This is a genomic window from Amycolatopsis sp. NPDC051061 (assembly GCF_040682935.1).
GTDB lineage: Bacteria > Actinomycetota > Actinomycetes > Mycobacteriales > Pseudonocardiaceae > Amycolatopsis.
In genome coordinates this window covers 1-47,478 of sequence record NZ_JBFBBZ010000062.1, presented here as the reverse complement: position 1 = coordinate 47,478, position 47,478 = coordinate 1, and the positions used below count along the sequence as shown (strand labels likewise).

The following is a 47,478-nucleotide window of genomic DNA, read 5'->3' as shown; positions in this document are numbered from 1 at the left end:
GTGGATCAGGGAGCAGACGTAGTAGCCGGAGTCGCCGCGCACCAGCAGGTTCCCGGTGGCGCCGCAGCCGCGGGCGGTGCGTAGTGCCTGCTTGATGAAGGAGGTGGCGTTGCGGCGAGTGTCGGCTTGGCCGCCGCGTAGCCGGGTCGCGAGGATCACCGGGGCTGCGATCGGGGTGGCCAGGGTGGCGGCGAGGAAGTTGTATCCCCGGACGTGGGTGTAGCCGTGGCGCGCGCCGACTTTCTGCTGTCCGTGGACGCGGGTGATTTTGGAGTCCAGGTCCAGGATCGCGTAGTCGCCGATGCCGGGCAGCAACCGATCATCGCTGCGGTGGGCGAGGCGGGTCAGGACCTGCGCGGTGAGCGTTTCCAGTGCGGTGGTGTGGCCGATGTCGAATCCGCGCAGGAACGTCCCGAGTGTGGAGGGGGCCCGGATGCCGGTGAACAGCCGGTCCATCGCGCCGGTGCGCAGCACATCCAGATCGTTGATGCTGTCCGCGCCGGTGGCCATCCCGGCTATCAGGGACAGCAGTTTGGCGTCCGGGTTGGCGCCGGTGGGGCCGGGGATCCGGATCCGTTCGGTGGCGAGGTCGGCGAAGCCGATGTTCTCGGTCAGCCGCAGCAGCGGCAGCAGCCCGGCGTGGGACACGACACTCTGATCGTCGAACCTGGCCCTCACCTTGGCTCGGGTATGGGATGCTCGCATCTAGTAGATGCCCTCTCACTCAAGGATTGTTGTTCCCTAGACAAGAACAATTATCCCAGGTCAGAGGGCATCTGCGTGTCTACGACATACCACCGGCCAGCACATTCACCGGTGGATCCAGGTCCGACGCCATGAACGACCCTTTCATGACGTTCGCACGCTCGCTACCGGGCCGGCGGCTCTCCGAACGCGCGACCGGGATCGTCGGCCATCACGTATTCGCCGGCTTCGAGCCGGGCGATCAGGTTCCGGAGCCAGTCGAGGCTCGCCGCCGAGATCTCGCCCCAGAGCCGGAACAGCTCGGAGATGTGCGCGGGCTGTCCCCACTCGGAGCCCTCGTCGATGAGCAGCGCCGCCCGCCGCACCTCGGCTTCGAGGTGGACAAGCCGCTGGTTGAGCATGCCGATCACCCGCTTGCGGGGCAGCGTGGTCATCAGCGAGATCGCGGCGGACAGCTCCGGGTGGCGGACCTCGGGATCGGACAGGGCCGTGCCGAGCAGCAGGTGGAACTCCCGGTCGCCGTCCTCGGTGACCCGGTAGGCGATCCGGTCCGGGCCGCCCTCGCCCGGCTCGACGTCGACCTGCTCCAGCTGCTCCTTGGCGGTCATCTTCTTCAGCGCGTGGTAGATCGACCCGGGCTGGACGTTGGCCCACTTGTCCGCCGACCAGCCGAGCAGCTCGCGGCGCACCTGGTAGCCGTGCGCGCGGCCGTACATGCGCACCACCCCGAGCACGAGCAACCGTGTCGCCGACAAACCGGGCCTCCCTCTCGTCAAAGCGCGTGACGCCCTCCGTAGGCTAATAAGGTATGAGCACCCCAGTGTTGACCGCGGTGGCCTGGCCCTACGCCAACGGCCCCCGCCACATCGGCCACGTGTCCGGATTCGGCGTCCCGTCCGACGTCTTCTCCCGCTACCAGCGAATGGCCGGCAACCGGGTGCTCATGGTCTCCGGCACCGACGAACACGGCACCCCGATCACCGTCCAGGCCGACAAGGAGAACTCGACCCCGCAGCTGACGGCGGACAAGTACACCCGCCAGATCGGCAACGACCTGCAGGGCCTCGGCCTCTCCTACGACCTGTTCACCCGGACCACGACCGGCAACCACGCCGACGTCACGCAGCAGATCTTCCTGGCGCTGCACCGCAACGGCTACGTCGTGCCGAAGACCACGCGCGGGGCGATCAGCCCGTCCACCGGCCGCACGCTGCCCGACCGCTACGTCGAGGGCACCTGCCCGATCTGCGGGTACGACGGCGCGCGCGGCGACCAGTGCGACAACTGCGGCAACCAGCTCGACGCCGCGGAGCTGATCAACCCGAAGTCGCGGATCAACGGCGAGACGCCGAAGTTCGTCGAGACCGAGCACTACTTCCTCGACCTGCCGGCGTTCACCAAGACCCTCGGCGACTGGCTGGGCACCAAGAACGACTGGCGTCCGAACGTCCTCAACTTCACCAAGAACCTGATCGACGACATGCGGCCCCGGCCGATCACCCGCGACCTCGACTGGGGCGTCAAGATCCCCCTCGACGGCTGGCGCGACCAGCCGCTGAAGCGGTTCTACGTCTGGTTCGACGCGGTGATCGGCTACTTCTCGGCCAGCGTCGAGTGGGCGCGGCGGTCCGGCAACCCGGACGCGTGGCAGGAGTGGTGGAACAACGCCGACGCGCGGTCCTATTACTTCATGGGCAAGGACAACATCACCTTCCACGCCCAGATCTGGCCGGCGCTGCTCTTCGGCCACAACGGCGAGGGCGACAAGGGTGGCGAGCCGGGCAAGTACGGCAAGCTCCACCTGCCCGACGAGATCGTCTCCAGCGAGTTCCTCACCATGAGCGGCTCGAAGTTCTCGACCTCGCGCGGGCGCGTCATCTACGTCGAGGACTTCCTGCGCGACTTCGGCCCGGACACGCTGCGGTACTTCATCTCGGTCGCCGGCCCGGAGACCCAGGACACCGACTTCACCTGGGACGAGTTCGTCCGCCGGACCAACTTCGAGCTGGCCAACGAGTGGGGCAACCTGGTCAACCGGTCGATCTCGATGGCGCACAAGAACGTCGGCGCCATCCCGCGCCCGGAGGCCCCGACGGCGGCCGACGAGGACCTGAAGGCCCTGTCGCGCAAGGCTTTCGACACCGCGGGCGCGCACCTGGCCCGGTCCCGGTTCAAGCTGGCGGCGAGCGAGGCGATGAAGGTCGTCACCGCGGCGAACAAGTACCTCTCCGACCAGGAGCCGTGGAAGCTCAAGGACGACCCCACGCGGCGCGACACGGTGCTGCACACCGCGCTGCAGGTGGTCTCCGACGCCAACACGCTGCTGACGCCGTTCCTGCCGCACTCGGCGCAGAAGGTCCACGAGGCCCTCGGCGGCACCGGCGTCTGGGCCGCCCAGCCGGAACTGCGGGAGGTCGAGGACCTCGACGTCGCCGGCCGGGTCAACCCGATCCTCACCGGCGACTACGCGGGCGAGCAGGCGAAGTGGGAGTCGAAGCCGATCGAGGTCGGCAAGCCCCTGCGGAAGCCGTCGCCGCTGTTCACGAAGCTCGACCCGGCGCTGGGTGAGACCGGCCCGGAGTGGGCGCCGATCGTCAAGGAGTAAGAGGTATGCATGGGTGACGAGAAGCGCGAGCTGCCGCCGGTCCCGGACCGGCTCCCGGTGTCGGTGGTGGACGCGCACACCCATCTCGACGCGTGCGGCGCGGTCACCGCGGCCGATGTCACGGCCATGGTCGACCGCGCCGAGCGCGCCGGCGTCGCCCGCGTCGTCACGGTCGCCGATGACCTCGCTTCGGCCCGCTGGGCCGCCGAGGCCGCGACCTGGGACCCCCGGGTGTTCGCCGCGGTCGCGATCCACCCGACGCGAACCAAGGAGTTCGGCGAGGCCGAGAAGTCCGAAGTAGAGCGCCTGGCCGCCACCGACCGCGTGGTCGCCGTCGGCGAGACCGGCCTCGACTACTACTGGGACTACTCGCCGCACGACGCCCAGCAGGAGGCGTTCCGCTGGCACATCGACCTCGCGAAGCGGCTGGACAAGCCGCTGATGATCCACGACCGCGAGGCCCACGACGACGTGCTGCGCATCCTGGCCGAAGAGAATGCGCCGAATGCCGTAATCTTCCATTGTTTTTCCGGGGATGCGGAAATGGCCCGCAAGTGCGTCGACGCGGGATACGTCCTTTCCTTCGCGGGCACGGTGACGTTCAAGAACGCGAAGGGGCTCCACGAGGCGGCGCGGCTCTGCCCGGCGGACCAGTACCTCGTCGAAACCGACGCGCCGTTTCTGACCCCCCACCCGTTCCGTGGGCGGCCGAACGAGCCGTTCGGCGCCGCTTACACCGTCCGTCACCTCGCGGCGCTCAGGGGCGAAGCTGTCCACGAAGTCGCCGAATCGGTCCGGACCACTGCCGAGCGGGTCTACCGACTCCTCAGTGTCACAACGGGTTGAACGCATTGCGACATCAGGGTTCCTTGATCGTCCACCTGATGGAGTGACGGGGATCACGACACTCCGGGGGGTGTTTGCGCAACCCGGCGGGACCCGTTACTGTCCCGTGATCGTGCCGGTCGGTACTGCAGACTGCAGTTGCCGACTGTTACGCCCACAGTCACGTCAGTGCACGTCGGGGAAGCGGAACCGGGTAGGTACGACCGGGACCGTGACGATGGCGCCGACTGCGGGCCCAGACGTAAAGATGCCGCCCCGAACGGCGTCTTGGGAAAGGGAACGACAGCGGTGACAGGTAGCAGACAGGCTGGAGCGCGCTCCGCGGCCGTCCTCGATCGTCATTACGAGGACACCGCCTACGGCCAGCTCGACTTCTCCGACGACCCGAACATCACCCAGCAGGACATCCTCGCCGCGCTCGGCCCCGACGCCGACGCGATGATGGCGTCGATCGACGTCGACGTCGACGAGCTGATCCGGCTCATCAACGCCGAGACGACGTACCTGCCGCCGATCGTCATCCCGGACGAGATCGAGGCGGACCGCACCGCTTCGCCGCAGGCCAAGCGGGCCGCCCTGGATGAGAGCATGCGCCAGACCTCGAAGGTCTGGAAGCGCCGTTTCCTCAAGGGTGCCGTCCTCAGCGTCATGATCAGCGTCGCCGGCGGCGGCGCGGCCGCGCTGGCGATGAACAAGAGCATCACCGTCGACGTCGACGGCCAGCAGACCACCGTGCACTCGTTCGGCGACACCGTCGGCGAAGTGCTGGAGGACGCGGGCCTCTCCGTCGGCGCGCACGACTCGCTCTCCCCGTCCCCGCAGGCGGAGGTCGGCGACGGCGGTGTCATCAAGCTCGAGCGCGGCCGCCAGCTGAAGATGATCGTCGACGGCTCGGAGCACACCTCCTGGGTTCGCGCGACCCACCTCGGCGACGCGCTGGGCCAGCTCGGCATGGCCGGCGTGGACAAGCCCGGCACGTGGATGTCGATGCCGAAGGACGGCGAGCTGCCCCTGCAGGGCGCCACCGTCGAGATCAAGACCCTCAAGAATCTCACGCTCTACGACGGTGCCAACGCGCCGAAGAAGGTCACCACGACCGCGGTCACGACGAAGGAGTTCCTGGGCGAGTACAAGCTCACCCTGGGCCCGGAGGACCAGGCCGAGGGCGGCCTGGACGTCAAGCTGACCGACGGCGCCGAGGTGCACATCAGCCGCACCGGCGTCTCGACGGTCGTCCAGAAGGAGTCCATCGACCCGCCCGAGCAGCGCGTCGACGACCCGGACCTCGCCAAGGGCAAGACCTCGGTCGAAGACCCCGGCACGCCCGGCGAGAAGATGGTGACCTACAAGGTCACGCAGAAGAACGGCAAAGAGGTCTCGCGGGAGAGTGTCTCCGAGCAGGTCATCACCCAGCCGAAGCCGAAGATCATCCACGTCGGCACGAAGCAGGCCCCGACGCCGGCCATCGGCGACGGCTCCGCGTGGGACCGCATCGCGAAGTGCGAGTCGGGCGGCAACTGGGCCACCAACACCGGCAACGGCTACTACGGCGGCCTCCAGTTCGACAAGCAGACCTGGAACGCCTACGGCGGCGACCAGTACGCCGCGCTGCCGAACCAGGCCTCCCGTGAGCAGCAGATCGCGATCGCGGAGAAGGTCCGCGACGCCCGCGGCGGCTACGGCGCCTGGCCGGTCTGCGGCAAGAAGGCTTGATCTTCCGCGTAACGGCCCCCGTCCTGTCTGGGCGGGGGCCGTTTCGCGTGTGCGTGCTGCCCCATCGGTAAGCTCCACCGGTGGTTGAACTGTTGGGACCTGCCGAGATCCGCGGGCTGGCGGCCGAGCTGGACGTGCGGCCGACGAAGAAGCTCGGCCAGAACTTCGTGCACGATCCCAACACCGTCCGCCGGATCGTCGAGCTCGCGCACGTCGGCCCGGACGACGTCGTCCTCGAGGTCGGGCCCGGGCTCGGGTCGCTCACCCTCGGGCTGCTCGCCACCGGCGCGCGGGTCGTCGCCGTCGAGATCGATCCCAAGCTCGCCGAACGGCTGCCCAAGACCGTCGCCGACCGGGCGCCCGAGGTCTCCGATCGACTCCAGGTCGTCACGGCCGACGCGCTGCGGATCACGGACGACCAACTGCCTCAGCCGACCGCGCTCGTCGCGAACCTGCCCTACAACGTCGCCGTCCCGGTCGTGCTGCACCTGCTCGCCGAGGTGCCGTCCCTCGGGAGCGGCCTCGTCATGGTCCAGACGGAGGTCGCCGACCGGATGGCGGCCGGCCCCGGCAGCCGGATCTACGGCGTGCCGAGCGTCAAGCTCGCCTGGTACGGCCCGGCGCGCAAGGTCGCCGCCGTGCCGCGCTCGGTGTTCTGGCCGGTGCCGAACGTCGACTCCGCGCTCGTCGCTTTCGAACGCGGTGACGCTCCGGCGTCGGACGACCGCGATCGGCTCTTCGGCCTCGTGGACGCCGCCTTCTCACAGCGCAGGAAGACGCTCCGCGCCGCGCTCGCGGGCTGGGCGGGCTCGGCCGAGCGGGCCGGCGAGCTGCTCACGGCCGCCGGGATCGACCCGAAGACCCGGGGTGAGCAGCTCGGCGTGCAGGACTTCGCCCGGTTGGCCGCTGCCCGTTAGCAGGTCCACAGTGGAAGCGGCTTTCCGGGGGTTCCGGGTGGCGGAGCCCCCGGCCCGGGGCGAAGCCCCGGAATGTCACAGAAGTCAACGCGGTCTGGTGAAAATACGCCTCTTGCCGGGCGATCCCGCGATTCGGACACCTCCACTCGTGTGATCTGGGCCGACAAGCTTGCTTTCGCTCCTCGCGATCGGCTTTACTCGGAAGCGTCCATCCCGAGCGACTGAGAGACCTGGCTCGCCGAAGTCGCAGCAACCACCCCCCACGGGGCAGGTGCTACCGCCAGGACCGATGGAGGCCGTTTCCGATGAAGAGGGTAGCTCGCCCCCTGCTCCTGACCAAGCGTCGCGTCGTCGACGAAGGCCGCCGCTCCGTGACCGCATGTCGACGCTCCAACTGAGCTTGTCGTAACCGGTCCACCTCTTCTTCACGCACCGTCCACAACGGACGGACTTCGCTTGCGGCCGGGTGCCGCGCCCTGCGCGCACCCCGTTTTCTGGAGCCTTCGTGATCACCGTCGAAAACCTGTCCAAAACCTTTGCCACCAACGGAAATTCGGTCGTCGCCCTGCATGACGTGAGCGTCGAGGTCCAGGCCGGCTCGCTGTTCGGCGTGGTCGGCCCCGCCGGGTCCGGCAAGTCTGTCCTCGCCCGCTGCATCGCGCTGCAGGAGCGGCCCGACCGCGGCGTCGTCCGCCTCGACGGCCTCAACACCGGCACGCTCGACGGCCGCCGGCTGCGCGAGATCCGCCGTCAGCTGGGCGTCGTCTCGACGAAGCCGGAGCTGATCGCCGAGCGCACGATCGCCGGCAACATCGCCTCCCCGCTCGAGCAGCTCGGCATCGACGGCCCGCAGCGCCGCAGCCGGGTCGGCTCGCTGCTCGACCTCGTCGGTCTGACGCAGCGTGCGACGCAGCGTCCCGGCGAGCTGACCGAGGGTCAGCTCCGCCGCGTCGCGGTCGCGAAGGCCTTGGCCGCGGCACCGGCGGTGCTCCTGGCCGACGACCCGACCGCCGGCATCGACCCGGAGGAGGCCGGCGCGGTGCTCACCGTGCTCGACCGCGCCCGCTCCGAGCTGGGCACCACCGTCGTGGTCACGACGCCGGACGCCAGTGTCGTCCGCCGGGTCTGCGACGACGTCGCGGTGCTCGAAGGCGGCACGGTCATCGAGCGCGGCACCGTCCTCGACCTGATCTCGAACCCGGCGAGCCGCACCGCGCAGGCGCTGCTGCCGGCCATCGAGACGACCCGCGCGCAGGTGTCGCGCTACGACCGCTCGGCCGACGTCGTGCTGGTCGGCTTCGCTTCGGTCGGCGCGCTGCTGCCCGAGGCCGCGGGCCGCTTCGACGTCGAGTTCGCCACCATCGGCGGCGGCCTGACCCGGATCGGCGACACGCCGGTCGGCCGCTTCCGCCTCGGCGTCCGCGGCGAGCGGGCCGACGCGGCGCTGGCGTGGGTCGCCGAGCGCGGCGGCCACGTGACGTACACCGCTCGCGGCCCCCAGGGCGTCGCGGCAGCCTGACCCGAGCGCCCCAAGGTGGCCTTGGGTGCGTTGAACGCACCGAAGGCCACCTTGGGTGCGTTGAACGCAACCAAGGCCGCCTTGGGTGCGTTGAATCAGCACTGCGGCGCGAAGCGCCTCCGTTGAGGGTGGTGGCGGGGGGCATGGATGGAGCAACCAAGGCCACATTGGGGCGTTTCCGCGGGCACGTAGGCTGGTCGGGTGCTCGCCGTAGTTCCGCCCCCAGTCACCGTCCGGGTCCCGGCCAAGGTCAACTTGCACCTGTCGGTCGACGACCTGCGCGAAGACGGTTACCACGAGCTGGTGACCGTGTTCCAGGCCCTGTCGCTGACCGACGAGGTGACCGTCGCGGTCTCCGAGGAGCCGGGCCTGGAGATCTACGGCGAGGGCGAAGGCTCGGTGCCCGCCGACGGCACCAACCTGGCCTGGCGCGCGGTCGAAGCGCTGTCCGCGCACGTCGGCCGCACCGAAGAGCCGAACGTCCGGGTGGTGCTGCGCAAGGGCATCCCGGTCGCGGGCGGCATGGCCGGCGGCAGCGCCGACGCGGCGGCGACCCTGGTCGGGCTGGCCGGCCTCTGGAACCTCGACGTCACGCGCGACGAGCTCGCCGGGATCGCCGCCGGGCTGGGCAGCGACGTCCCGTTCGCGCTCTACGGCGGCACCGCGCTGGGTACCGGGCGGGGCGAGCAGCTCGTCCCGGTGCTGTCGCGGCACACCTTCCACTGGGTGCTGGCCTTCGACTCCGAAGGGCTGTCGACGCCGAAGGTGTTCAAGGAGCTGGACCGCCTGCGCGTCGACGGCAACCCGCCGCGGATCGGCTCGCACACCCCGGTCGTCGAGGCGCTGGCCTCGGGCGACCCGCGTCAGCTGGCGCTGCTGCTGGGCAACGACCTCCAGGCGGCGGCGGTTTCGCTGCGGCCCGGGCTGCGCCGGACGCTGCGGGCCGGCGTCAACGCGGGCGCGCTCGCCGGCACGGTCTCCGGCTCCGGCCCGACCTGCGCGTTCCTCTGCGAGGACGCGCAGTCGGCGGTCGAGGTCGCCGCCGAGCTGTCGGGCGCGGGGGTGTGCCGCACGGTCCGGGTGGCGCACGGCCCGGTCCCCGGCGCCCGCGTGGTCGGCGGCGACGACGCGCCGCGTCCGGCCTCGCCGCGGGTGCACACCTGATCGTCCATTGTGGATTTCTACTTCTCGGAAAGGATCGGCTGAGGGCATGGCCAACTTGGTCAACCTGGAGGCGGTGAGCAAGTCCTACGGGATTCGCCCGCTCCTGGACGGTGTGTCGCTCGGCGTCGCGGCCGGGCAGCGCATCGGCGTCGTCGGCCTCAACGGGGGTGGCAAGACCACCCTCCTGGAAGTCCTTTCCGGACTCGCCGAGCCGGATTCCGGGCGGGTGAGCCACGTCGGCGGCCTGCGGATGGCCGTCGTCACCCAGCGGACGGAGCTGCCGGACGGCAGCAGCGTCGGCGAGGTCGTGCTCGAACGCTACGGCGCCGAGCACGAATGGGCCGCCGACGCCCGCGTACGGTCCATTGTGGACGGCTTGGGTATCACGGCGATCGGGCTCGAGACGCCGACCGCGAACCTCTCCGGTGGCGAGCGGCGCCGGGTTTCGCTGGCGGCCGCGCTGACCGGTGAGCTCGACCTCGTCGTGCTCGACGAGCCGACCAACCACCTGGACGTCGAAGGTGTCCAGTGGCTCGCCGACCACCTGCTGACCCGCCGGATCGCGGTCGTGGTCGTCACGCACGACCGGTGGTTCCTCGACACGGTCGCGAGCGTGACCTGGGAGGTGGCCAACGGCCGCGTCGAGAGTTACGAAGGCGGTTACGCGGACTGGATCTTCGCGCGCGCCGAGCGGGCGCGGCTGGCGGCGACGGCCGAGGAGAAGCGGCAGAACCTGGCCCGCAAGGAGCTGGCGTGGCTGCGCCGCGGCCCGCAGGCGCGTTCGTCCAAGCCGCGCTACCGCATCGACGCGGCCGAAGCGCTGATCGCGGACGTGCCGCCGCTGCGCGACTCCGTCGAGCTGATGGCGTTCGCGAAGCGGCGGCTGGGCAAGACCGTGCTGGAGCTGGAAGACACGACGTACACGGTCGGCGACCGGACGCTGCTCGACCACGTCACCTGGCGGGTCGGGCCGGGCGACCGGATCGGCCTGGTCGGGATCAACGGCTCGGGCAAGACCTCGCTGCTGAAGCTGCTCGGCGGCGACGTCGAAGGGTCGACCGGGCGCCGGGTCGAGGGCAAGACGGTCGCGCTCGCGCACCTGCGCCAGGAGCTCGACGACCTGCCCGCCGACCTGCGCGTGCTGCAGGCGATCGAGCAGGTGGCCGGGCGCGTGGTGTTCGGCAAGCAGGAGATGACGGCGTCGCAGCTGGGCGAGAAGCTCGGCTTCCCGCAGGCCCGCCAGTGGACGCCGGTCGGCGACCTCTCCGGCGGCGAGCGGCGCCGGCTGCAGCTGTGCCGGCTGCTGATGGCCGAGCCGAACGTGCTGCTGCTCGACGAGCCCACGAACGACCTGGACATCGACACGCTCCAGCAGCTGGAGGACCTCCTCGACGGCTGGCCGGGCACGATGGTCGTGGTTTCGCACGACCGCTACCTGGTCGAACGCGTCTGCGACACGATCGTCGCCCTCTTCGGCGACGGCCGGATCACCCACCTGCCGGGCGGCATCGAGGAGTACCTGAACCGCCGGGCCCTGGCGAAGGAACCGGCGGCCGCGTCAGCTCCCACGGCCGCGAAGGCGGAGGCGAAGAAGTCGGCGGCGGACCTGCGCGCGGCGCAGAAGGACCTCGGCCGCCTGGAGCGCAAGCTGGACCAGTTGCACGCCAAGGAGGAGAAGCTCCACGCGGCGTTGCTGGAGGCGGCGACGGACCCGGCGAAGCTGATGGAGCTCAACGCGGAGCTGAAGGGCGTCCAGGGCGAGATCGAGGACGTCGAGGGCCGCTGGCTGGAGACGTCCGAACTGCTGGAGTGACACGGCTGCCAGTAATGTCTGACTCATGAGCAGGTTCGTGGACACGCTCGTCGCCACCGCGGCGGGGCGAGGTCAGCAGCGTGGCATGGTCACCGGGGAGCCCAAGGAGCCGGTCCGGCGGACCTGGGCCGAGGTGCACGAAGAAGCCCGGCGGGTCGCCGGCGGGCTGGTCGCCGGCGGGTTCGAGCGGGGCACGGCGGTCGGGGTGCTGGCCGCGGCGCCGGTGCTCATCGCGCCGACCGTGCAGGCCGTCTGGCTGGCCGGCGGCAGCGTGACGATGCTGCACCAGCCCACTCCGCGCACCGACCTCGCCGAGTGGGCCGAGGACACCGTGCGCGTGCTCGGCATGATCGGCTCGGACCTCGTGCTGCTGGGCGAGCCCTTCGACCAGCTCGCCCCGGTGCTGGAGGAGAAGGGCATCGGCTTCAAGCTGATCAGCGACCTCATCGGCGCCGAGCCCCTGGACGACGTCGTCACCACCGACGAGGGCGAAACCGCGCTCCTGCAGCTCACCAGCGGCTCGACCGCCGACCCCAAGGCCGTGCGGATCACCTACGGGAACCTGTACTCCAACGTCAAGGCCATGGTCGACCGCGCGGAGTTCGACTTCGACACCGACGTGATGGTGTCCTGGCTGCCGACGTTCCACGACATGGGCATGGTCGGCTTCCTGACCGTGCCGATGACCTTCGGCGTCGAGCTCGTCAAGATCACGCCGGTCGAGTTCCTCACGGGGCCGTTGATCTGGCCCGAGCTGATCACCAAGTACCACGGCACGACGACGGCGGCGCCGAACTTCGCGTACGCGATCGTCGGGCGCCGGATGGCGCGCGTCGACGAGGACGACGCCTACGACCTCTCGAAGCTGCGGATCGCCCTGAACGGCGCCGAGCCCATCGACGAGACCGCCGTTCAGACCTTTGTGGACGCCGGCGCCCGGTTCAAGATGCCGGCGGAATGCGTTTTCCCGGCCTACGGCATGGCCGAGGCGACGCTCGCGGTGTCGTTCGCGCCGCTGTTCACCGGGCTCACGCTCGACGTCGTCGAGGCCGACGCGCTGGAGGCGGACAACCGCGCGGTGCCGGTGCCCGAGGGCGACCCGCGGCGCGGCACCGACAGCGTCCGGTCGTTCGCGCTGCTCGGCCCGCCGCTGGACGGGCTGGAGGCCGAGATCGTCGACGACGCGGGTTCGCGCGTCGGCGAGCGGGAGGTCGGCGAGATCCGGCTGCGCGGCGAGGCCGTGACGCCCGGCTACCTGACCATGGAAGGCCCGGTCGCCACCCAGGACGACGAGGGGTGGCTCGACACCGGCGACCTCGGGTACCTGGTGGACGGCCAGATCGTCATCTGCGGCCGCCGCAAGGACGTCATCATCATGGGCGGCCGCAACCTGTACCCGACGGACATCGAGCGCGCGGCGACGTCGGTCGAAGGGGTCCGGGCGGGCAACGCGGTGGCGGTGCGGCTGGACGCGGGCAGCCGCCGCGAGCGGTTCGCGGTGGTCGTCGAGTCGAAGCTGGCGGGCGACGCCGAAGCCGAGAAGAACCTGATGAAGCAGGTCTCGGCGCGGGTGCGCGACGCGGTGGACATGCGGCCGTACGCGGTGGTGGTGCTGCCGGCGGGGAGCCTGCCGAAGACGCCGTCGGGCAAGGTCAAGCGCGCGGCGACGGCCCAGCAGTTCGCGGACAAGATCAAGAAGAACGCCGACGCCTAGCGCCCCAATGTGCCCTTCGGTGCGTTCAACGCACCGAAGGGCCCCTTGGGTGCGTTGAATCAGCGAAGCGCCTCCCTTGAGGGTGGTGGCGGGGGCATGGATGGAGCACCGAAGGGGCCCTTGGGGCGCTGGGGGTCAGCGCTGCTGGACGCGGGCCGCCCGGATCGTCGGTGGGGTGGCGCGTTCGGCGGTCGCCTCCGCCGGGGTGCGGGCGCCCGGGAGGTCCGGGGCGTGCCCCGTGCGGGCGGCGAGCTGGTCTTCCACCGCGTCGAGGAAGTCGTCGACCTCGCGCTCGTCGTAGCCGCGCTTGCCGATCAGCGGCTTCGCGAAGATCACGTGGTGCACTTCGGCGGCGGTCAGGTCGTCCTCCTCGGCGAACGTCTTGGCGATGCGCCGGACGAACTCGTCGACCTCGTGCTTCGCGTAGCCACGGCGGCCGATCGGGGCGTTACCGAAGGTGACCTCGGTGAGGTCTTCGGCGGTGAACGACATGGAACTCTCCGATTCCGGGGTTGGGCGGTGCGAACTCGCGTACACCGTCCTAACCTGTGAACGGGTTCCCCCGGAAGGGGCTGCCCCGAAGCTCACCCCGACGGGCAGCTCAGCGCCCGCCATCGGGTGAGCGGGGACTACCGAGAGCGTTGTGGCCGGATTCACACCCGCTCAGGAACGGCCGAACCACTTCCGCGGGCCCTGCGGGCGCCGCTCTTCGACCGCCGGACGCGGGTTCCGCAGCTCGATGAGCGCCGTCTCCGCCTCGTCCAGGAACAGGTCGACCTGGGCCTGGTCGTAGCTGCGCATGCCGACGGGCATGATCGTGAACTCGACGTAGTGGATGTCGTCGGCGGTCAGGATGTTCCGGCCGGCCAGCGCCTCGGCGATCAGGTCGAGGAAGGCGTCGACCTCGTCCTCGTTGTAGCCGCGCCGGCCGAAGCGGGGTTTGCCGAACGCGATCGCCCGGACTTCGTCGGGGGTCATGGGCTCACCTTGCCACCGATGTCAGCCCGCATGGAAGGCGTTTTGGGCGGCCGCGAGACCGGTGCCGACCAGTGCTTCGGTCGCGTCCGCGCAGCGGTCCACCTCGAAGGGGAGTTCCTTGCGCTCCACCGTCGAGAAGTCCTTCAGCACGAAGTCCGCGGGGTCCTGGCGGCCGGGCGGGCGGCCGATGCCGAACCGGACCCGGTAGTAGTCGCGGGTGCCGATCGACTTCGTGATCGAGCGGAGCCCGTTGTGGCCGTTGTCGCCGCCGCCGAACTTGAGCTTCAACGCGCCGAAGTCGACGTCCAGCTCGTCGTGCACCACGACCACGCCGGTCGGCGGCACCTTGTAGAACCGCGCCGCGCCGACCACCTGGCCGCCGGAAAGGTTCATGTACGAGCGGGGCTTCACCAGCACCACGCGGCGGCCGGCCAGCCGGCCCTCGAGCACCTCGCCGCCGCTCTTGTGCGTCTTGAACTTGCCGCCGATCCGGGCGGCCAGCTCGTCCAGCACCATGAAACCGACATTGTGCCGGTTTCCGGCGTACTGGGGTCCGGGATTGCCGAGGCCGGCGAGCAGGATCAGCTCGCCGGCCCCGGGCAGGTCTTCGGTCATGCGGGAATGTTATTCGCCGGCTTCGGCCGACTCTTCGCCCGCTTCGGCGTCGTCGTCATCGGCCTCTTCACGCTGCGGCTCGTTGACGGCGACGACCAGCGACTCGGGGTCGGTGACCAGGGTCGCGCCCTGCGGCAGCTCGACCTGGCCGGCCAGCACCTGGCTGCCGACCTCGAGGCCCTCGATCGAGACCTCGAACTGCTCCGGGATGTGCAGCGCCTCGACCTCGACGGTCAGGGTGTCGACGTCCTGGTTGACCAGGCCACCGGGGCCGGGGTTGCCCGTGACGACGACCGGGACGTCGACGACGATCTTCTCGCCGCGCTTCACGACCAGCAGGTCGACGTGCTCGATGTAGTTCTTGAGCGGGTGCACGACGATGGTCTTCGTCAGCGCGAGCTCGTCGGAGCCCTCGATGGCGAGGGTGATGACGGCGTTGGAGCCGTTCTCGCGGACGACGCGGGCGAACTCGATGGCCGGCAGCGCGAAGTGCCGCGGGTCCGAGCCGTGGCCGTACAGCACGGCGGGGATCTTGCCGGCGCGACGCGTGCGGCGCGCGGCGCCCTTGCCGAACTCGGTGCGCGGCTCGACGGACAGACGTACCTCGGACACGGTGTGGCACTCCTTCAAATCACGAACATGGTGCGGGAGACAGCATGCTGCGGCGGGGGATGCGGGCGTTGTTCTGTTCAGGCGGTTGCGTTCGGCGGCGAGTTTGCGGGCGTGCACGACAGCCGGGGCTACTCGAGCCGCCGCGTCGATCACGCCGGGCACCCCAGAAGGGCCCCGCCTCGCCGAGACAACCTCAAGAGTGTAAACCAACCTCATCACGGTGGGTTGCGGCGGGGGCCCGGGCCACGCTAGAACCCTCCTGAACCCCGGTACGTGACGACACAAATCCGGTGGCGGGACTTCGCCGGACGAGGTGTGCTCGGACGCGGCGGCAGAGCAGGGGGCGGAAGATGCGGGCTCGACGGGCCATGGCGGCGGCGGTGCTGCTGCTGGGCGGACTGCTGGCCGGCTGCCAGGTGGCGGTCCCCGGCACCGCCGCGGTCTCCGCGGCCGGTCAGCGGACGGCCGACCTGCGCGCCGAACAGCGCGCCGCGGTCGACGCGGCCCTCACGGCGCTGGGCAAAGCCCCCGCGCTCTCCCTGAAGTCGACGACCAAGGGCACCGAACAGCAGTTCCGCGTCACCCGTGCCGGCTTCGCCTTCGGCGGGCTGCCGCTCGAAGGCCGGGTCATCCAGGTGACGTCGGCCGCGGGCCAGTTCTACCTGCAGGCCGACGCCGACTACTGGAAGGCGCACGCCATCGACGAGGGCACGCAGTTCGGCACGAGCTGGGTGCGCTCGCTCGGCTCCGAGCTGCCCCTCGACCCCGCGGCCCGGTTCGCCCCGCAGGCGCTCGCCGACGGGCTGCGCAAGGCGCTGTCCGGCCTCGACCGGCTGGGCGAGCCGGTCAAGGCGAAGCTCCTGGACGGCACCGAGGTCTACCAGCTCGGCGCCGCGCCGAGCGTCCTGCGCGTCACCACGGCCAAGCCGAACCGGGTCGTCAGCTTCGCCCCGGCGCTGCTCGACCCGCAGGCCGGGCCGAAGTTCGGCGCCGAGCTCCGCGTCGACCCGATCGCCGGCGACGCGCTGAAGACGTTCCACACCGACCTGGACAACGCCGTCGGCGGGCTGGGCCAGCCGTTCGAGGGCCTGGTGCAGGCGAGCGCGGTCGTCACGAACGACACCCTCGACTGCAAGGACTTCGTCGGCTCCTGCACGACGACCGTGGACGTCTCCACCAGCGTGGTCGGCTCGCCGGCCGCGGGCGGGAAGAGCGTCGTCCACATCACCCTCTCGGTCGAGGTCAGCGCCGACTCGCTCGGCGCGCAGACCTGCACGACGGCGGCCGACGCCGACCCGTACGCGACGGTGAAGATGTCCTGCACGGTCAAGTTCAAGCTGCCGAACCGCACGGCCAGCTACCAGGTGCTGTCCAAGCCGAACGCGACGGCGGAGGTCCGCGCGGCCCTCGACGTCAACGCGGTGAAGCAGAAGGTCGCCGCGGAGTTCGCGGGCCTGGGCGGCTGAGCTGGACACCTACCCGGGGGTGCGTTGCTCCCGTTGAAGTAGGTGATCTTCCGTTCGTAACATCGGCTGGAGCAGCCGAATCGAACGGGAGAAGTGACATGGCCAAGCTGGTGGTTTTCGGGGGGACCGGGTACGCCGGGGGCAAGATCGGCGCCGAGGCGCTGCGGCGCGGGCACGAGGTGGTCGGCGTCGCGCGGAACCCCGGCTCGATGCCCGATGGCGTCGACGCGCGGCAGGGTTCGCTGCACGACGAGGAGTTCGTCGCGCGGGTCGCCAAGGACGCCGACGTCATCGTGGTCGCCGCCCCGGCCCGCGCGATCGACGGCGAGAAGCTCATCGACGCCGTGCCGGCGCTGGCGCGGATCGCGCGCGAGAACGGCGTCCGGCTGTCGTTCGTGGGCGGTGCGGCGAGCCTGCTGGTCGCCGAGGGCGGCCCGCGGCTGTTCGACACCCCCGAGTTTCCGGACGAGTACAAGGACGAGGCCGGCAACCACGCCGAGGTGCTCGGCCTGCTGCGCGAACAGCCCGAGGGCCTCGACTGGTTCTACGTCAGCCCGGCCGCCGAGTTCGGCGCCTGGATCCCCGGCGAGCGCCGGGGCGGGTTCCGGGTCGGCGGCGACGTCCTGCTGACCGACGAGAACGGCAAGTCGCACATCGGCGGCGACGACTTCGCGACCGCCTACGTCGACGAGATCGAGCAGCCGAAGCACCGCCGCGCGCGGTTCACGGTGGCTTACTGACGGCTTTTGGGGGTCCGGGTGGCGGAGCCCCCGGCCCGAGGCGAAGCCTCGGTTGTGCACTGAAGTTCTTTCAGCACGGGCGCGAAAGTCTCGAGGTTCGGCTCGAAGACCGTGATGTACGAGAAGCCGTAGCGCTCGCGCCGGTTTTCGAGCTGTCCGGCGATCTCCTCGACCGTGCCCAGCAGGAGCTGGGGCGCGTCGAGGAGTTCTTCGGCGGTCTTGACGGCGCTTCGCTCGGTCTTCTCGTGCCATCCTTCGGCCGCTTTTCGGCGGTCTTCGGTGACTTCGACGTGCTGGATGAGCATGTTGTATTCGGGGTCGCGGCGCGTCTTCGAACGGAAGTACGCGACGCGCTCGTCCATCGCCTCGGCGTTGTCGAGCTTGAAGGTGCCCGGCGGCTTGCCGGGCTGCTGCCTCAGGCCCGCGAAGCCGACGACGTCGGCGTGTTCGGCGGCCAGTTCCAAGACTCCGTCGCTGTTGCCCGCGAGGAGTAAGCGTGGGTGGTCGATGCCCTCGTCCTCGAAGTGTTTCCGCAGGTAGCCGAGGCTTTCTTCGAGGTAGCCGATCCGGCCGGCGGCGTTCTGCCACGGCAGCCCGGCATTGTCGAACTCGGCTTTCATGTGCCCGGCGCCGAGCCCGAGATCGAGCCGCCCGTCGAGCAGCGCGGCTGTCGAGGAGGCTTCGCGCGCGAAGAGCGCGAGGTTGTAGAAGGGCACGTTGGAGACGAGGGTGCCGAGCCGCGGCCGTTCGGTGACGGCGGCGGCCATGGCGAGCACCGGGAACGGCGCGAACCGCCCGGTGCCGAGGTGGTCGGGCACGGTGATGACGTCGTAGCCGAGCTCCTCGGCCCGGCGGCACTTGGCGATCCAGGCGTCGCGGCTGCCGATCTCGCGGAAGCTGACGCCGAACTTGAAGTTCCCCATGCCGCCGACGCTAGCGCCGGGAACCCCCGCCGGGCGCGGAGTTTCGCGCCCGGCGGAAGGGACACTCCTCAGGCGTTGCCGTCGAAGAGCGAAGTCACCGAGCCGTCCTCGAAGACCTGCTGGATGGCCTCCGCGAGCATCGGCGCGATCGACAACACCGTCAGCCCCTCGAAGCGCTTCTCCTCCGGGATCGGCAGCGAGTTCGTCACGATGACCTCGCGCGCCTTGCACTGCGAGAGGCGCTCGGTCGCCGGGTCCGACAGGATGCCGTGGGTCGTCGCGATGACGACGTCCGCCGCACCCTCGTCGATCAGGGCCTCCGTCGCCTTCACGATCGTGCCGCCGGTGTCGATCATGTCGTCGATCAGGACGCAGAGCTTGCCCTCGACCTTGCCGACCACGCGGTTCGCCACCGCCTGGTTGGGCTTGTCCGGGTCGCGCGTCTTGTGGATGAACGCGATCGGGCGGTCGCCCAGCGTCTGCGCCCACTTCTCGGCCAGCCGCACGCGGCCCGAGTCCGGCGAGACGACCGTGATGTCCGCGTCGCCGTAGGTCTTCTTGATGTGGTCGGCCAGCACCGTCTGGGCCATCAGGTGGTCGACCGGGCCGTCGAAGAAGCCCTGGATCTGGGCGGTGTGCAGGTCGACCGTCATGATCCGGTCGGCGCCCGCGGTCTTGAACAGGTCCGCGATCAGCCGGGCCGAGATCGGCTCGCGGCCCTTGTGCTTCTTGTCCTGGCGCGCGTACGGGTAGAACGGCATCACGACGGTGATCCGCTTCGCGCTCGCCCGCTTGAGCGCGTCCACCATGATCAGCTGCTCCATCACGTACTCGTTGATGGGCGTGGTGTGCGCCTGGATGACGAAGGCGTCGGTGCCGCGGACGGACTCCTCGAACCGGACGAACAGCTCGCCGTTGGCGAACGTGTGCGCCGTCTGCGGGGTGATCGTCACGTTGAGGTGCTCGGCCACCTCTTCGGCGAGTTCCCGGTGGGCCCGTCCGGAGAAGAGCATCAGGTTCTTCTTCGGCGTGCCTTGCTTCGGACTCATGCTGGCGACTCCCCGTCGGTTCCTGCTGCTGAATCGGCGTCGAGGGCGGCCTGGGCCGCCTCCGCCGCGGGTGTTCCCGGCCGGCGCCGGATCGCCCAGCCTTCGATGTTGCGCTGCGGCGGCGCCGACACCGCGAGTGTGCCCGGGGGGACGTCTTCGCGGATCACGGCACCCGCTCCACTGTAAGCGCCGTCACCGACCTGCACCGGAGCGACGAACGTGTTGTCCGCGCCCAACCGGACATAGGATCCGATAACGGTCCGGTGCTTGTTCACGCCGTCGTAGTTCACGAACACGCTCGAGCAGCCGATGTTGCTGTGCTCGCCGATCGTGGCGTCACCCACGTAGGTCAGGTGCGGCACCTTCGTGCCGGCGCCGATGTCGGCGGCCTTCGTCTCGACGAACGCGCCGAGCTTGCCCTTCTCGCCGAGCTTCGTGCCCGGCCGCAGGTAGGTGAACGGGCCGACGTTGACGCGGTCGCCCAGCTCGGAGTCGGAGCCGTGCACCCGTACCACCGAGGCGCCCGCCCCGATGATCATGTTCGTCAGCGTGCTGTCCGGCCCGATCGTCGTGCCTTCGCCGACCGACGTCGTGCCCTTGAGCTGGACGCCGGGCTCGATGACGACGTCGCGCGACAGCGTCACGCCGGCGTCGATCCAGGTCGAGGCGGGGTCGATGACCGTGACGCCCTCGCGCTGCCAGCGCTGCACGATCCGGCGGTTGAGCTCGGCGCCGAGCACCGACAGCTGGACGCGGTCGTTGACGCCCTCGGTCAGCCACGGGTCGTCGACGACGAGCGCGCCGACGTGCAAGCCGTCGCCGTTCGCGATGCCCAGGACGTCGGTGAGGTAGAGCTCGCCCTGCGCGTTGTCGGTCGAAAGGCGCGAAAGGCCGTCGCGCAGCACAGCGGCGTCGAAGGCGTACACGCCCGAGTTGATCTCGGCGATCTCGGCCTGCTCCGGGGTGGCGTCCTTGTGCTCGACGATCCCGGTGACCTTGCCGGCCGCGTCGCGCGTGATGCGGCCGTAGCCGGTGGGGTCATCGACCACCGCGGTGAGCACGGTGACCGCGTTCTTCGCCTCGGTGTGCTCGTCGAGCAGGGCGCGCAGGGTCGCCGTGTCGAGCAGCGGGACGTCGCCGTAGCTGACGATCACCGTGCCGGTGAGGTCCGCCGGCAGGGTCGCGAGCGCGCAGCCCACGGCGTGGCCGGTGCCCTTCTGCTCGGCCTGCACGGCGGTGCCGACCTCGCGCCCGAGAGCCGTGCCCACCTCGGCGAGCCGGGCGCCGACCGCCTCGCGGCCGTGGCCGGTGACGACGACGAGGTGCTGCGGGTCCAGGCCGGCGGCGGCCCGGACGGCGTGCTCGACGAGGGGGCGCCCGGCGATCGGGTGCAACACCTTCGGGGTCGCGGATCGCATGCGGGTGCCCTCACCCGCGGCGAGGATCAACGTGCTCAGCGGGCCGGTCAACGGCGCTCCCAACGGTTACCACAAGATGGCTTCTGTCGGGCTCAGATCCTAACTGGGGTCCTCGGCGTCCCACGCGGGGTCGGTGGGAGTGCCTTCGCCCGCCCAGGCCGCGGCCGGGTCGGCGGCCATCGAGTTGGCCGACGCCACCTGGTTGCCGCCCCCGCGTTTCGCCTGGTACATCGCCGCGTCCGCGCGGGCGAGGACCTGCTCGCCGCGCTCTTGCGGCCGCAGCGAAACGAGCCCGATGGACAGCGTGACGCCGTGCGAAAGGTGGTGCGGCAGGCCCGCGACGGACTTCACCGCGCGCCCGAGCGCCATCTTCGCCGCGGACGCCGGCGTGCCCGGGAGCAGGACGATGAACTCGTCGCCGCCGTAGCGCGCCACGAGGTCGTCTCCCCTCAGAGCGTCACGAAGCGTGCTCGCGACGACGCGCAGCACGTTGTCGCCTTCGGCGTGCGACGCCTTGTCATTGACGCCCTTGAACCCGTCGAGGTCGACCAGCGCGACCGCGAGCGGCTGCGCGTCCGCCGAAGACGCGAGCTGGCGCAGCTTCTCGTCCAGCGCGCGGCGGTTCGGCAGGCCGGTGAGCGGGTCCTGCAGCGCCTGCTGGGTGATCGCGCCGTGCTCGGCGGAGAGCCGTTCGTGCTCGCGGCGCGCGTTCAGCGTGGCGATCTGCGACTCGCGCAGGCTCCACATCTCGTTCTCGAGGCGCCTCGCGTAGTCGATCAGCGACTCGCTGGCGCCGGACGCGTAGTCCGGTGTGGTGTCGAGCCGGGCCAGCTCGCGGACGATGTTCAGCCGCATCGACGGCTGCGAGGTGTCCTCGGTCAGCGACTCACGAGCGTGCCGCAGCACGTCGAGGGCCTCTTCGCGGCGGCCGGCGTGGTCGAGGCAGCGGGCCAGCGCGATGGCGACGATCTCGCGTTCGCCGGGGTAGCCGGTGCCTTCGTGCAGCGCCCGGAGCCGGTCGATCTGGTCGGCGCTCGGGCTGTGCAGTGCCTGCGCCGAGGCGAGGACGCCGACCTGGTCGACGGCCGCGACACCCGCCTTCCGCGGGAACAGCGACTCGGTGAACGGGCCTTCGGCGGCCACGGCCATGGACGCGGCGGTGCGGAACTTCTCGGCGCTCTCGTCGTACTCGTCGATGCGCTCGAGCCGCAGACCCCAGCCGAGCAGCATCTTGACGCGGTTCATCAGCTGCAGCGTGATCTCGTGCGGGCTCGCGCTCTCGCGGATCGCGCCGGCGGCGCGGCCGATGACCTCCTCGGCGGCTTCGTACACGCCGAGCTGGTTCAGCACGATCCAGCAGTCGTTCAGCGCCGACCACAGCATCCGGTTCCACTGGCGGATGCCGACCTGCCGGTTCGGGATCGCTGAGTCGTCGAGGATGGCCAGCGCGCGGGCGATCTCGGTGAGCGCGGGGTCTTCCTGCGCGGCGATCACCAGCCGGCGGCCGCGCAGCGCGTGCGCGTCGGCCCGCAGCAGCGCGAGGCCGTGCCGGCGGGTGTGCGCGAGCATCTCGTCGAGCCGCGGTTCGGCCTCCGCGGCCAGGCCCCTGGTGATCAGCCGGGCGATCGCGGACGCGCGCAGCAGCTGCGCGATCATCGTCGGCTCGCCGCGCCGCTGGGTCTCGTCGAGCAGCTCGTCCATCAGCTCGACGATCTGGAGCTGCTGGTCGTACTCCTGCCGCTGGACCGCGGCGATCAGCTCCCGCGCGCGCCCGACAAGCCAGGCGTCGGACATTTCGGCCAGTGCGGGACGCCTGGCCGCACCGGGGTCGGTCGCCTCGTCGGTCAGCGCCAACCTCCCGGTCTCGTGGGTTCGGGTCCTGCTGCTCCGCCGCCAGGATTCGAACCTGAACTGTCAGAACCAAAATCTGAAGTGCTGCCGATTACACTACGGCGGATCGATCCTGGTCAGGATAGCGACGATCGGGTGTCGTTCGCGCGGGGGATGCGTTACCGGCCCGTCCGCCGGGTACTCCGGTTCCGAAGTTCGGGTGTGAGGATTCCGGCACTCCCCAGTCGCCGGAACCTCCTGTACCGTAACTTACGGCATCGTAGGTTAGGGCACCCTACGAAAAGGGGCGCCCGCATAGGGAGAAGTGAAGCGTATGACGGCCACGCTCGACCGTTCTCAGTCCACCGGGGAGCCTTCGGCTCCGAAGGGGCCCAAACCCGTTATCGAAGGCACGCGCGGCATCGGCGTGCAACTGTCGGTCTACTTCGGCGTGATCGCGCCGCTGGTGGCACTGCTGGTCGCGGTGCCGTTCGCCTGGGGCTGGGGACTGAGCTGGGTCGACGTCGGCATCTTCGTGGCGTTCTACGCGATCAGCGGGCTCGGCATCACCGTGTCGTACCACCGCTACTTCACGCACGGCTCCTTCAAGGCCAAGCCGTGGCTGCGCGTGGTCATGGCCATCGCCGGCAGCATCGCCCTGCAGGGGCCGGTCATCACCTGGGTCGCCGACCACCGACGCCACCACGCGTTCTCCGACCGCGACGGCGACCCCCACTCCCCGTGGGCGTTCGGCACCTCGCCGTGGGCCATCGCCAAGGGTTTCTGGCACGCCCACATGGGCTGGCTGTTCGAGCGCGACCAGACCAACGCCGAGCGCTTCGCGCCGGACCTGGTCAAGGACCCGGCGATCAAGAAGGTCGACGACCTGTTCTGGCTGTGGGCGCTGGTCAGCCTGATGCTGCCGGCCCTGCTCGGCGGCCTGATCTCGTGGTCGTTCTGGGGCGCGGTGACGGCGTTCTTCTGGGCCGGCCTGGTGCGCATCTGCGTGCTGCACCACGTGACGTGGTCGGTCAACTCGATCTGCCACATGATCGGCGAGCGCCCGTTCGCCGCGCGGGACAAGTCGGCGAACTTCTGGCCGCTGGCGATCTTCTCGTTCGGCGAGTCGTGGCACAACCTGCACCACGCCGACCCGACGTCCGCGCGCCACGGCGTCAAGCGCGGCCAGATCGACATTTCCGCGCGGCTGATCTGGATCTTCGAGAAGTTCGGTTGGGTGCACGACGTGCGCTGGCCGACGCCGCAGCGGTTGGCCCGTATCGCCACCGAAAAGGGCTAGTCAACTAGGCTGCCCCGATGGCGGGGAGACGACGTTCGAAGCGTGAGCAGCAGGTCACCGGGGCGCGTCCGGCCGCCCCGGTGACGCGCGTCCGGATGACCGGCAGCGAGCGGCGTCAGCAATTGCTGAACGTAGCGCGGGCGTTGTTCGCCGAAAAGGGCTTCGACGGGACGTCGATCGAGGAGATCGCCCACCGCGCCAACGTGTCGAAACCCGTGGTGTACGAACACTTCGGGGGCAAAGAGGGCATCTACGCGGTGGTCGTGGACCGCGAAACGCAGCTGCTCCTGGAGCGCATGGTGTCCACGCTGCACGGCGGCCACCCCCGCGTGATGCTCGAACAGGCGGCGATCGCGTTGCTGTCGTACGTCGAGGATTCCCACGACGGTTTCCGGATCCTGGTCCGCGATTCGCCGGTGGCGAGTTCGACGGGCACGTTCTCGACGGTGCTGAACGACATCGCGAGCCAGGTGGAGCACATCCTGGCGCAGCAGTTCGCGGCGCGCGGGTACGACGAGAAGCTGGCGGCGCTGTACGCGCAGGCGCTGGTGGGCATGGTGGCGCTGACGGGCCAGTGGTGGCTGGACGCCCGCAAGCCGAAGCGTGACGAGGTGGCGGCGCACCTGGTCAACCTGGCTTGGAACGGGCTGTCGCACTTGGAAGACAAGCCGAAGCTCCGGCTGGGATGACGGTTTCCCTTGTGGGGACGGGGGTCACGCTGACCATCGGGGACCTCGACGCGTCGCACGCCGAGTTCCTCGCTACTCGAGCGTCCCGGTCTCGTGGAGGTGGTCGAAGATGATCTTGTCCACCGCCGAGACCGCGTCGCGGTTCGCGTACGCCAGCCAAGCGATCTCTTCGATCTCACTGCTTGCTGTCACCGTCCCGGTGTATTCGGCCCGGTAGCAGGTCATCCGGACCACGACCCCCGCGTGGCCGTGCGCCTCCGCCTCGAACACGCCCGCCGGCTCGATGGTCGGCTCGGTGATCTCCACCGTCAGCTCTTCGCGGATCTCGCGCACCAAGGTCTCGGTGTCGCTCTCGCCCGGCTCGCGCTTGCCGCCCGGCAGGTAGTACACGTCCTTGCCCCGGGAACGCGTGCTCAGGATCCGGCCGTCCACCAGGTGCAGCCACGCGATCTTGTCGATCACGCCAAGCCCGCCAGCACCTCGTCCGTCGTGACGACCGTGCCGAGCCGCGGGAAGATCTTCGTGATCGCGTTCTCGTGCGAAATGTCGGCGAGCGCGGTCATCGCGTCCGACACCGCGACCGTGTCGTAGCCGTGGTCGGCGGCCGCGCGCAGGGTCGACTCGACGCCGAACTCCGTCGCGATCCCGCCGAAGTACGCGGTTCGCACGCCCTTGCCGCGCAGGTACTCGTCGAGGTCCGTGTTCGCGAAGCCGCCGATCGTGTACTTGGTGACGATCTTGTCGCCCTGCGCGTCGAAGACGAGCTCGTTGCCCGGCGGGTTGTCCGGCCGCGCCACCTTGACGATCACCACGGGCGCGCCGGCCTCGCGGAACGCCGTCCGCAGCCGCAGCGCGTTCGCGACGACTTCTTCGCCGGTGTACGGCGTGGTCGGCAGCGTCACGATCCGTTCCTGCAGGTCGACGAGCACGAGCGCGGACGTGGCCGGGTCGATCTTGGTCATGCCCCGATCCTAGGCGCTAGGGTCGGGCACATGGGGAACAGCAGAGAAGTAGTGGTGACGGGCGGCGGCACGGGTATCGGGTACGCCGTCGCGGCGGCCTTCGCCGAAGCGGGCGAGCGGGTCACGATCACCGGGCGCCGCGAGCAGGTGCTCACCGAGGCCGCGACGCTTCTGGGCGCGCGCCCGGTCGTGTTCGACGCCGCCGATCCCGCGGCGGTCGAAGCCGCACTGTCGGAGTTGCCGGACCGCGTCGACGTGCTCGTCAACAACGCCGGGGGCAACACGGACTTCCTCGACGGCGACGAGGAGGGGCTCGCCGGGTTCGCGGCCGCGTTCGAGCGCAACCTCCGGTCCAATGTGGTCAGTGCCGCGCTCGTGACGCACGCGCTGCGCGAACGCCTGGCCGAAAACGCGCGGATCGTCACGATCGGCTCGATCGCCGCCCGCACCGGCGCCGGCTCGTACGGGGCCGCGAAGGCCGCGGTCGAGGCGTGGAACATCAGCGTCGCGCAGGAGTTCGGCCCGCGGGGGATCACGGCGAACGTCGTCGCGCCGGGACTGATCGGCGAGACGGAATTCTTCCACGGCAAGTTGTCGGACCGCCGCCGCGAACGGCTGATCGCCAACACGATGACCAAGCGACCGGGCACGCCGGAAGATGTCACCGCCGTGGTGACGTTTTTGGCGAGCCCCGCCGCCGGGCACGTCACCGGACAGGTGGTGCACGTCAACGGCGGGGCTCACCTGGGCAAATAGGACTCATCGGGGAGAGACACGGTGGAGGCCGGTCCCCGATCGCCAGGTCGGCGATGGCGCTCGGGGACCGGCGCGGTGCTGCCGCGGGAACGCTATCTTCGGACCGCGTCCAACACTCGTCGGGGGGCGGGCGAAAACTCTTGGTACAGAACATGTTCCGCGATCCGCCGCCCCGGCGGAAGTGTCCACGGCACTCCGCGGCCGTGCTTTTCTCATGATCAGGCCGGCGTGACCTTCAGGAGCTTGTCGTCGGTTCCGTCCGAAGTCGTCACGTACAGTGCGCCGTCCGGGCCGCTCCGCACGGCCCGCAGCCGGCCGAACTTGTCGTCGAACTCCGGCGGGAGCGAGACGTCCAGGACCTTGCCCGCCGCGTCCAAGTGGTACAGCAGCAGCTTCTGGCCCTTCAACGCCACCACGACCAGCGCGCCGTCGTTCAGGCCCCACTGCGCGCCCGTCAGGAACGCGTCGCCGCTGATCGCCTCGGTGATCTTGCCGGACGTCCACAATGGACTCACCGCGTCCGGGAACCGCTTGAGGTCGGTCATCGGCACGCTCTCGTCGTAGCTGGAGTCGGTGCCGCCCTTCGACGGGTCCCAGCCGTAGTTCGCGCCCGGCTTCAGCAGGTTGACCTCGTCGTCGAAGGTCGGCCCGTGCTCGGCCGTGATCACCTGACCGCTGCCCGGCCGGATCGCCACGCCTTGGACGTTGCGGTGGCCGAAGGTGTAGATCAGCCGCTCGTGCGCGTTCGCCGAAGTGATGAACGGGTTGTCCGGCAACGGGTTCCCGGTCTTCGCGTCCAGCCGCAGCACCTTGCCGCCCAGGGAGTGACGGTCCTGCGCGATCGTCGAGCGCGCTGTGTCGCCGGTGCCGACCAGCAGCGCGCCGTCCGGCGCGAACGTGGGGCGGCAGCCGGAGTGCCGGCCGCTCGGGTTCACCGGCAGGCCGGTCAGCAGGTTCTTGACCCGGGTCGCGCTCCCGCCGTCCTCGGCCAGCTTCCACGTGACCAGCCGGATGTCGACGGCCTTGCCGCCCTCCTGGTGGTCCTGGCACGTGATGAACTCGCGGCTGGTCGCGAAGTCGGGGCTGATCGCCATGCCGAGCAGCCCGCCTTCGCCCTGCACGAGGACGTCGGTGAAGTCGGCCTGGACGTCGGTGGCGCGCCCACCGCGGACCAGCGCGAGCTTGCCGGGCCGCTGCGGGACGAGGATGCCGCCGTCGGGCAGGAAGCCGATGTCCCAGCCGTGCTCGAGCCCGGCGGTCACCGTCTCGACCTTGAACTTCCCGGTCGACGCCGCCGGCGTGGACGCGGGCGGGACGCTCTGGACGGGCGCGCTCGACGCCCCCGAGCAGCCCGCGACCAGCAGGGACACCGCACCGATGAGACCCAGCACACGCCGCATACGGCTCATCCTGCCATCAAGCGGTGAAATCGCCGTTCGTCGCGACCTCCTTCAGGAACTCCAGGTCGTCCGAGCCGGGGAGGTAGTGCCCGGTGCCCGGCACTAGGTCCACCACGGCGCCCGCCGCTTCGAGCCGCCGCTTGGTCGTCGCGGAGTCGACCATGGCGTCCTCCGCCCCGGCGACGGCGTACACCGGCATGGTCACCCGCGCCAGAGCTGCGTCGCCGAAGACCGGGAACGGGCCGGTCCGGTACCGGTAGTTCGCCGACACGAGCAGCTGCTGCTCGACGATCGGCGACGTCGCCGGCTCGCCCACCGCGCCGGCCACGGACTTCCGCCGCCCCTTCTCCCCGAGCAAAGCCAGGAACACCGCCTTGACGACGAACCCCTTCTTCATCGGGCCGAGGCCGATCGGGCACCGCAGCGCCAGCGCGGCGACGCGCCCGGGCCGCCGGATCGCGTAGTCGAGCGCGAGCCAGCCGCCGAACGACGACGTCAGGAAGGCCGCCCGGGGGACGCCGAAGTGGTCCAGCACCGCGTCCAGCCAGTGCGCGTACCGGTCGCCGTCGAGCGGCGGCCGCGTCTCGGCGCTCATCCCCGGCTCGCCGATGATGTCGACCGCGTACACCCGGAACCGCTCCACCAGCGACGGGATCCGGTGCGCCCACTCCGCCGAGTTGCTGCCGGAGCCGTGCAGCAGCACGAGTGGTGGCGCGCTCTCCGGGCCGGAGACCAGGACGAACGTCTCGCCCTCGGGGGTCGGCACGCGCACCTCGTCGCGCGGGACGGGCCAGCTCTCCAGCGCTTCGAGATAGCGCTCGCGGAGGAGGCGAGCCCCGGCTGCGGACTTGTATATCGTCATGCAAAGTACTCTATCCTTCCCTATCAACTGGATAAATGAGGAGTGATCACGCCCCTGGACGTACCAGCCCGGACTCGTAGGCGAAGACAACCGCGTGCACCCGGTCGCGCAGCCGCAGCTTGCCGAGGATCCGCCCGACGTGCGTCTTCACCGTCGTCTCGCCGATGTACAGCTTCGCCGCGATCTCGCCGTTGGAGTGCCCGCGCGCGATGAGCCCCAGAACGTCCTTCTCGCGCTCGGTCAGCACGTCGAGCTTCGCGACGTCCACGGGATCGCGGTCGTCGGCGAGGTAGCGGTCGAGCAGCCGCCGCGTGACCGACGGCGAGACCATCGAGTCGCCGCGCAGCACGCCGCGGATCGCCACGAGCATCTCTTCCGACGGCGCGTCCTTCACCAGGAACCCGCTGGCGCCCGCCCGCAACGCGGCGTACGCGTACTCGTCGAGATCGAACGTCGTGATGATCAGGACGCGCACGTCCGGCAGCTCGGCGCAGATCCGCCCGGTCGCGGTGACGCCGTCGAGCACCGGCATCCGGACGTCCATCAGCACCAGGTCCGGCCGTAGTTCGCGAGCCTTCGCGACGGCCTCCTCGCCATTCGCGGCTTCGGCGGCGACGACGAGGTCGTCCTGGCTCTCGACGATCATCCGCAGCCCGACGCGCACCAGCTCCTGGTCGTCGCAGAGCAGCACCCGGGTGGTCATGACCCGGCCTCCGGTCTCGGGCGGTGGTGGGGTTCGGCGTGCCGACGGCCGAGGTCCGGCGCGGGTCCGGCGTCCGCCCTTGACGTGGTGCGGGCCGGCTTGCGCGAGTGGGGTGTCCGGCGTCGGGCAGAGGTTCGGTCGTGGCTTGGCGACCGGGATCCGGTATCCGTCCGTGGCCTGGTGAGGGGCGGCATCCGGGGGCTCATGACCCGACCACCAGGCTCGCGCGCACCCGGTAGCCGCCGTTCGGCAACGGGCCGGTCGCCAGCTCGCCGTGGTACATCTCGACGCGCTGGCGCATTCCCGCCAGCCCGCGCCCGGACGACGGCAACGCGGGCGCCGGCGCGGGTGGGGCCTGCCCGCCGGTGTTCGTCACCTCGATCCGGACCACTTCCGGCTCGAACGCGACTTCGACGCGGCCGGTCGCGTCGGCCGGGGCGTGCTTGATCATGTTGGTCAGGGCCTCCTGGACGATCCGGTATGCCTGCAGCGCGGCGCTCGCGGTCAGGCCACCGGGATCGCCGGTGACCTCCAGCGCGACCGCGCGCCCGCACTGGTCGACCAGCTCGCGCAGCTCGTCGATGCTCGGCTGGGGACTGCGCGCCGCCTGGCCGGCGTGCAGGACTTCGAGGAGCCGCCGCAGCTCGGCGAGCGCGTCCCGGCCCGTGCGGCCGATCGTGTCGAGCGTGCGGTCGACGGCTTCGGGATCGCGGTGCCGGGCCAGCTTCGCGCCTTCGGCGTTCAGCACGATCACGCTCATGCTGTGCGCGAGGACGTCGTGGAGCTCGCGCGCGATGCGGGTGCGCTCCTCCGCGACGGCGGCGCGCGACTGGGCGTCGGCGCGCTTCTCCTCCTCCGCGGTGAGCTGGTCCTTGGTGCGGAAGAACTCCCCGAGCGCCCACGCCGCGATGTGCAGGGGGAGGACAGCGACGATCGTGAAGGTGGGGTTCTCGGTATAGGTGCCCCACAGAAAGCCCCACTGGACGTCGAGCACGGCGATCGCGAAGGCGATCGCCGCGGCGAACCGCCGGCGACCCAGCTTGACCAGGGTGAACAGCGCCACCGCCATCGCCAGTTCGGTGCGGCCGCGGTCGTACGCCCAGATCTCGTTGAAGTACACCGCCGCCGCGCCGGCGATGACCAGCACCGCGACCGTGCGCGGGAACCGGCGCCGGACCAGCAGGGGCAGCACGAACAGCATCGGGATCGCGCGGACCGCCCACGAGCCCGTGCCGACCCAGTTGGGCGCGAGGAAGAGGAACACGGTGTACAGCGGCAGGTCCACCGTCCACCGGTGCCCGCGTATCCACACGACGAGTCGTTCCACGCCACCGAACGTAATGCCGGGACCCCGTCCGGGTCGTCATCCCTTCGGTCCGACCGTGTCCTCCCTTGGGAGGACGAGCCCGGTCGATCCGGCGGATTCGCGGCCACCCCCGCCGTTCCTACCGTCGAAATCATGTCGATCACCAGCGAATTCCTCCGCCATCCGATGCTGACGGGCGCGATCGCGGCCAGCTCACCGAAGCTGGCCGCGACGATGACCGCGGGCCTCGGTCTGGAACGCGCGGCGCGCGTCGTCGAGCTCGGGCCGGGTACCGGTGTCTTCACCGAAGCGGTCCTCGCGCTGCTTCGCCCCGAAGCGCGGCTGACCGCTTACGAGATCAACCCGCGTTTCGCAGCCTCGGTCAGCGAACGCTTTCCGCAGGTCGATGTCGTCACGGGCTCGGCGGAGCACCTCGCCGCCGACCGCGTCGACGTCGTCGTCTCCGGACTGCCGTGGACGGCGATGACCGCGGACCGGCAGCGCCGCATCCTCGACGCGGTCACGGCGGCGCTGGCTCCGAACGGCCGGTTCACGACGTTCGCGTACGCCCACGCGGCCTGGACGCCACCCGCACGGCGCTTCGCGGCTTCGCTGCGCAGCCGCTTCGCCGTCGTGGAGCGCACTCCGGTCGTCTGGGGGAACTTGCCGCCTGCGTTCGTCTACCGCGCGGCGCTGCCGGTGGCGGTGGGGAGGACGAGCCATGGACAGCCTGTTGCGGCCACTGCTTGACGCGCCCCCGCCGGTCGTCTACCTCGTCTGCGCGGTGCTGATCACGGCGGAAACCGCGCTGCTACCCGGAATCGTGCTGCCGACGTTGTCGGCGTTGCTGCTGATGGGTTTCCTCGCCGAGCGGGGCACGCTCCACTTCGGACTCGCTTTGCCCGTGGCCGTTTCCGCCGCCGTCCTCGGCGATCAGCTCGCGTACCTCGAAGGACGGCACTGGGGGCCGAGGTTGCGCCGGACGCGGTTCGCCCGCCGCATCGGCCAGGACCGCTGGGACCGCGCCGAAGCGGCGGTCGCGCGCTACGGCGTCCCGGCGGTGATCGCGGGCCGCTGCCTGGCCGGCGTCCGGACGCTGGTCCCGCGCGTCGCGGGCTCGGCGGCGATGCCGTACCGCCGGTTCGCCTTGGGCAGCGTTTGCGCGGCCGTGCTGTGGGCGAGCGCGGAGCTGCTCGTCGGTCACCTGACGGCGCTGGTGCTCTGAAGACGTTCCGCGGTTTCGGCGTCCGCGGGCAGGAACGTCTCCAGCTTGAGTTCCGACACCGTGACGTCGGCGGCGGTCGCGAACGTCGTGATCGCCGTGATCAGCCGCAGCTCACCGGCCGAAGTGGACAGTCGCACGGGCACGGCGAAACCGAGGTGATCGGCGCTCGGCGGCCGTTCCGGCGGCAGGTACCCCGTCAGTTCGGCGAGCTGCGCGGCGAGCCGGTCGTCCGGGGTGCGCGCGAGGTCGTTGCGGAGGCGCTCGAGGATGTGGCGGGCCCAGTCGTCGAGGTTCCGCACGCGCGGCGCCATCCCGCGCGGGTGCAGCGCGAGCCGCAGCGTGTCGACCGGTTCTTCGAGGAGCTCCGGTGCGACACCCTCGACGAGCAGGGAAAACGCGTCGTTCTTCGCGACGAGCAGGCCGTAGCGGTCGACGACGATGGCGGGGTAGGGGCGGTGGCCGTCGAGCAGCCGCCGCAGCCCGTCGAGCACCGGCCGGATCGCCGGGTCGCCGAGTTTCGTTTCGGGGTACGTCGGCGCGTAGCCGGCGGCGTGGAGCAGGCCGTTGCGCTCGCGCAGCGGCAGTTCGAGGGACTCGGCGACGCGCAGCACCATGCCGCGGCCGGGCACCGAGCGTCCGCTTTCCATGAAGCTCACGTGCCGCTGCGTCGTCCCCGCGCGCAGGGCCAGGTCGAGCTGGCTGAGCCGCCGGCGGGTGCGCCAGTCCTTGAGCGCCGTTCCGAAGTCCACGGTCCCATCCTGCTCGGCCGCGCCATTCCCCGCCGGGAATTGAGGGCATTCCCCGCTTCGGCGACGCTTCCCGGCATGACGAAATTCGGCCTGGTCGTACCGACCTACCAGCCCATCCTCGACGCCGGCCGGACCGCGCCGGAACTGGTCGACGTCGCCGTCTCCGCCGAAGAGCTCGGCCTCGACTCGGTGTGGGTGGGCGACACCCTCGCGCGGGCTCCGCTGGACGCTTTCACCGTGCTGGGTGCTTTCGCCGCCCGGACCTCACGGGTGACATTGGGGACGTCCGCGCTGCTCCCGGCGTTGCGGGACCCGGTTCTTTCGGCGAACCAGCTGCTTTCGCTCGATCTGCTCAGCGGCGGCCGCCTCACGGTGGCGGTGGGCGCGGGGTTCGCCGGGCGGAGCGAGCCGGAGTTCGCGTTCGTGGGAGTGCCTTGGGCGCGCCGGCGAGCGCGGCTGGACGACATCGTGGGCCTGTGGCGGGCGGCGTGGAGCGGTCAGCCGTCGTTCCACGGCGAGGTGCTGCACTACGACTCGCTGCCGTCCTTTCCCGCGCCCGCGCGCGTGGGCGGCCCGCCGGTGTGGCTGGCGGCGTTCACGCCGGGGGCGCTGGAGCGCGTCGGCCGGTTGTACGACGGCTGGCTGCCCTACCCGCCGGACCCGGCGGACTACGTGTCCGGGCTGGCCCGGATCCGCTCGTCGGCGGCACGCGCGGTGACGCCGGCGTTGTTCGCGACGGTCCTGGTGGAGGACGACGTGGACCGGGGACGTGCGCTGCTGGAGGAGTACTGCCGGCGCAATTACGGGATGCCCGCGGACTTCGTGCAGGGGATCCAGATGCAGGTGACGGGATCGGCCGCGGAGGTGGCTTCGCGGCTACGCGCGTACGAAGGCGCGGAGCACGTACTGCTGCGGATCGCGAGCACCGATCCGAAGGTGTTCGACGAGCAGTTGCCACGGGTCGCGGAGGTGGCGCAACTGCTCCGCTCTTGACAGCCTGCGGGCGCCCGAACGACGTGAATGACTCTTTCCTGTCGTCGGAGGCCAGGGCTCCGGCAAAGTCACGGCCGCGCGCGGAGTCGCGACGTTTGGCGGGGGTTGGCGACGTCATGAACGACTCTTTCCTGTCGTCCAGCGTCATGAACGACCCTTTCATGACGTCTGGTGGCCGAGCTCCGGCGAAGTCGTCACGTTCGGGTGCCCGTCGCCGGAAGACCGCCGAACCAGACCCGGCCACCGGCTTTGCCGGTGCCCCCTGTCGTCGGACGAGGTGAATGGGTCGTTCACGGCACCGGGCCCCGCTCGCGACCAGCCGTGATCGGAAACCTGTCGGGGGTGGCACGTAGGCTGGGACCCGTGACAAACGCTCCATTGTCCGGACTCCTCACCGCCATCCTGCCCGACCCGGCCCTGCGCGGCGTGGTCGAGCGCGCCGGTGCGCCGCTGCTCGAGCTGCAAGGCCCGATCGCCGCCCGGCAGCTCGTCGCCGCAGCCCTCGCCGCCGACGAGGGCGCGGCCAAGCCCGTCCTCGCCGTCACCGCCACCGGCCGCGAGGCCGACGAGCTGACCGCGTCGCTCGGCGCCCTGCTCGGCCGGGACAAAGTCGCCGATTTCCCCTCCTGGGAGACCCTTCCGCACGAGCGGCTCTCCCCGCGCGCCGACACCGTCGGCCGCCGCCTCGAGGTGCTGCACCGGCTGAAGGCCGGGGACGGCACCCTGCGCGTCGTCGTCGCCACCGTCCGCAGCCTCATCCAGCCCATGGCCCCCGGCCTCGGCTCGCTGAAGCCGATCGACCTGGTCGTCGGCGAGGAAGAGCCGTTCGAGGAACTGCTCGAACGGCTGGTCGAGCTGGCCTACAACCGCGTCGACATGGTCGAGAAGCGCGGCGAGTTCGCCGTCCGCGGCGGCATCCTCGACCTGTTCGGCCCGACGGCCCAGCACCCCGTCCGGGTGGAATTCTGGGGCGACGAGGTCAGCGAGATCCGCGCGTTCGCCGTCGCCGACCAGCGGTCGCTGCCCGGCGAGATCCCGCGCGTCACCGCGCCGCCGTGCCGCGAGCTGCTGCTCACGCCGCCGGTCAAGGAGAAGGCCGCGGAGCTGGCGAAGACGTACGAAGCGGACGCTCACCTGGCCGAGATGCTCACCAAGCTCGCCGACGGCATCCCGGTCGAGGGCATGGAAGCCCTCATCCCGGTGCTCTGCGATGGCGAGCTGGAGCTGCTCACCGACGCGATGCCGGCCGGCACCCACGTCCTGCTGACCGACCCCGAGAAGATTCGCGCGCGGGCCGCCGACCTCGTCCGCACCGGCCAGGAGTTCCTCGAAGCCTCCTGGACGACGGCCGCGGCGGGCGGCCAGGCCCCGATCGACCTCGGCGCGTCCGCCTACCGCGGGCTCGACGAGATCGCGTCCCACGCGCAGGACACCAAGCGCACCTGGTGGACGCTCACCCAGCTGACCAGCGAAGACCCGGACGTCTACCGCGTCTCGGTCGAGGCCGCGCCCGCCTACCGCGGTGAGATCGAACGCGCGATGACGGACCTGCGTGCGCACACCGCCGCGGGGGGCACGGCGGTGCTCGTCGTCGCCGGTCACGGCACCGCGGCCCGCGCCGTCGAGCAGCTGTCGTCCGCCGACGTCCCGGCGACCCAGGCCGGCGACGGCTTGAAGGGCGTCCCGGCACCAGGCATGGTTACGGTGACCTGCGGCGGCCTCACCGACGGTTTCGTTTCGCCGGAGCGCGCCCTCGTCGTGCTGTCGGAAGCGGACCTCACCGGCCGCGGCGCCGGCGCCGGAACGTCCACAAAGGACCTCACGACCAAGATGCCGTCCCGGCGGCGCAACGCCGTCGACCCGCTGGCGCTGAAGAACGGCGACTACGTCGTCCACGAGCAGCACGGCATCGGCCGGTTCATCGAAATGGTGCAGCGCACGGTCGCCGGCGCGACCCGCGAATACCTGCTGCTGGAGTACGGGTCGTCCAAGCGCGGGCACCCCGGCGACCGGCTGTTCGTGCCGACCGACCAGCTCGACGAAGTGTCCAAGTACGTCGGCGGCGAACTGCCCACGCTCAACAAGCTCGGCGGCTCCGACTGGAAGAACACCAAGGCCCGGGCCAAGAAGGCGGTCAAGGAAATCGCCGCCGAGCTGGTCCAGCTCTACGCCGCGCGTCAGGCCGCGCCCGGGCACGCGTTCGGCCCGGACACGCCGTGGCAGGGCGAGCTGGAAGACGCCTTCCCGTTCACCGAGACCAACGACCAGCTCGCCGCGATCGACGAGGTCAAGTCGGACATGCAACGCGGCGTCCCGATGGACCGCGTCATCTGCGGCGACGTCGGCTACGGCAAGACCGAGATCGCCGTGCGCGCGGCGTTCAAGGCGGTCCAGGACGGCAAGCAGGTCGCCGTGCTCGTCCCGACCACGCTGCTCGCGCAGCAGCACCTCAACACCTTCACCGAGCGCATGCAGTCGTTCCCGGTGAAGATCCGCGGCCTGTCGCGGTTCTCCGCCAAGAGCGAGACCGACGCGACCCTGGAGCAGCTGGCCAGCGGCGAGATCGACATCGTCATCGGCACGCACCGCCTGCTGCAGACCGGCGTCCGCTGGAAGGACCTCGGTCTCGTGATCGTCGACGAGGAGCAGCGCTTCGGCGTCGAGCACAAGGAACACATCAAGGCGCTGCGCACGCACGTCGACGTGCTGACGATGTCCGCGACCCCGATCCCGAGGACGCTGGAGATGTCGCTGGCCGGCATCCGCGAGATGTCGACGATCCTGACGCCCCCGGAAGACCGGCACCCGATCCTGACGTATGTCGGCTCGTACGACGACAAGCAGGTCGGCGCGGCAATCCGCCGTGAACTGCTGCGCGACGGCCAGGTGTTCTACGTCCACAACCGCGTCTCGTCGATCGAGAAGGCCGCGCGGCACATCCGCGAGCTGGTGCCGGAGGCGCGCGTCGTCACCGCGCACGGGCAGATGAACGAGGACAAGCTCGAAAAGATCATCCAGGGCTTCTGGGAGAACGAGTACGACGTCCTGGTGTGCACCACGATCGTCGAGACCGGTCTCGACATCTCGAACGCGAACACGTTGCTGGTCGAGCGCGGTGACCTGCTCGGGCTGGCCCAGCTGCACCAGCTGCGCGGCCGCGTCGGACGAGGGCGCGAGCGCGGGTACGCGTACTTCCTGTACCCGCCGGAGGCACCGCTGACGGAGACCGCGCACGACCGGCTGGCGACGATCGCCCAGAACACCGAGCTCGGCGCGGGCATGGCGGTCGCGATGAAGGACCTGGAGATCCGCGGCGCGGGCAACATCCTCGGGGCGGAGCAGTCCGGGCACATCGCGGGCGTCGGGTTCGACCTGTACGTGCGGCTGGTCGGTGAAGCGGTCGACGCGTTCCGCCGGCACGCGGGCGCCGACCCGGCGGAGGACGAGGAGATGGCCGACGTCCGCGTCGACCTCCCGATCGACGCCCACATCCCGCACGACTACGTGCCGGGGGAGCGCCTGCGGCTGGAGGCGTACCGCAAGATCGCGGCGGCGCCGGACACCGAGGGCCTGGAAGCGGTCCGCGAAGAGCTGATCGACCGCTACGGCCGGCCGCCGGCGCCGGTCAACCGGTTGCTGGCGGTGGCGCGGTTCCGGCACACGTGCCGCGAGGCGGGCGTGACGGAGGTGGCGGTCCAGGGCACGACGGTCCGCTTCGCGCCGCTGCCGTTGCAGGATTCGCAGATGGTGCGGTTGAAGCGGCTGTACCCGAAGGCGGTCTTCAAGGCCGTGACGAACACAGTGTCGGTGCCCAAGCCGACCGAGGGGCCGGCGGGCGGCCGGATCGGCGCGCCGACGCTGCGGGACGAAGAGCTGCTGGGCTGGTGCACGAAGCTGCTGACCCAGCTGACGAAGAAGCCCGCGACTGTCTGAGACCACGGTGTAAAGCGGGGCGGACACCCGGCGCCACTTCGGGGGAACTCTCGTTGTGGCGTCGGGGTTTCCGAGGCTGGTGCTCTTAGGTTCGCCCTATGAACATCCGTAGCAGGCAGCTCGGTGAACGGCTGCTCCAGCGCATGGCGGAGAAGGACTGGGGCGTCCGGGAGATGTCCCGGAAGCTGGAGATGAGCGCGCAATGGGTCTCGTCGGTGACGCGGGGACTGCATCGGCCGGACCCGGTGCACCTGGCGCGGTTCTTGACGACGCTGGAGATTTCGTTCTCCGGCTGCCGATCGGGCGCGGGGCACCCGAGGTCATGCGCGGCCAACTGGGGCATCTGGTGCGGCTGGCCGACCGGAACGACGTTTCGATCCGGGTGGTGCCAGCGAACCGCGGTGGACATCCCGCGCTGGCCGGGCACTTCCAGCTGATCGAGTCGAAGGACTTCACTCCGGTGATCTACATCGACAGCGAGAATTCCTCGCTGTTCCTGGAGGAAGCCGCCGATGTCGTCGCCTACCGGCGAGTGCTTGCCGGGATGGATCGGATCGCGCTCGATCGGGCAGAATCCAAGAGGTTCATCGCCGACCTCTAGATAGGAGCGCGAACGATGCCGACCTGGCGTAAGAGCAGCTACAGCACCAATGGCGGAGAGTGTGTCGAGATCGCCCTCGACCGCCCGGAAGTCCTGGTCCGGGACACCAAAGACCGCGAAGGCGGCACTCTCACCGTCTCCGCGACGCCTTGGCGCGAGCTGCTCAGCCGACTTCGCTGAACATCGGCGGCCGAGCCTCCGCCAACCCCATCTTCACCGACTCCACCGGCACCGGAACCGCTCCGGCCCCGGCCATCGGCAACGGCCGGGGCTTGCGCGGCATCCGCGATCCCGCACCCCCACCACGCCCCGAGTACACGAGCAACCCCCGCGTCGGATCCGGTACCGCGTCCAACGCCGCCGTCACGACCGGCAGCGCCCGGAACGCGTCGCGGCTTTCCTCCGACTTGAACTCGATCTCCAACACCACGCCCCAGCGGTGTTCGTGCCACACCCACTGTTCCGCGCCGTTCGTCAATGCTGCTTCGGTGAGTGCGTCACCGCGGGCGAGCCGCCACAAGGAAGCCGTGGACTCGCCATCGAAGACCTCGATGGTCAGCCAGTGGTCCATGTCGTCGAGGTTACGCCCGGCGACACCGCACGGGTGTTGCGTTTCGGGTGCGATGGTGTGAGAGGGTATGGCCTGTGATGCGGATCATGGGGCGCCCTCGCGCGCTGGTCGCGGTTGTTGCCGGTGCTCTTCTGCTCGCCGGGTGCGGCTCGGGCCCCAGCCAGGTCGGCAGCGCCGTCCTGGTCGGCGACCGCTCGGTCTCCATCGACCAGGTGCAGGCCCTCATCGACAAGGCCGTCCGCGAGCAGCCGTACGCGCAGAAGCTCGCCGGTGCGCACAAGCTCGAGGAGCTCGGTCGCGCGGCCGTAAGCCAGCTCGCCCTGCACGAGATGCTCGCCGCGGCCGCGGAAAAGCAGGGCATCACGCCCAACTACGGGCGGATCGAGGCCCAGCTGGCCAAGGACCCCCTCAACGGAACGGTGCCCGCGAACTCGGCCGACGAGACCCAGGCGATCAGCGAGGTCGTCACCCGCAGCCGTGATCACCGCGAGGCGCTGACCGACACCTACCTCGCCCAGGCGCTGGCCGAGAAGGCTGTCCCGAACCTGTCGGTCACCTTCGACTACACGTCCATCGGTTCGATGCCGGATTCCGCCACCGGCGAAACGCCCAAGGGGCCCGAAGCGAAGAAGGCGGCCTTCGACCTCGCCCGGCAGTTCGCCGCCGATCCGGCGGCCGCGGCCAAGCGCATCGGCGCCGACGCCCAGTACGAGGCTTCGTTGCGGCAGCAGGCGGCCCAGCAGGGCCAGAACACCGACTCGATCCCGCCGCTCACCGGCGTCGGCGAGGCCGTGCCCGCGTCGCAGGCCGGGGTGCTCGCCGCCGGCCCGCTCTTCGGCTCGCCGGTCGGCGCCGTCACGGTCTTCCCGTACCCGAACCGCGAAGGCACCTGGTTCGTCGCGGTGGTCCGCCAGCGCGTGGACGACAAGCCCGTCGCCACCGAGCAGGCGCCCGCCCTCGACGACGCCACGAAGACCGCCATCGGCATGCGGCAGCTGCAACCGCTGTTCGACCGGCTCGACGTGCGGATCAACAAGCGGTACGGCGTGTGGGACGTGGTGGGCATGAACGTCCTCCCGAACCTGGACGCCGCCCAGGGCCTCGTGCTGCCCGCGGGTGGTTCCGGCCGCGCGCAGCAGTGAGCACCGGCGTCGTCGTAGTCGTCCGCGGGGCGACGCTGCCCGCCGCGGCGCTGAAGATCCTGCGCGACGCCCGCGCGGTGTACGCGGCGACGGACCTCGACGCGAGCGTGTTCGGCGTCCCGGCCATCACCGAGGCGCCCTCGCTGAAGGACGTCGTGCTGCTCGCCGGGTCCCGGGACGAGCCCGCGGCGTCGCTGCTCATCGCGACCGGCGCGGAGGTCATCGAGACGCCGGCGCCGCCGCTGGTCGAGGCCGCCGAGGTGATGGACCGGCTCCGCTCGCCGGGCGGCTGCCCGTGGGACGCGGCCCAGACGCACGCATCGCTGCGGCAGTACCTGGTCGAGGAGACCTACGAACTGCTCGACGCCATCGAGTCGGGCGATCGCGAAGCGCTCCGCGAAGAGCTCGGTGACGTCCTGCTCCAGGTGCTCTTCCACGCGCGGGTCGCGGCCGAGGACGCCGACGACCCGTTCGGCATCGACGACGTCGCCGCCACGCTCGTCGCGAAGCTGGTCGGCCGGCACCCGCACGTGTTCGCCGACGCCGGCCCGGTGCGCACCGTCGAGCACCAGAACCTCAAGTGGGAAGAGCTGAAGCAGCAGGAGAAGCAGCGCATGTCCATTGTGGACGGCGTGGCGCTCGGCCAGCCCGCGGTGGCGCTGGCCGGCAAGCTCGGGCAGCGTTCCGGGCGCGCGGGCATCCCGCTCGATCTCTTCCCGGCCGGCTCCGCCGCCGCCGCGCAGCTGTTCCGCATCGCGGCGACGGCGCGGCGCGCGGGCGTCGACCCCGAGGGCGAGCTGCGGGCCCTGGCGAAGCAGTTCGCGAACGACGTCCGGGCCGCCGAGCAGGCCGCACGGGACGCGGGGCTGGAGCCGACGACCCTGGAGGCCGACGGCTGGCGGAAGTTCTGGCCCACCCCCTCGGTGTGACGCAGCACACAATCGAGTGAGAACCGTTTCCGGTCATCCGGCGTCTTGCCTGGTGTGAGGAAGCTGCCACTGGAGGACGCCGACGAGGAGCACCTCGTCCGCCGCACGGCCAAGGGCGACCGTGCGGCGTTCGAGGAGCTCTACCGCCGCACGTCGCCCTGGCTCGCCGTGCGCCTGCGCCGGCGGTGCGCCGACGAGCAGGTCGTCGCCGAAGTCATGCAGGAGACGTACCTGGCCGTGTGGCGCGCGGCGGGCTCGTTCGTGGGGGCCACGACCGGCGGCACCGCGGTCGGCTGGCTGTGGACGATCGCCGCGCGCCGCCTCGTCGACGCGTTCCGGCGCCGGGCCCACCACGCGCAACCGCCGGTGGAGGTGGCCCTCGACGTCGCGCCCGTGCCGGCGGCGGAGGACGTGGCCTTGGCCGCGACGATCGGTGACGAGGTCGGTGACGCACTGCGCGACCTGGCTCCCGAACTGCGGGCGGTGCTGCAGGCGATGGTGCTCGACGGGCTGACCGTCCGGGAGACCGCCGTCCTGCTCGGACTGCCGGAAGGAACCGTCAAGACCCGCGCTCGCCGGGCGCGGTTCGCGATGAAGGAGGCCCTGTCATGACCCATGCGTCGGACGATCTCATCGCCGAGTACGTGGCGGGCTACCACCTCCCGGCCGACCGGCTGTGGGGTCTCGAAGCGCACCTGGAGACGTGCCGGGTGTGCCGGGCGCGACTGGCGGACGTGGCGCCCGTCCAGCCGGTGGTGGACGTCGTCTGGAACCGGCTCGGCGCGGAAATCGAGCTGTCGGGGGTTCCGTTCCACGGGCCGCCACCGCCCAAGCCGGTTCCCTACCGGAGCCGGCAGCGGTGGCTCGACACGTGGGTCACCCCGGTGATGCTGCCGTGGCTGGGGATGATCGTGCTGGTCACGCTGCTCGCGGTGGCGTTCGACCAGATCGGGCACGCGGTGCTGCAGGTGACGGCGGTGCAGCTCTTCGCGCCGGTGCTGCCGGTGCTCGGCGTCGCCGCGTCGTGGGCGCGAGGGCTGGATCCGGCGTACGAAGTCGTCGTCGCGACGCCGCGGGCCGGGCTGTACCTGATCGCGCGGCGGACGCTGGCCGTGCTCCTCGTCGTCCTGCCGGTGCTCGGGGTCGCCGGGTGGCTGACCGGCACGGCGCCGGCGCTCTGGCTGCTGCCGAGCCTGGCCTTCACCACGGGGACGCTGGCGCTGGGCGGGCTGATCGGCGTCACCCGGGCGGCGTACGCGCTGGTCGCGGTGTGGGTGGCGGGACTGGTGCTGCCCACCGTGGCGGCCCACCAGCAAACGTTTGCGCTCAGCACCGGCGCGTGGCCGGTGTGGGCGGGGATCTTCGCGCTGACGACGGTGGTGGTCGCCCTGCACAAGGGCGCGTTCACCCGGCTCGGCGCGCGCAACTAGGGAGGACGAACATGCGTGCTGTCGGGGCCGCCGAGGTCGCGCCGACGACCTACGCCTGGGAGATCCAGGCCGAGGGTCTGAAGGTGCGGGTCGGCCGGCGGAAAATGGCCGTGGACGGGCTGGACCTGTCGCTCGGCAAGGGGGTGCACGGCTTGCTCGGGCCCAACGGCGCGGGCAAGACGACGCTGATCCGGGCGCTGGCGACGGTGCTCCGGCCGGCGGAAGGCCGGCTGTCGCTGCTCGGTGCGCCGGCCGGGGGGAACACCGGGCAGCGCGGCCTGCGCCGGCGGATCGGCTACCTGCCGCAGAACTTCGGGTTCTACAAGCGGTTCACCGTCCGGGAGTTCGTCGAGTACATCGCGTGGCTCAAGGAGGTGTCCAAAGAGGACATCCCCGGCGCGGTGCAGCGCGCGATCGAACGAGTGGGGCTCGCCGACCGCGCGGACGACCGGATGAAGACGCTGTCGGGCGGCATGGTCCGGCGGGTCGGGATCGCGCAGGCGATCGTCAACGACCCGGACATCCTGCTGCTGGACGAGCCGACCGCCGGGCTCGACCCGGCGCAGCGCGTGCGGTTCCGCGAGCTGGTGCAGGAGCTCGGCCGGGACTCGTGCGTGCTGATCTCGACGCACCTGGTCGAGGACGTGGGCACGGCGTGCTCCGACGTCGTCCTGTTCGACGAGGGCAAGCTGGTGTTCCAGGGCACGCCCGGCGAGCTGGCCGAGGCCGGCACCGCGGAGCACGTGGGCGACAGCCCGATCGAGCGTGGCTACTCGGCGCTGCTGAACCACGAGCCGGGCAAGGGGGCCTGGTGATGATCCTGCGCACCGAACTGCGGCGCTCGATCGCGCCCTGGGCCGGGCTGGCGCTGCTCGTGGTGGCGCTCGGTTTCCTGTTCCTGCTGTCGGGGCCGTGGTGGAAGGTCCCCGCGCCGTGGACGGGGAACACGACGACCACCGCGCTGTGGCTGCGGTTCCTGCTGGTGTTCCTGTGGCCGATCGTCGTCGGCGGCGGGGCGATCCAGGGCATGCGCGACAGCCGCTCGGGGATGGTCGAGCTGCTGGCCACGACGTCGCGGCCCGGCCGGCACCGGGCGATCAGGCTGGCGGGTGCGGTGGGGGCGCTGAGCGCGCTCGGGTTCCTGCTGGTGTTCGGCGTCGGCCTGGTGGAGGTGCTCGGCCACGGCGGGTTCGTGTCGGTGAGCTTCCTGCCGGTCATGGTCGTCGGCCTGCTCGCCGTCGTGGCGGGGAGCTGGGTCGGCCTGGCGGTGGGGCGGCTGCTGCCGCACCCGTTGACCGCGCCCGCGCTGGCCGTGCTGACGCTGCTGGTGTCGATCCTGGCGTGGTCGTCGCTCGAAGCGAACGCGCTGTCGGTGTCCTACAACCGGCTCGGGTTGCTGTCGCCGGCCCTCGGGCAGCCGCGGGGCGCGTTGGTGACCACGGCGACGTCGGTGGACCTCGGGCAGGTGGCGTGGTTCGCAGGGCTCGCGGCGACAGGTTTCCTGCTGCTGGCCGCGAGTTCCGTGCGGGCCCGGCTCGTCGCCCTGCTGCCGGTGGTGGCCGGGGCCGCGATCGCCCTGCCGGTCTTCCCGGCTTCCGCCGACGGGGTCCTTGCCCCCGACGGCCTCGCCACCGAGAAGCTCTGCGACGGGCCGATCTGCGTCAGCCGGGCGCACGAGGACAGGCTGGCCGCGTTGGCCGGGCCGGGCCGGGAAGCACTGGCCCTGCTGGCGAAGCTGCCCGGCGCGCCGACCCGGATCGAGGAGCAGGTCGCGCCGGTCTCCGTCTTCGACCCGCCCGCCCGCGATCCCGGCGTCGTCTACCTGGACTTCCAGGTCAACGACGTCTTGCTCACGGCGAACGCGGACGACCTGCGGCTCGCGGTGCTGTCCGGCACCGGGCTGCCCTCGTGCGACCACCCGTACGGCGGCAGCCTGGCCGACCTGGGCGCCCGGATGATCACGGCGGCGTACTTCACCGGTGAGCTGAAGCCGTTGCCCGAGTTCGCCGCGAGGTGGATCCTCCGCGAAGCCGGCCCGGTCGAGCAGGCGTGGGCGACGTTCCGCGCGCTGCCGGCGGACGTCCGGTTCTCACGGATCGTCGCGGTGCGCCAGGTGTTCCTGACCTGCCAGGGTGACCCGCTCGACACACTGGTGCCGGGGACCATGCGATGAGGTGGGCGACGCTCTACGCGCGTTCGCGGCAGGTCCCGGTGGCGTTCACGGCCCTGCTGCTGGTCACGGCGGCTCTGTGGTTCCTGGCGCGCGACTCGTGGTCGCCGTTGCCGGTCATGCTGACGTTGACGTCGGGCATCGCGGTGGCGGCGATCGGGCTCAGCGGCCAGGACCCGGACCTCGACCGCACGGCGGCGCTCCCGTGGCCGGTCCGCCGCTTCGCGCACCTGGCCCTGATCGGCCTGGCGGCCGGGGGCGCGGTGCTGGCGGTCCAGGAGCTGGGTGCGATGACTGTCGACTTGTCGATCATCCTGCGCGATGCGGCGGGGCTGCTGGGCCTGGCCGGCCTGGCGGCCACGCTCGCGGGCGGCCAGTTCGGCTGGACGCTTCCGCTGCTGTGGGCGGCCATAACGCCCTTCGTCCAGGACGACGGCTCGACGACGAGCCACATCGTGGCCTGGATGCTGCAGCCGGCGGGAACACCAGCGGCTACCTGGACAGCGCTGGTACTGGCCGTCGCGGGCACAGCGGCCTACACCGCCCGAGGCGGCCGCCGCTGACCCGGGCGACACAAGACAAGCGCGGGTGAGAGCCTTCCGGCTCGGCGAGGCCGCCACGGGAACCCCCAGCGTCCCGTGGTGGCCCCGGCCGGACCGGACCTCAGACGTCGCGGATGTTCGTCTCCAGCTCCAGCGGCTCCCGGTCCCAGTCCTCCACGCCGAACGCGAGGATCCGCGACGGGTGGATCCGGATCACGGCGTCGTCGAAGTGGTTGTCCGGGAGGTTCACCTCGGCCAGCGCCTCCGCGCGGCCGCGGATCTCCAGGCAGCGCACCCGCCACGGGTTCGTGGACGGCAGGTCGTCGACGACGAACGCGACGTGGTCGTCGGCTGCGAGGTTGCGGAACTTCTTGCTGCCGCGCAGGTTGTGGCCGGTGACGTCGATCGTCTTCTCGTCCGGGTTGTACCGGAAGCCGACCGGGTTGACCTGCAGGGTTCCGTTCGGCTGCCGGGTGGCGAGCCGGCCCAGCGGCTGGGCGTCGAGGTAGGCGAGCTCTGCTTCGGTGAACATGACGTCCAGCCTTCAACTTCAAGCGAGGTTGAAGTCAAGCGAACGGGCCGCCGAACGCCAGTTCCGTGAAGCGCGAGGCGATCCGGCGGTGCGCGGCCGCGTCCGGGTGCAGCTCGTCCGGCAGCGGGAACTCGGCGTGGTCGGCCGGCCCGTAAAGCGAAAGCCCGTCCAGGTAATGCAAGGCTGGGTCCTGCCGCTGCGCGACGATGCGCGTCAGCTCGTCCCGGATCACCTCGAGCGTCAGCTTGTCCGGGCCCGGTTCTCCGGTAGCCCGGAACCGCACGACCCCCGCCGCGAACGCCGCGTGGTCGAAGTCGCCGGGACCCGGCGTCCGCTCGTGGATCGGGCAGTACAACGGCGAGACGACCAGCAGCGGCACCGACGGGTGACCCTCGCGGATCGTGTCCAAGAACCCGTGCACGGCCGGGCCGAACGCGCGCAGGCGCATGAGGTCGGTGTTCACGATGTTGATGCCGAGCTTGACGCTGACGACGTCAGCCGGGGTGTCACGCAGTGCGCGAGCGGTAAAGGGATCCAGCAGCGCGTTGCCGCTGAAGCCCAGGTTGATCAGCTCGACCCCGGCGGACGTCGCGGCCAGCGCGGTCCACGTCGTCGAGGGGCTGAGCGCGTTCGAGCCCTGGCTGATCGAACTGCCGTGGTGCAGCCACACCCGGCCGGGCGGCGGAGCGGGGACGACCGGAGCGTCCGTCCGCAGGGCGACCAGTGTCGTGATTTCGTTGTGCGGCAACCAGATCTCGATGTCCTTGAGGTGCCCGGGCAGGCCGGGGAACCGCACACCGCCGGGCGCGGTCGCCTGGGCGGCGAGCTTGCCGTCCACGACCAGGTCGTACACGCCGTCCGGACGGGGCGGCGCGCCCGGATACTCCACTTTGGTCGCCAGCGTCTCCAGTTCGATGACGCCGGCCGTCGTGCGGAAGCGCAGGCGGACCCCGGCGGGCTGCGTGTCGGCCATCGCCAGCCGCGGATCCGTGTTCTGCGCCCGCGCGCGGGCGGGCAGCCGGTGCGCCACCAGGCCGCGGGGAGTGGGTTCGAGTTCGAGGGCGCCGCGCACCAGGTCGTCGGTCAGCGGGGTGGTGATCACAGTCGTGGCCAATCGCGGAGAAGGGAATCGAGGACGTCGAGGAGGCGGCGCCAGCTTTCCGGGGCCGCGGGCGGGCTGTGGTCGAAGCCGCCGTCGGTTTCGAGGGCGACGAACCCGCGGAAGAAGCTGCCGAGCAGCCGGACGGCGTGCGTCTGGTCCGGCCCGGACAGGTCGTAGCCGCGCAGGATCGCGCGCATCAGCTGCGCGTGCCGCACACCCGCGCTCGCCGCCGCGGTCTCCGGGTCGAGCCGCAGCTGTGCCGCCGCGAACCGGCCGGGGTGCTCGCGGGCGTAGTCGCGGTAGACGCCGGCGAACGCGACCAGCGCTTCCCGTCCGGCCCGGCCGGCCAGCGCGGCGGCGGCCCGGTCGGCGAGCTCGTCCAGCGCCAGCAGCGCGATCCTCGTCCGCAGGTCGTGCGCGTTCTTGACGTGCGAATACAGGCTCGCGACCTTGACGTCGAACCGCCGCGCCAGCTCCGACGGCGTCACGCGATCGAACCCGATCTCGTCGGCCAGCTCGGCGCCCGCGAGCACCACGCGTTCCGTGGTCAATCCCGCACGAACCATCATCATCATCACCACCTCCTCCGTGAACCTAAACCCAATGTAAATCTTCCTAACGGGTTTAGGCAAGGGGATATGATGGTGGTCATGCGCCGGCAAGCTGTCAGCTCCTCGACGATCGCGTCGATCGGCTATGACCGGGAGGAACACCTCCTGGAGATCGAGTTCGTGAACGAAAGCGTCTACCGCTACCGGCTGGTGCCGGAGTCCGTGCACCGCGAGCTGATGGCGTCCTCGAGCCACGGCCGGTTCTTCAACCGGAAGATCCGCGACGTGTACCCGACGGAACAGGTGGACTAGGGCCTGTATCGAAGTCGCCTCGAGCAGGTTGAGCTGGAGTTGGTGTTGCTGGGCGTGTCGGTGCTCGACATAGGTGAGGTCTCCGGTAGTT

48 protein-coding genes, 1 tRNA gene and 1 riboswitch are annotated in these 47,478 nt (G+C 70.7%); of the genes, 27 read left to right on the top strand and 22 right to left on the bottom strand.

Translation table 11 applies throughout. The annotated features are described in order from the left end of the window. Window positions 1–678: transposase (locus tag AB0N03_RS45775; protein ID WP_364386616.1), on the bottom strand; the 678-nt coding region annotated here is incomplete at its 3' end. Between the two features lie 191 nt (window positions 679–869). Beyond that, the gene (locus AB0N03_RS45770; RefSeq protein WP_364386614.1) at window positions 870–1,460 is read right to left on the bottom strand and encodes a PadR family transcriptional regulator; all 591 of its coding nucleotides are present in this window, start codon (window positions 1,458–1,460) and stop codon (window positions 870–872) included. A 53-nt stretch (window positions 1,461–1,513) separates the two neighbouring features. On the opposite strand from AB0N03_RS45770, the gene metG reads away from it, so the two are divergent. From metG to AB0N03_RS45730, 8 genes are all read left to right on the top strand, one after another. Next, window positions 1,514–3,310 carry a methionine--tRNA ligase gene (gene metG / locus AB0N03_RS45765; RefSeq protein WP_364386612.1) on the top strand — a complete coding sequence of 599 codons (1,797 nt, stop codon included), beginning with the start codon at window positions 1,514–1,516 and terminating at the stop codon, window positions 3,308–3,310. 9 nt (window positions 3,311–3,319) lie between these two features. After that, window positions 3,320–4,156, top strand: coding sequence for a TatD family hydrolase (locus AB0N03_RS45760; protein ID WP_364386610.1), 837 nt, complete (start codon window positions 3,320–3,322; stop codon window positions 4,154–4,156). Window positions 4,157–4,444: 288 nt separating this feature from the next. Continuing rightward, on the top strand, window positions 4,445–5,869 hold the full coding sequence (locus AB0N03_RS45755) for a transglycosylase family protein (protein ID WP_364386608.1): 1,425 nt from the start codon (window positions 4,445–4,447) through the stop codon (window positions 5,867–5,869). Window positions 5,870–5,949: 80 nt separating this feature from the next. Then, window positions 5,950–6,786, top strand: coding sequence for a 16S rRNA (adenine(1518)-N(6)/adenine(1519)-N(6))-dimethyltransferase RsmA (gene rsmA, locus AB0N03_RS45750; protein ID WP_364386606.1), 837 nt, complete (start codon window positions 5,950–5,952; stop codon window positions 6,784–6,786). A gap of 205 nt (window positions 6,787–6,991) precedes the next feature. Beyond that, a riboswitch (SAM riboswitch) is annotated at window positions 6,992–7,082 on the top strand. A gap of 209 nt (window positions 7,083–7,291) precedes the next feature. After that, on the top strand, window positions 7,292–8,305 hold the full coding sequence (locus AB0N03_RS45745; RefSeq protein ID WP_364386604.1) for an ATP-binding cassette domain-containing protein: 1,014 nt from the start codon (window positions 7,292–7,294) through the stop codon (window positions 8,303–8,305). 201 nt (window positions 8,306–8,506) lie between these two features. Next, window positions 8,507–9,469 (top strand): 4-(cytidine 5'-diphospho)-2-C-methyl-D-erythritol kinase, encoded by a 963-nt coding sequence (locus AB0N03_RS45740; RefSeq protein WP_364386602.1) that lies wholly within the window; start codon window positions 8,507–8,509, stop codon window positions 9,467–9,469. Between the two features lie 46 nt (window positions 9,470–9,515). Continuing rightward, window positions 9,516–11,282: an ABC-F family ATP-binding cassette domain-containing protein gene (locus AB0N03_RS45735; protein WP_364386600.1), complete on the top strand. Its 1,767-nt coding sequence runs from the start codon at window positions 9,516–9,518 to the stop codon at window positions 11,280–11,282. A 25-nt stretch (window positions 11,283–11,307) separates the two neighbouring features. Then, window positions 11,308–12,996, top strand: coding sequence for a fatty acyl-AMP ligase (locus tag AB0N03_RS45730; protein WP_364386598.1), 1,689 nt, complete (start codon window positions 11,308–11,310; stop codon window positions 12,994–12,996). 135 nt (window positions 12,997–13,131) lie between these two features. Here AB0N03_RS45730 and AB0N03_RS45725 read toward each other — a convergent pair whose 3' ends face one another. The 4 genes from AB0N03_RS45725 to AB0N03_RS45710 form a co-directional block, all read right to left on the bottom strand. Next, entirely contained in the window at window positions 13,132–13,488 is a 357-nt protein-coding gene (locus tag AB0N03_RS45725) for a DivIVA domain-containing protein (protein ID WP_364386596.1), read from the bottom strand. Between the two features lie 171 nt (window positions 13,489–13,659). Beyond that, the gene (locus tag AB0N03_RS45720) at window positions 13,660–13,974 is read right to left on the bottom strand and encodes a DivIVA domain-containing protein (protein WP_364386594.1); all 315 of its coding nucleotides are present in this window, start codon (window positions 13,972–13,974) and stop codon (window positions 13,660–13,662) included. Between the two features lie 21 nt (window positions 13,975–13,995). Further along, on the bottom strand, window positions 13,996–14,589 hold the full coding sequence (gene pth / locus AB0N03_RS45715; RefSeq protein ID WP_364386592.1) for an aminoacyl-tRNA hydrolase: 594 nt from the start codon (window positions 14,587–14,589) through the stop codon (window positions 13,996–13,998). 9 nt (window positions 14,590–14,598) lie between these two features. After that, complete coding sequence (locus AB0N03_RS45710; RefSeq protein ID WP_364386590.1) at window positions 14,599–15,201, bottom strand: 50S ribosomal protein L25/general stress protein Ctc; 603 nt, start codon at window positions 15,199–15,201, stop codon at window positions 14,599–14,601. A gap of 350 nt (window positions 15,202–15,551) precedes the next feature. Between AB0N03_RS45710 and AB0N03_RS45705 the strand changes: the two genes are divergently transcribed. Together AB0N03_RS45705 and AB0N03_RS45700 are read left to right on the top strand one after the other, a co-directional pair. Further along, a complete protein-coding gene (locus AB0N03_RS45705; RefSeq protein WP_364386588.1) occupies window positions 15,552–16,667 on the top strand; it encodes a hypothetical protein in 1,116 nt (371 codons plus the stop codon). A gap of 98 nt (window positions 16,668–16,765) precedes the next feature. Then, window positions 16,766–17,407: an NAD(P)H-binding protein gene (locus AB0N03_RS45700; protein ID WP_364386586.1), complete on the top strand. Its 642-nt coding sequence runs from the start codon at window positions 16,766–16,768 to the stop codon at window positions 17,405–17,407. Here the strand turns inward: AB0N03_RS45700 and AB0N03_RS45695 are convergent. The 5 genes from AB0N03_RS45695 to AB0N03_RS45675 all read right to left on the bottom strand — a co-directional run bounded on the left by AB0N03_RS45695 (window position 17,401) and on the right by AB0N03_RS45675 (window position 22,754). Further along, window positions 17,401–18,330 (bottom strand): TIGR03621 family F420-dependent LLM class oxidoreductase, encoded by a 930-nt coding sequence (locus AB0N03_RS45695; RefSeq protein ID WP_364386584.1) that lies wholly within the window; start codon window positions 18,328–18,330, stop codon window positions 17,401–17,403. The two genes, AB0N03_RS45700 and AB0N03_RS45695, sit on opposite strands and share 7 nt — an antisense overlap. Before the next feature lie 68 nt (window positions 18,331–18,398). Continuing rightward, window positions 18,399–19,379 carry a ribose-phosphate diphosphokinase gene (locus AB0N03_RS45690; protein WP_284748549.1) on the bottom strand — a complete coding sequence of 327 codons (981 nt, stop codon included), beginning with the start codon at window positions 19,377–19,379 and terminating at the stop codon, window positions 18,399–18,401. Beyond that, window positions 19,376–20,848: a bifunctional UDP-N-acetylglucosamine diphosphorylase/glucosamine-1-phosphate N-acetyltransferase GlmU gene (glmU, locus tag AB0N03_RS45685; protein WP_364386582.1), complete on the bottom strand. Its 1,473-nt coding sequence runs from the start codon at window positions 20,846–20,848 to the stop codon at window positions 19,376–19,378. The genes AB0N03_RS45690 and glmU overlap by 4 nt, the downstream gene beginning before the upstream one ends. Window positions 20,849–20,896: 48 nt before the next feature. Continuing rightward, a complete protein-coding gene (locus tag AB0N03_RS45680) occupies window positions 20,897–22,651 on the bottom strand; it encodes a GGDEF domain-containing protein (protein ID WP_364386580.1) in 1,755 nt (584 codons plus the stop codon). Between the two features lie 31 nt (window positions 22,652–22,682). Next, window positions 22,683–22,754: transfer RNA gene (locus AB0N03_RS45675), tRNA-Gln, on the bottom strand. A gap of 207 nt (window positions 22,755–22,961) precedes the next feature. Between AB0N03_RS45675 and AB0N03_RS45670 the strand changes: the two genes are divergently transcribed. Both AB0N03_RS45670 and AB0N03_RS45665 read left to right on the top strand, forming a co-directional pair. Beyond that, entirely contained in the window at window positions 22,962–23,927 is a 966-nt protein-coding gene (locus tag AB0N03_RS45670) for an acyl-CoA desaturase (RefSeq protein ID WP_364386578.1), read from the top strand. A 95-nt stretch (window positions 23,928–24,022) separates the two neighbouring features. Then, complete coding sequence (locus tag AB0N03_RS45665) at window positions 24,023–24,616, top strand: TetR/AcrR family transcriptional regulator (protein ID WP_364386626.1); 594 nt, start codon at window positions 24,023–24,025, stop codon at window positions 24,614–24,616. A gap of 72 nt (window positions 24,617–24,688) precedes the next feature. Here AB0N03_RS45665 and AB0N03_RS45660 read toward each other — a convergent pair whose 3' ends face one another. Both AB0N03_RS45660 and AB0N03_RS45655 read right to left on the bottom strand, forming a co-directional pair. Then, complete coding sequence (locus tag AB0N03_RS45660; RefSeq protein ID WP_364386576.1) at window positions 24,689–25,078, bottom strand: NUDIX domain-containing protein; 390 nt, start codon at window positions 25,076–25,078, stop codon at window positions 24,689–24,691. Then, window positions 25,075–25,578: an isochorismatase family protein gene (locus AB0N03_RS45655; RefSeq protein WP_364386574.1), complete on the bottom strand. Its 504-nt coding sequence runs from the start codon at window positions 25,576–25,578 to the stop codon at window positions 25,075–25,077. Before AB0N03_RS45655 ends, AB0N03_RS45660 begins: the two co-directional genes overlap by 4 nt. Window positions 25,579–25,608: 30 nt before the next feature. Between AB0N03_RS45655 and AB0N03_RS45650 the strand changes: the two genes are divergently transcribed. Continuing rightward, entirely contained in the window at window positions 25,609–26,334 is a 726-nt protein-coding gene (locus AB0N03_RS45650; protein ID WP_364386572.1) for an SDR family oxidoreductase, read from the top strand. A gap of 218 nt (window positions 26,335–26,552) precedes the next feature. On the opposite strand, the gene AB0N03_RS45645 is transcribed toward AB0N03_RS45650, so the two are convergent. From AB0N03_RS45645 to AB0N03_RS45630, 4 genes are all read right to left on the bottom strand, one after another. Further along, window positions 26,553–27,734 (bottom strand): PQQ-dependent sugar dehydrogenase, encoded by a 1,182-nt coding sequence (locus AB0N03_RS45645; RefSeq protein ID WP_364386570.1) that lies wholly within the window; start codon window positions 27,732–27,734, stop codon window positions 26,553–26,555. A gap of 16 nt (window positions 27,735–27,750) precedes the next feature. Continuing rightward, window positions 27,751–28,596: an alpha/beta fold hydrolase gene (locus AB0N03_RS45640; RefSeq protein WP_364386568.1), complete on the bottom strand. Its 846-nt coding sequence runs from the start codon at window positions 28,594–28,596 to the stop codon at window positions 27,751–27,753. Between the two features lie 46 nt (window positions 28,597–28,642). Further along, entirely contained in the window at window positions 28,643–29,299 is a 657-nt protein-coding gene (locus AB0N03_RS45635) for a response regulator transcription factor (protein ID WP_364386566.1), read from the bottom strand. 202 nt (window positions 29,300–29,501) lie between these two features. Beyond that, window positions 29,502–30,626 carry a histidine kinase gene (locus AB0N03_RS45630; RefSeq protein ID WP_364386564.1) on the bottom strand — a complete coding sequence of 375 codons (1,125 nt, stop codon included), beginning with the start codon at window positions 30,624–30,626 and terminating at the stop codon, window positions 29,502–29,504. 132 nt (window positions 30,627–30,758) lie between these two features. Here AB0N03_RS45630 and AB0N03_RS45625 point away from each other — a divergent pair, with 132 nt between their 5' ends. Further along, complete coding sequence (locus AB0N03_RS45625; protein ID WP_364386562.1) at window positions 30,759–31,355, top strand: methyltransferase domain-containing protein; 597 nt, start codon at window positions 30,759–30,761, stop codon at window positions 31,353–31,355. Further along, a complete protein-coding gene (locus AB0N03_RS45620) occupies window positions 31,327–31,830 on the top strand; it encodes a DedA family protein (protein WP_364386560.1) in 504 nt (167 codons plus the stop codon). The genes AB0N03_RS45625 and AB0N03_RS45620 overlap by 29 nt, the downstream gene beginning before the upstream one ends. On the opposite strand, the gene AB0N03_RS45615 is transcribed toward AB0N03_RS45620, so the two are convergent. Then, window positions 31,806–32,579 carry a helix-turn-helix transcriptional regulator gene (locus tag AB0N03_RS45615; RefSeq protein ID WP_364386558.1) on the bottom strand — a complete coding sequence of 258 codons (774 nt, stop codon included), beginning with the start codon at window positions 32,577–32,579 and terminating at the stop codon, window positions 31,806–31,808. The two genes, AB0N03_RS45620 and AB0N03_RS45615, sit on opposite strands and share 25 nt — an antisense overlap. Before the next feature lie 75 nt (window positions 32,580–32,654). Here AB0N03_RS45615 and AB0N03_RS45610 point away from each other — a divergent pair, with 75 nt between their 5' ends. The 4 genes from AB0N03_RS45610 (at window position 32,655) to AB0N03_RS45595 (ending at window position 38,286) form a co-directional block, all read left to right on the top strand. Further along, window positions 32,655–33,572, top strand: a complete 918-nt coding sequence (locus AB0N03_RS45610; RefSeq protein WP_364386556.1) for an LLM class flavin-dependent oxidoreductase — start codon at window positions 32,655–32,657, stop codon at window positions 33,570–33,572. 378 nt (window positions 33,573–33,950) lie between these two features. Continuing rightward, the gene (gene mfd / locus AB0N03_RS45605) at window positions 33,951–37,505 is read left to right on the top strand and encodes a transcription-repair coupling factor (protein ID WP_364386624.1); all 3,555 of its coding nucleotides are present in this window, start codon (window positions 33,951–33,953) and stop codon (window positions 37,503–37,505) included. Between the two features lie 202 nt (window positions 37,506–37,707). Next, window positions 37,708–38,106 (top strand): DUF5753 domain-containing protein, encoded by a 399-nt coding sequence (locus AB0N03_RS45600; RefSeq protein ID WP_364386554.1) that lies wholly within the window; start codon window positions 37,708–37,710, stop codon window positions 38,104–38,106. A gap of 15 nt (window positions 38,107–38,121) precedes the next feature. Then, on the top strand, window positions 38,122–38,286 hold the full coding sequence (locus AB0N03_RS45595; protein ID WP_364386552.1) for a DUF397 domain-containing protein: 165 nt from the start codon (window positions 38,122–38,124) through the stop codon (window positions 38,284–38,286). On the opposite strand, the gene AB0N03_RS45590 is transcribed toward AB0N03_RS45595, so the two are convergent. After that, window positions 38,270–38,677 carry a hypothetical protein gene (locus AB0N03_RS45590; protein WP_364386550.1) on the bottom strand — a complete coding sequence of 136 codons (408 nt, stop codon included), beginning with the start codon at window positions 38,675–38,677 and terminating at the stop codon, window positions 38,270–38,272. The two genes, AB0N03_RS45595 and AB0N03_RS45590, sit on opposite strands and share 17 nt — an antisense overlap. 86 nt (window positions 38,678–38,763) lie before the next feature. On the opposite strand from AB0N03_RS45590, the gene AB0N03_RS45585 reads away from it, so the two are divergent. Genes AB0N03_RS45585 through AB0N03_RS45555 form a run of 7 tightly spaced genes read left to right on the top strand, consistent with a single transcriptional unit; the run spans window position 38,764 to window position 44,911 of the window. Then, window positions 38,764–39,819, top strand: coding sequence for a hypothetical protein (locus AB0N03_RS45585; protein WP_364386548.1), 1,056 nt, complete (start codon window positions 38,764–38,766; stop codon window positions 39,817–39,819). After that, on the top strand, window positions 39,816–40,748 hold the full coding sequence (locus AB0N03_RS45580) for a MazG family protein (protein ID WP_364386546.1): 933 nt from the start codon (window positions 39,816–39,818) through the stop codon (window positions 40,746–40,748). Before AB0N03_RS45585 ends, AB0N03_RS45580 begins: the two co-directional genes overlap by 4 nt. A gap of 54 nt (window positions 40,749–40,802) precedes the next feature. Beyond that, on the top strand, window positions 40,803–41,360 hold the full coding sequence (locus AB0N03_RS45575) for a sigma-70 family RNA polymerase sigma factor (protein ID WP_364386544.1): 558 nt from the start codon (window positions 40,803–40,805) through the stop codon (window positions 41,358–41,360). Next, window positions 41,357–42,178 carry a zf-HC2 domain-containing protein gene (locus AB0N03_RS45570; protein ID WP_364386542.1) on the top strand — a complete coding sequence of 274 codons (822 nt, stop codon included), beginning with the start codon at window positions 41,357–41,359 and terminating at the stop codon, window positions 42,176–42,178. Before AB0N03_RS45575 ends, AB0N03_RS45570 begins: the two co-directional genes overlap by 4 nt. A gap of 11 nt (window positions 42,179–42,189) precedes the next feature. Continuing rightward, on the top strand, window positions 42,190–42,993 hold the full coding sequence (locus AB0N03_RS45565) for an ABC transporter ATP-binding protein (protein ID WP_364386540.1): 804 nt from the start codon (window positions 42,190–42,192) through the stop codon (window positions 42,991–42,993). Further along, window positions 42,993–44,351, top strand: a complete 1,359-nt coding sequence (locus AB0N03_RS45560; protein WP_364386622.1) for a hypothetical protein — start codon at window positions 42,993–42,995, stop codon at window positions 44,349–44,351. Before AB0N03_RS45565 ends, AB0N03_RS45560 begins: the two co-directional genes overlap by 1 nt. Beyond that, window positions 44,348–44,911 carry a hypothetical protein gene (locus AB0N03_RS45555; RefSeq protein WP_364386538.1) on the top strand — a complete coding sequence of 188 codons (564 nt, stop codon included), beginning with the start codon at window positions 44,348–44,350 and terminating at the stop codon, window positions 44,909–44,911. Before AB0N03_RS45560 ends, AB0N03_RS45555 begins: the two co-directional genes overlap by 4 nt. Before the next feature lie 100 nt (window positions 44,912–45,011). Here the strand turns inward: AB0N03_RS45555 and AB0N03_RS45550 are convergent, their stop codons facing one another. Genes AB0N03_RS45550 through AB0N03_RS45540 form a run of 3 tightly spaced genes read right to left on the bottom strand, consistent with a single transcriptional unit; the run spans window position 45,012 to window position 47,090 of the window. Continuing rightward, window positions 45,012–45,422 carry a PPOX class F420-dependent oxidoreductase gene (locus AB0N03_RS45550; RefSeq protein ID WP_364386536.1) on the bottom strand — a complete coding sequence of 137 codons (411 nt, stop codon included), beginning with the start codon at window positions 45,420–45,422 and terminating at the stop codon, window positions 45,012–45,014. Window positions 45,423–45,456: 34 nt separating this feature from the next. Then, window positions 45,457–46,524, bottom strand: coding sequence for an SGNH/GDSL hydrolase family protein (locus AB0N03_RS45545; protein ID WP_364386620.1), 1,068 nt, complete (start codon window positions 46,522–46,524; stop codon window positions 45,457–45,459). Beyond that, complete coding sequence (locus tag AB0N03_RS45540; protein ID WP_364386618.1) at window positions 46,521–47,090, bottom strand: WHG domain-containing protein; 570 nt, start codon at window positions 47,088–47,090, stop codon at window positions 46,521–46,523. Before AB0N03_RS45540 ends, AB0N03_RS45545 begins: the two co-directional genes overlap by 4 nt. A gap of 84 nt (window positions 47,091–47,174) precedes the next feature. Between AB0N03_RS45540 and AB0N03_RS45535 the strand changes: the two genes are divergently transcribed. Next, a complete protein-coding gene (locus AB0N03_RS45535) occupies window positions 47,175–47,387 on the top strand; it encodes a KTSC domain-containing protein (RefSeq protein ID WP_364386534.1) in 213 nt (70 codons plus the stop codon). Window positions 47,388–47,478 lie beyond the last annotated feature (91 nt).

Bases quoted from the DNA above. Each gene is read 5' to 3' on its own strand.
- AB0N03_RS45720 (WP_364386594.1), bottom strand. From the start codon at position 13,974: ATGACCCCCGACGAAGTCCGGGCGATCGCGTTCGGCAAACCCCGCTTC.
- AB0N03_RS45555 (WP_364386538.1), top strand. From the start codon at position 44,348: ATGAGGTGGGCGACGCTCTACGCGCGTTCGCGGCAGGTCCCGGTGGCG.
- AB0N03_RS45705 (WP_364386588.1), top strand. From the start codon at position 15,552: ATGCGGGCTCGACGGGCCATGGCGGCGGCGGTGCTGCTGCTGGGCGGA.
- AB0N03_RS45635 (WP_364386566.1), bottom strand. From the start codon at position 29,299: ATGACCACCCGGGTGCTGCTCTGCGACGACCAGGAGCTGGTGCGCGTC.
- AB0N03_RS45640 (WP_364386568.1), bottom strand. From the start codon at position 28,596: ATGACGATATACAAGTCCGCAGCCGGGGCTCGCCTCCTCCGCGAGCGC.
- AB0N03_RS45610 (WP_364386556.1), top strand. From the start codon at position 32,655: ATGACGAAATTCGGCCTGGTCGTACCGACCTACCAGCCCATCCTCGAC.
- AB0N03_RS45650 (WP_364386572.1), top strand. From the start codon at position 25,609: ATGGGGAACAGCAGAGAAGTAGTGGTGACGGGCGGCGGCACGGGTATC.
- AB0N03_RS45600 (WP_364386554.1), top strand. From the start codon at position 37,708: ATGGGTCTCGTCGGTGACGCGGGGACTGCATCGGCCGGACCCGGTGCA.
- AB0N03_RS45595 (WP_364386552.1), top strand. From the start codon at position 38,122: ATGCCGACCTGGCGTAAGAGCAGCTACAGCACCAATGGCGGAGAGTGT.
- AB0N03_RS45665 (WP_364386626.1), top strand. From the start codon at position 24,023: ATGACCGGCAGCGAGCGGCGTCAGCAATTGCTGAACGTAGCGCGGGCG.
- AB0N03_RS45735 (WP_364386600.1), top strand. From the start codon at position 9,516: ATGGCCAACTTGGTCAACCTGGAGGCGGTGAGCAAGTCCTACGGGATT.
- AB0N03_RS45565 (WP_364386540.1), top strand. From the start codon at position 42,190: ATGCGTGCTGTCGGGGCCGCCGAGGTCGCGCCGACGACCTACGCCTGG.
- AB0N03_RS45540 (WP_364386618.1), bottom strand. From the start codon at position 47,090: ATGGTTCGTGCGGGATTGACCACGGAACGCGTGGTGCTCGCGGGCGCC.
- AB0N03_RS45570 (WP_364386542.1), top strand. From the start codon at position 41,357: ATGACCCATGCGTCGGACGATCTCATCGCCGAGTACGTGGCGGGCTAC.
- AB0N03_RS45590 (WP_364386550.1), bottom strand. From the start codon at position 38,677: ATGGACCACTGGCTGACCATCGAGGTCTTCGATGGCGAGTCCACGGCT.
- AB0N03_RS45535 (WP_364386534.1), top strand. From the start codon at position 47,175: ATGCGCCGGCAAGCTGTCAGCTCCTCGACGATCGCGTCGATCGGCTAT.
- AB0N03_RS45725 (WP_364386596.1), bottom strand. From the start codon at position 13,488: ATGTCGTTCACCGCCGAAGACCTCACCGAGGTCACCTTCGGTAACGCC.
- AB0N03_RS45690 (WP_284748549.1), bottom strand. From the start codon at position 19,379: ATGAGTCCGAAGCAAGGCACGCCGAAGAAGAACCTGATGCTCTTCTCC.
- AB0N03_RS45655 (WP_364386574.1), bottom strand. From the start codon at position 25,578: ATGACCAAGATCGACCCGGCCACGTCCGCGCTCGTGCTCGTCGACCTG.
- AB0N03_RS45645 (WP_364386570.1), bottom strand. From the start codon at position 27,734: ATGCGGCGTGTGCTGGGTCTCATCGGTGCGGTGTCCCTGCTGGTCGCG.
- AB0N03_RS45620 (WP_364386560.1), top strand. From the start codon at position 31,327: ATGGACAGCCTGTTGCGGCCACTGCTTGACGCGCCCCCGCCGGTCGTC.
- AB0N03_RS45670 (WP_364386578.1), top strand. From the start codon at position 22,962: ATGACGGCCACGCTCGACCGTTCTCAGTCCACCGGGGAGCCTTCGGCT.
- metG (WP_364386612.1), top strand. From the start codon at position 1,514: ATGAGCACCCCAGTGTTGACCGCGGTGGCCTGGCCCTACGCCAACGGC.
- pth (WP_364386592.1), bottom strand. From the start codon at position 14,589: ATGACCGAAGACCTGCCCGGGGCCGGCGAGCTGATCCTGCTCGCCGGC.
- AB0N03_RS45760 (WP_364386610.1), top strand. From the start codon at position 3,320: ATGGGTGACGAGAAGCGCGAGCTGCCGCCGGTCCCGGACCGGCTCCCG.
- AB0N03_RS45700 (WP_364386586.1), top strand. From the start codon at position 16,766: ATGGCCAAGCTGGTGGTTTTCGGGGGGACCGGGTACGCCGGGGGCAAG.
- AB0N03_RS45730 (WP_364386598.1), top strand. From the start codon at position 11,308: ATGAGCAGGTTCGTGGACACGCTCGTCGCCACCGCGGCGGGGCGAGGT.
- AB0N03_RS45550 (WP_364386536.1), bottom strand. From the start codon at position 45,422: ATGTTCACCGAAGCAGAGCTCGCCTACCTCGACGCCCAGCCGCTGGGC.
- AB0N03_RS45560 (WP_364386622.1), top strand. From the start codon at position 42,993: ATGATCCTGCGCACCGAACTGCGGCGCTCGATCGCGCCCTGGGCCGGG.
- AB0N03_RS45625 (WP_364386562.1), top strand. From the start codon at position 30,759: ATGTCGATCACCAGCGAATTCCTCCGCCATCCGATGCTGACGGGCGCG.
- AB0N03_RS45695 (WP_364386584.1), bottom strand. From the start codon at position 18,330: ATGGGGAACTTCAAGTTCGGCGTCAGCTTCCGCGAGATCGGCAGCCGC.
- AB0N03_RS45585 (WP_364386548.1), top strand. From the start codon at position 38,764: ATGGGGCGCCCTCGCGCGCTGGTCGCGGTTGTTGCCGGTGCTCTTCTG.